Raw genomic sequence first — 48,937 nt, forward strand, 5'->3', positions numbered from 1 at the left:
GCGGGTCGACGCCTGCTAGCGTCACGCCCGCCGAGCGGTCGTGGAAGCCAGTGAGAGTCTGGCACGGTCACGCCACTGTGAGAGCCCGCCGATCCCGTCGCGCTCGTAGTCAGATCTTCGCCCTCAGGCATGCCCACCACCCTGGAACGTGTCATTCCTGAAGGAGCACCACATGCACATGGAACCCGGCGTCGTCGACGGCGCCAAGATCGTCCTCTCCTACGCCACGGCCGGCGCTGCCGGCCTCGCGGCGCTCAAGCTCATGGCCGACGAGGCGCGTCGCGACGGCCTGATGCCGCTCGTCGGCCGGGCCGGCGTCACCACCGCGCTCGTGCTGGTCTACTTCCAGCTCCTGCCGCACGTCCCCGTGGGCGTCTCGGAGGTGCACCTCATCATGGCCACCTCGCTCATGCTGCTGTTCGGCCCGGGATCGGCGGCCTTCGGGCTGGCCGCGGGCCTGCTGGTTCAGGGGGTGCTCTTCGCGCCCTTCGACCTGCCGCAGTACGGCATGAACATCACCACGCTGCTGGTGCCGCTGCTGGCCGCGGCGCTGCTGGCCGAGCGGATCATCCCCGCGCGGACCGCCTACGCCGACCTGTCCTACTCCCACGTGCTGCGACTCTCGGCGACCTACCAGGCCGGCATCGTGGCGTGGGTGGCGTTCTGGTCCTTCTATGGCGAGGGGCTCACGGCGGCGACGCTCCGCGACGTCTCGACCTTCGGCCTGGCCTACCTGACGGTGATCCTCGTCGAGCCGGTCGTCGACCTCGCCGTGCTGGCGCTGGCCAAGCATGCGCGCGGACGCGACCTCGCCCTGCTGGTGCCGCGCGTCACCCGGCCGCTGGCTCCCTCGCTCGCCCAGCCGGGCGCCGCCTAGGCCGCGGCAGCGCACGAGCCCCCGTCCCCGGGCATGGGGCGGGGGCTCGTGCGCGTCCGGGACCTGATCGTCCTGGGGCCCGATCGTCCGGGAATGCGGTGGTGCGGTGGTGTCGTGGATCCCTACGGTGGGCCGCATGCAGCGAGCACGGATCATCGAGGGCGATCGCGTCCTGCCGCCGGGCTTCGCCCACCCGCACGCCTCGGAGGAGGCGCGGCGGATCGCGGAGGACGGGCTGATCCTGCGGGTCCAGGTGGGCTCGGGCGTCCACGGCACCTCGATCACCGGCCAGGACGACCGCGACGAGATGGGCATCTGCCTGGAGCCCGCCCGGTTCGTCACCGGACTGGCGCAGGTGCCGCGCGGCATCGACGCCGACGCGCTCGTCGACTTCGAGCAGTACCAGCGGCACACGGTGTGGGACCAGCCCGGCGGCCTCGCCAACCGCTCGGGCGCCGGCGACCTCGACGTCGTCGTCTACTCGGCGCGGAAGTGGTGCCGCCTCGCGCTCGCTGGCAACCCGACGGTGCTGCTGGCGCTCTTCGTCCCCGACGAGGAGGTCGTGCATCGCGACGAGGTCGGCGCCGAGCTCGTCGACAACGCGCACCGGTTCGTCTCGCGGCAGGCGGCCGCACGCTTCCTCGGCTACCTCCAGGGGCAGAGGGCGGCGATGACCGGCGAGTCGGGCGCGCACACGAACCGTCCCGAGCTGGTCGCCGTGCACGGCTACGACACGAAGTTCGCCATGCACGCCCTGCGGCTGGGCGTCCAGGGCATCGAGCTGCTCACCACCGGACGGATCACCCTGCCCGTGCCCGAGCCCGATCTCTCCTGGCTGCGTCAGGTGCGACGCGGCGAGGTGCCGCTGCCCGAGGTGGTGGCGGCACTCGACGACCTCGAGCGCCGGCTCGCCGAGGTCGGCGCTGCCGCCGCGGTGCCCGACGAGCCCGACCGCGCCTGGGTCGACGCCTGGCTGCACCGCTCGCACCTGCGCTTCTGGGAGCGCTGAGCCGAGCGCTGGGCCTCACTGGTGCACGTGCGCGCGCTGGCCCTCGCGGTCGAAGATCATGATCACCTCGGCCGGCCCGTCGAGGGCGCCGAGTGCGTGCGGGGTCATCGTGGAGAACTCCGCGGCCTCGCCGGTGGCGACGTCGATCTCGCGGTCGCCGAGCCACAGCCGCACCCGGCCCTCGATGACCACGAACCAGTCGTGACCCGGGTGGACGCGCTGGCGGGGACGCTCGCCGGGCTCGAGGCGCATCTTGATCGCCAGGGTGCGTCCGTCGGGGCGGCTCAGCGGCCAGGTGGTGGCCGTCCCGGAGCTGTGGGCCACGGGGCGGATGACGACGTCGTCGTCGCCGGGGGCCTCGAAGAGCACGTCGAGGCTGACCCGCAGCGCCCGCGCCAGCGGCACCAGGACGTCCAGGCCCAGGGAGCGCTTGCCGGTCTCGACGCGGCTGATCGTCGAGGGGCTGAGGTGGGTGAGCTCGGCGAGCTCGTCGAGGGAGTAGCCGAGCGTCGTGCGCAGGCTGCGCAGTCGAGTGCGGGCGAGGGTCTCGACGTCGGCGGGCTCCATGGCCCCAGCCTGGCCCGATCTTGCGGATAGTGCAAGCGCACTTTCGGTAATCGGAAGGCCTGCCTAGGGTCGACCCCATGAGCGACACGCATGACCAGGGGCACGACCACCATCACCGGATCGTCGAGCGGCACTGCGACGTCGCGGTGATCGGCGGCTCGGCCGCCGGACTCGCCGCGGCGCTCCAGCTGGTGCGCCAGCAGCGCACCGTCGTCGTGGTCGACGACGCGAACCCGCGCAACGCGCCCGCGGCCCACATGCACGGCTACCTCGGTCACGACGGCGTCCCGCCGGCGGAGCTCGTGGCGCGGGGGCGGGAGGAGGTGCGCTCCTACGGCGGCGAGGTGCTCGCCGGCCGTGTGCTCGCGGTGCGTCGCGTCGACGCCTCATCGGACGGCCGGCTGCGTGTCGAGCTCTCCGGCGGCCACACGGTCCTCGCGCGCCGGGTCGTCGCGGCCACGGGCATCGAGGACGAGCTCCCGGCGATCGAGGGGCTGGCCGAGCAGTGGGGCACGGGCGTCGTCCACTGCCCGTTCTGCCACGGCTTCGAGTCCCGTGGGCAGAGGGTCGTGCAGGTGCTCACCAGCGCGTTCGGCCTGCACCCCACGCCGCTGCTCGCGCACCTGGCCGGCAGCCTGACGATCGTCGCCCACGACGCCGAGGTGTCCGAGGAGGCCCTGGCGCCCTACGCGGCGGCCGGCGTCACGATCGAGCGCGCCCGGGTGCGCCGGGTCGTCGCCGACGGTGCGACGCTGACCGGCGTCGAGCTGGAGGACGGACGCGTCGTGCCGGCCGACTCCGTGCTCGTCGGCCCGCGCTTCCGGGCCCGCACCGAGGTCGTCGAGCCGCTCGGGCTCGAGGCCGTCGCGCACCCCAGCGGTCTCGGGACGGTCGTCGAGGCCGACCTCATGGGCCAGACGGCCGTGCCCGGCGTCTTCGCCGCCGGCAACCTCGTCGACCCCGGCCTGCAGGTGCTGATGGCCGCCGCCCACGGCAGCCGCGTCGGCGCCGGGGTCGCGTTCAGCCTCGCCGAGGAGGACCTCGCCCTCGGCGTCCGCGGCGGTGGCCCGCGGGTCGACTGGGAGCACCGCTACGCCGGCGAGCAGCCGATGTGGAGCGCCAACCCCAACGGCACCCTCGTCGCGGAGGCAGCCGACCTCGCTCCCGGACGCGCGCTCGACGTCGGCGCCGGCGAGGGCGCCGACGTGCTCTGGCTCGCCGAGCGGGGCTGGTCGGCCACCGCCGTCGACATCTCCGAGAACGCGCTGGCCCGGGTGAGCGCCGAGGCGCGGCGTCGCGGGCTCGAGATCACCTGCGTGCACGCCGACGCCAACGACCTCGGAGCGTTCGGGGGCGAGACCTACGACCTGGTCTCCCTGCAGTACGGCTCCTTCCAGCGCACCCCGGAGGGACGCGGCGTCCGGCAGCTGCTCGACGCCGTCGCGCCCGGCGGCACGCTGCTCGTCGTCGCCCACGACCTCGCGCCGATGCGCGAGCCGATCGACGTCGCCCTCGACAGCCGGATGTGGGACCCCGAGGCCTACGCCGGCGTCGAGGAGATCGCCGCGGCCCTCGCCGTCGACGACGGCTGGCAGGTCGAGGTGCACGAGACCCGTCCGCGTCCGCCGGGCGCCGCCTCCGGCCACCACGTCGACGACGTCGTGCTGCGGGCCCGGCGGCTTGCCTCGGCGTAGGAGGCTGGGGACATGACCGCCACGCTCACCGCCACCGCCCGCGTCGCCACCGACGCCGCCCCGCGCTACGCCAAGCAGCTCGCCTCCCACCTCGGACGCAAGGCCGAGGTGCGCGAGGAGGCCGACGGCACCCGCCTGATCCTCGGCGGCGGCGACTGCCTCCTGCAGCCTGGCGACGACGTGCTGACGATGACCGCCACCGCGCCCGACGCCGAGGCGCTCGGCGTCGTCACCGACGTCGTCGGGCGCCACCTCGAGCGCTTCGGCCAGCGCAACGAGCTCGTGGTGGTGTGGGAGCAGGACGTCTGATCGCATCGGACCCCGATGATCGGGTGCGGACGGTCATCGGCGCGGCAGGGTGGGTCCCGTGATCGCCGCACTGAACCGCCTCGTCGACCTGGTCGACCAGGATCCGGCCACGCAGCCCGACCTCGCCGGCCTCGCCCGCGAGCACGGCAGCACGGAGTACCACCTGCGCCGGATGTTCTCCTCGCTGGCCGGCATGCCGTTCTCGGAGTACCTCCGGCGTCGGCGCATGACGCTCGCCGCCGCCGACGTCGTGGCGGGGGAGGAGCTGCTCGGCATCGCGGTCCGGCACGGCTACGGCTCGGCCGAGGCCTTCGGGCGAGCCTTCCGCGCCGTGCACGGCATCGGCCCGACCGAGGTGCGCCGTGACGGCGGTCCGCTCCGCACCCAGACCCGGCTCAGGTTCCGCCTGAGCGTCGAAGGAGGCCATCCGATGGACGTCACCCTGACCGACCTGCCCGACCTGCGCCTGGTGGGTCACGCGGTCCGCGTCCCGCTGCTCCACCACGGCGTCAACCCTCGCATCGCCGAGCACGTCGCCGGCATCCCGGCCGAGGAGCACGCGCGCCTCACGGAGCTCTCGGACGCCCGCCCGGCCGGGCTCCTCGCGGTGACCGACGACGTCGAGCCCGATGCCGAGGAGGGCAGCGAGCTCACCTACCTCCACGGCGTCTCGATCGCCGCCGACACGGTCGCGCCGCCCGACCTCGACCTGCTCACCGTCCCCGCGGGCGCCTGGGCGGTGTTCCACACCGAGGGACCCCACCCCGACGCGCTCCAGCGCACCTGGGCGGCGACCGCCACCGACTGGTTCCCCTCCCAGCCCTGGCGCCTGCGGCCCGGGCCCTCGATCCTCGCGGTCGTGGCCGCCGCGCCCGACTGGTCGACCGCCACCTGCGACCTGTGGCTGCCCGTCGAGCGCGACTGACGGCTAGGGGCTGGTCGCCTCCACCCAGGTCGTCGAGCGGCGGACCACGGAGAAGAGCCGGTCGACCGCCTCGGGATCGAGCACGGCCGGCAGCCCCGCGAGCCAGCCTCCGAGGTCGCGGCTGTCGATGACCGTGACGTCCGGGGGTGCGTCGCGGACGACGAGCGCGCGCGGCGTCACGACGACGATCAGCGGGTGCACGTGCACGGCGCGTCCACACGCGTGGGAGAGCAGACGCGCGGCGCGCGCCGCCTCGTGGCGGGAGTTGCGCAGATAGGGGTGGACGACGCCGTCGACGATCAGCATCTCGCCGTTCTGCCAGACCGTGCGGTCGCGATGGGCCTTGGTGTTGAGGGTGAGGACGCCGCCGGGGCCGACGAGCACGTGGTCGATGTCGGAGCCTCGGTGGCCCACCGGCACGGAGTGGACGAAGCGCCACGGGCTGTGGTGGGTCAGGGTCAGCAGCTCGCGCGCCACGGCCTCCTCGCCTAGAGCGCCGATCTGCCAGCTCCGCGAGGACGCCGGTGCGCTGCCGGAGCCCGTCAGCGACAGCTCGGCCGCATGGGCCCACAGGAGGTGGCCGGGCTCGTGGCGCACGAGGTCGCGCCAGCCGCCGTTCGGTGGGTCGACCGGGATCCGCCATGTCGGGTGGTCCAGGCGCCAGCGATGGTGCTCGACGACGCGGCGGGCGTGATCGCGCTGCAGCCGGCGCCGGCGCAGCCAGCGCAGGCGTCCCACCCGGCGCAGGTCGGGGGCGTCCGGCTCCCGCGGCGTGTCGATGCCCGGCGCGCCGGTGGCGGCGATCCACTCGCTCGCGACGGCGCGCACCAGCTCGCGATGCTCGAGTGCGGCCGGGTGGTCCGTGCCGGTGTCGAGGTCGCGGTAGCCCACCACCGTGCCGTCGCTGAGCCAGACGTAGGCGCGGTTGATGCCTGGCTCGTGGCGCCAGGAGACCTCGGCCGAGAACATCCGGCGATGATGCGTTCTCGGCGTCCGGCGCGGCAGCCGAACGCCGAGGACCTGACCGAACGGACGACCTGAGGCGGCCTCAGCGCTTGCGGCGCAGCGCCCGACCCAGCTTCGGCAGCTGCGTGGCGCGGCCGTGCAGGACGGTGGTCAACGTCGCGACCTGGGTGTCCTGGGCAGCGGTGCGGTCGAACGTCGTGAGGTTCAGCGGCGCCTTGAACCGCGTGCGCGTCACGGCCTTGGCGTAGGTGAACTCCCGCAGCCCGTCGGGGCCGTGGATGCGGCCGAAGCCGGAGTCGCCGACGCCGCCGAAGGGCAGGCCGGGCACGGCGGCGAAGGAGATGACCGAGTTGATCGAGGTCATGCCGGTGCGCAGCCGACGCGCGAGCTCCTCGCCGCGGGCGGCGGAGAAGATCGAGGAGCCGAGGCCGTACTTGCCGGCGTTGGTCAGCCGCACGGCCTCCTCCATCGAGGCCACCTTGCGGACGGTGACGGTGGGACCGAAGGTCTCCTCGCACACGGCCTCGGAGTCCTCGGGCACGTCGACGAGCACCGTCGGCTGGATGACGCGGCCCTGCACGGCGTCCTCGCCGCCGACGACCGCGCGTCCGCCGCGAGCCAGCGCGTCGGCGATGTGGCGGCGGACGACGTCGACCTGGGAGGGCATCGTCATGGGCCCGACCTGAGCGTCGGCGTCGGTGCCGGAGCGGACGCTGCGGGCGCGCCGTGCGAGCGCCTCGACGAAGGCGTCGTGCACGGCGGCGTGGACGTAGACCCGCTCGATGCCGGTGCAGGTCTGGCCGGCGTTGGCGAAGGCGCCCCAGGCGGCGGCGTCGGCCGCGGCCTCGATGTCGGCATCGGCGTCGACGAGCATGGCGTCCTTGCCGCCGGCCTCGATGACGACCGGGACGAGGTTCTCCGCGCAGGCGGCCATCACGCGCTTGCCGGTGGCGGTGGATCCGGTGAAGGCGAGCTTGTCGACGCCCGCGCGGCACAGCGCGCCGCCGGTCTCGCCGAAGCCGGTGACGACCTGGAGGAGGTCGTGGTCGGGGACGACCTCGCGCAGGCTCTCGGCCAGCCACACGCCGACGCCCGGGGTGTGCTCGCTGGGCTTGAACACCACGGTGTTGCCGGCGGCCAGGGCGTAGGCGATCGAGCCCATCGGCGTGAACACCGGGTAGTTCCACGGGCCGATGACGCCGACGACGCCCAGCGGCAGGTACTCCACCGACGCCGCCTGGTTGGCCAGCAGCAGGCCGGCGCTGACGCGCTTGCGTCCGAGCACCTTCTCGGCGTGGGAGCCGACCCAGCTGAGGTGGTCGATGGCGAGGACGGCCTCGAGCTGGGCGTCGCCGTGCGGCTTGCCGGTCTCGCGGTGGACGAGGTCGACGAGCTGGGCCAGGCGCCGGGCCAGGACGCCTCGCCACTGATCGAGCACCTCGCGGCGGCCGTCGAAGCCGATCGCGGCCCACCACTCCGCGGAGGTGCGCGCTCGCGCGACGGCAGCCTCGACGTCGGCGGCGGTGTGCACCGGGTGCACGCCGACGACGTCGCCGGTGCGCGGGGCGAGGGACTCGAAGGTGGCCGGACGCTCGCCGGGGGTGCCGGCGGTCTCGGTGGGGGAGGCGGTGGTGGTCATCGCGAGGCCTTTCCGGAGAGCAGGTCGGCGGCCTTCTCGCCGATCATGATCGAGGGGGCGTTGGTGTTGCCGCGGCTGACCATCGGCATGACCGACGCGTCGGCCACGCGCAGGCCCTCGACGCCGCGCACGCGCAGCTGCGGGTCGACGACGGCGCGCTCGTCACCGCCCATCGCGCAGGTGCCCACGGGGTGGTAGAGCGTCTGGGTGTGGCGCCGCACGTGGTCGGCGATCTGCGCGTCGGTGGGATCGGAGCCCCAGCCGCGCATGGTGGGCAGCAGCCCGTCCTCGAGCACCTGCGCCAGCGGGCCGGAGGCGGTGATCTCCAGGCTGCGGCGCACGCCGGCGATCATGGCGTCGAGGTCGGCGGCGTCGTCGTAGTAGGCCGCGTCGATGTCGGGGTGCCAGTGGGGATCGGTCGAGCGCAGGCGCAGCGTGCCGCGGCTGAAGACGTTGACCAGCGTCGGGGCGGCGGTGAAGGCCCGCTCCTTCGGCTCGTGCAGGCCGTTGTCGTAGAAGCCCGTGGGCGCCACGTGCGCCTGGATGTCGGGGGCGACGAGGTCGTCGCGGGTGCGCCAGAAGCCGCCGCCCTCGCCGATGTTGGAGACCAGCGGACCGGTGCCGCTGGCCTTGGCCCGCAGGAACTGGCCGAGGTTGTTGTGGTTGAGCAGGTCGCTGACGCCGCGGGTGCGGAAGACCAGCGGCACCACGGGGTGGTCGTGGAGGTTCTGGCCCACGCCGGGCAGGTCGACGAGCACCTCGACGCCGACCTCGCGCAGGTGCGCGCCCGGGCCGACGCCGGAGAGCATCAGCAGCTGCGGCGAGGCGATCGCACCGCCGCACAGCACGACCTCGGCGTCGGCGTAGGCGGTGGTGATGCGGCCGGCCACCTCGTAGGCGACGCCCGTGGCGCGTCCGCCCTCGATGACCACGCGGTGGGCGTGGGCGCCGGTGCGGACGGTGAGGTTCGGTCGGTCCGTCGCCGGCTCGAGGTAGGCCTTCGCGGTGGACCAGCGCCGGCCCTTGCGGCAGGTGACCTGGTAGAGCCCGGCGCCCTCCTGCTCGGCGCCGTTGAAGTCGTCGTTGCGCTTGAGGCCGGCCGCGACCGCCGACTCCACCCACAGGTGGGTGAGCGGGTGGGTGTAGCGGCGGTCCTCGACGTGCAGCGGGCCGTCGGTGCCGTGGAAGGGGCCGCCGAGGCGGGTGTTGCCCTCGGCCCGCTTGAAGTACGGCAGGACGTCGTCGTGGCCCCAGCCCTCGGCGCCGTAGGCGTCGCGCCAGGCGTCGTAGTCGGCGTGGTTGCCGCGGATGTAGATCATCGCGTTCATCGACGAGCAGCCGCCCAGCGCCTTCATCCGCGGCCAGTCGGCCCGCCGGCCCTCGAGCTGCTTCTGCTCGGTGGTGCGGTAGCCCCAGTCCCACTTGGTGCGGAAGAGGTTCGCGAAGGCCGCCGGCACCGTGATCTCGTCGGCGTCGGCCGGGCCGCCCGCCTCCAGCAGCAGCACCCGCGTGCGCGGGTCCTCGGTGAGCCTCGCGGCGATGACGGCGCCGGCGCTGCCGGCTCCCACCACCACGTAGTCGTAGGACTCGCGCTCGGGCATGTGACCTCCGGGGGACTGGCGGTGCGGACGCGCCGGTGCGGCGCGCGGTGCGGCGTGCTCGAAACTACTGGCGTGTGACCGCGATCACCAGGGTGCGTCCGGCCTGTGGGTGCTCCGACTCAGGCGAGCTGGTCGCGCAGCTGGGCGAGCAGCTCGTCGGCCATGCCCAGCTGGCGCTCGAGGCGGGCGCGTCGCTGCTCGGCGTCCTCCAGGACCCCGCGCAGGCGGGTCGCCGCGCCGGCGTGGTCGGGGGAGTCGGGATCGCGCAGCGCCTCGACGTCGCGCATCGTCGCTGCCATCTCCTCCAGCGTGAAGCCGAGCGGCTTCATCCGCCGGATCACGAGGATCCGCTCGACGTCGGCCTCGGAGTAGAGGCGGAAGCCGCCCTCGGTGCGCCCCGAGGGGCGCAGCAGGCCGACGTCCTCCCAGTGCCGCAGGCTGCGCAGCGAGAGCTCGGTGCGCTCGGCGACCTCGCCGATGCGCAGGGCCGGCTCGTCGTCGTCGATTTCAAACCTCACGTTGCGTGAGGTTAGCGTGTCGGAGTCCTCCCGTCACCGGGCGCCCCGCGCGTCCCGCCCCGGGCGAGGTCGTCGGCCCGTGCGCCGCGCCGCCCGGGCCCCTGCGATCTCGAAGGTCCGCCGTTGAGCCTGTCCGTCCCCGTCCGTCCGCTGCCCGCCCCGACCGTGCGCGACGCCCTGCGCTCGCCGCGGCTGCTGCGCACCGAGGTGCTCGCCGGCCTCGTCGTCGCACTCGCGCTCATCCCCGAGGCGATCTCGTTCTCGATCATCGCCGGCGTCGACCCGCGGGTGGGGCTCTTCGCCTCCTTCACCATGGCCGTCGCCATCTCCTTCCTCGGCGGCCGTCCGGCGATGATCTCCGCGGCCACCGGCGCGGTCGCGCTCGTCATCGCGCCGGTGATGCGGGAGCACGGCTACGACCACCTCATCGCCACCGTCCTGCTCGCCGGCGTGCTCCAGGTGCTGATGGCGCTGGCCGGCGTGGCCCGCCTGATGCGCTTCATCCCGCGCTCGGTGATGGTCGGCTTCGTCAACGCGCTGGCGATCCTCATCCTCGAGGCGCAGCTGACCCACCTCGTGGACGTGCCCTGGGCGGTCTACCCGATGACCGCGATCGGCATCGCCGTCATCGTCGGCCTGCCGCGCGTCTCCAGCGTCGTCCCGGCGCCGCTGGTGGCGATCGTGGCGCTGACGGCGTTCGTCGTCGTCAGCGGGCTGCAGGTGCCCGACGTCGGCGACCAGGGCGAGCTGCCCACCAGCCTGCCCGGCTGGTTCGTGCCCGACGTGCCGTGGACCCTCGAGACGCTGCGGATCATCGCGCCCTACGCGCTGGCGATGGCGCTGGTCGGCATCCTGGAGTCGCTGCTCACCGCACGGCTGGTCGACGACCTCACCGCGACGCCGTCGGACAAGCGCCGCGAGGCCGCCGGCCAGGGCGTCGCGAACGTCGTCACCGGCCTGTTCGGCGGCATGGGCGGCTGCGCGATGATCGGCCAGACGATGATCAACGTGAAGGTCTCCGGAGCTCGCACCCGCCTCTCGACCTTCCTCGCCGGCGTCCTGCTGCTGGTGCTCGTCGTCGGCCTCGGCGACGTCGTGGCGCTCATCCCGATGGCCGCGCTGGTCGCGGTGATGATCATGGTCTCGGTCGGCACCTTCGACTGGCACAGCGTGCGGCCCGCGACGCTGCGGCGGATGCCCCGCTCGGAGACCGCGGTGATGCTCGCGACCGTCGCCGTCACCGTCGCCACCCACAACCTCGCGATCGGCGTCGTCGTCGGGGTGCTGCTGGCGATGGCGCTCTTCGCCCGCCGCGTGGCCCACGTGACGACGCTCGAGCGGGAGGTCGTCGAGGATCCCGCGGGGCCCCTCGCGGTCTACCGGCTGCGCGGCGAGCTGTTCTTCGCCTCGAGCAACGACCTCGCCGACCGGTTCGAGATCGCCGAGGACCCCCTGCGGGTGCGCGTCGACCTCGCCGACGCGCGCGTGTGGGACGCCTCCACCGTCGCGGTGCTCGACGCCGTCGTCGCGAGCTATGAGCGCTCCGGCCGCGAGGTGGAGATCATCGGCCTCGCCGGCCCCAGCGCCCATCGTCACGCGCGGCTGACCGGCTCGCTCGGCGGTCACTGACCGTCGTCGGGGCCAGGGCGGTCAGGGCAGGCGATCCTTGCGGATGACAGGCGAGGCTTCGCCCGTCATCCGACGGTTTCCCCGGTCGACCGGGGAAACCTGCGCGGCCCCCTACGTCACGTACACCTTCCGCAACGTCTCGTGCACCGTCCAGGTCGTCCGGTCACCGGCATGGAGGCGGACGGCGGAGCCGGGGGCGAGGTGGAGGGCGGAGCCGTCGTCGAAGGTGACGGTGGCCCGACCGGAGAGGACGACGAAGACCTCGTCGACCTCGACGTCGGTGGCGGTGCCGGGGGTCATCTCCCAGACGCCGACCTCGGCGCCGGCGATGGCGGCGAGCGCCTGGGAGCCGGCGGCGGGGGCGCCGTCGAGCACCGTGGCGGGGTCGAGCGGGTCGACCGCCAGCGGGGCGTGGGCGTCGTGGAGGGCGCGCATGGCTCCAGGGTGGGCGAGGAGGGCGGCGAGGGAGCCCGACGTTCTGTCGTCAGCGGGGCGAGGACGCCGACAGATCGTCCGCGAGGATCGCGACGTGCAGCGAGACCCGGACGTCGGGATCGTCGAGGTCGAGGCCCAGCGCCTGCTGCAGCCGCGCCAGCCGGTCGTAGAAGGCGGCGCGGGAGAGGTGGAGGCTGGCGGCGGCGTCGGTCTTGCTGCCCGGGTGGGAGAGCAGGGCCCGCAGGGCGGCGAGGAGGTCCTCGCCGCGCGGGCCGAGCGCGCGCAGTGGCGCGAGCTCGCGCTCGACGAAGAGCCGCACCCGCTCGTCGTCGCCGAGCAGGGCGAGCAGGCCGCGCAGGTGGAGGTCCTCGAGGCGGTGGACCGCGACGTCGGAGCCCGCGGGCGCGGCATCGGCGACGTGGGCCGCCTCCAGCAGCGCCCGGGCGACGCCGCCGCGGTCGAGCGCGGGACGCCCGGCGGCGACGACCACCTCGTGCTGGCTGTGCAGGCGGGCCGCGACGCGATCGGCTGCGGCATCGGCCGCCGCGGGGGAGGTGCAGGAGAGCAGCACCTGCACGTCGCCGTCGCTCTCGCACACCAGCGCCGGCACGCGTGCTCCGTCGGCGGCCCGCACCGCCGAGGCGGCGACGTCGTCGGCGCCCCGGCCGCGGGCGCCCGGGCGGGGACGCAGCACCAGCGCCAGGAGGGTGCGCCGCGCGGTGGGGAAGCCCGCGAGCTCGCAGCGCCGCACGACCTCCTCGCCGTCGGGGTCGGTGCGCAGCGCCTCGAGCAGGCGCCGGTGGGTGCGCCGCGCGAGGTTGTCGCGGTCGCGGTCGTGCAGCCGGTGCAGCGCCAGCGCCGCCGCGGCCCGCTCGGCCACGGCCACCATCCGCTGGGCCGGCGGCTCGGGGGAGGAGATCACCAGCCGGCCCCAGGCGTCGTCGTCGGTGCCGAGCCGGGCCAGCAGCCAGCCGTTGGCGGCGTCCCAGCCGGTGCGCCCGGTGAGCCGCACCCGTGAGGAGCGGGCCTGCCAGCCGTCGAGGAAGCCGCCCATCTCGGTGGGGCCGGAGGCGTAGTCCAGCGGGCGGTGCTGGGCGCTCTCGACGACCACCGCCCCGCCGGCCAGGCGCTGCACGGCGTCGAGGATCTCGGCCGGTCCGGCCTGGGCGAAGCCGAGCTCGGCGAAGGTCTCGTGGACGCGCTGGGCCTCGCGCAGCTCGGCCACCTGGGCGTCGACGATGCTCTCGCCGATGGCCTGGGCCAGCGCCGCGAAGCGCACCTCGTGACGCAGCGCCACCAGGGGGACGCCGGCGTCCTCGAAGGCCGCGACGACCGATCCGGGCACCCGCGTCGACCACCGGCGTCCGAGCTCGACGACCACCCCCGCGGCCTCCACCTCGGCCAGGGCCCGGGCATAGGCGTCCAGGCCCGCGACGTCGTCGTCGGCGGGCAGCCCGGTGCCCATCGTCAGCACGAGGTCGCCGGCGCGCAGGAGGTCGCCGACCTCGGCCAGCTCCGTGGCGTGCACCCAGCGGATCGGGCGCGCGAGCCCCTCGGCGCCGGCGAGCACGAGCGGCTCGGCGCGGCGCAGGTCGGGCAGCGTCAGCGCCGCCTCGAGCGTCAGGAGGGCCATGGGCGACAGTCTGTCAGGCCGTCGAGCGCAGATCCGACGATCCGACGCGCCTGTGCATCGCCCGCAGGTCCGAGCATGGAGCCATGACCCGCGACATCGTCCACTGGCTCGACGGCTCCCCGTTCCCCGGCACCTCCGGCCGCTGGGCCGACGTCACCAACCCCGCCACCGGCGAGGTCACCGCCCGCGTGGCGCTGGCCGACGACGCCGACGCGCAGGCCGTCATCGCCGCCGCGGCGGCCGCGGCCCCGGCCTGGCGGGAGACCTCGCTGGCCCGCCGCACCCAGATCGTCTTCGCCTTCCGCGAGCTGCTGAACGCGCGCAAGGACGAGCTCGCCGCGATCATCACCGCCGAGCACGGCAAGGTGCACTCCGACGCCGTCGGCGAGGTCGCCCGCGGCCAGGAGGTCGTCGAGGTCGCCTGCGGCATCGCGCACCTGCTCAAGGGCGGTCACACCGAGGGCGCGTCCTCGGGCATCGACGTGCACTCCAAGCGCGACCCGCTCGGCGTCGTCGCGATCATCTCGCCGTTCAACTTCCCGGCGATGGTGCCCATGTGGTTCTTCCCCATCGCGATCGCGGCGGGCAACACCGTCGTCCTCAAGCCCAGCGAGAAGGACCCCAGCGCGGCGAGCTGGCTGGCCGCGCTGTGGAAGGAGGCCGGGCTGCCCGACGGCGTCTTCAACGTGCTGCACGGCGACAAGGTGGCCGTCGACGCCCTGCTGGACAGCGAGACCGTGCAGTCGGTGAGCTTCGTGGGCTCCACCCCGATCGCGCAGTACGTCTACGAGCGCGCCTCCCGTGCGGGCAAGCGCGTGCAGGCCCTCGGCGGCGCGAAGAACCACATGGTCGTGCTGCCCGACGCCGACCTCGACCTCGCCGCCGACGCCGCCGTCAGCGCCGGCTACGGCAGCGCCGGAGAGCGCTGCATGGCCATCAGCGCCCTCGTCGCGGTCGGCTCGATCGCCGACGACCTCGTCTCCCGCATCGCCGACCGCACCCGCACCCTCGTCATCGGCGACGGCGGCCCGGAGGCCACCGGTGCGGCCGAGCGCGAGGCCGACATGGGCCCGCTGGTCACCCGCGCCCACCGCGACCGCGTCGCCGGGCTCATCGACGCCGGCGAGGCCGCCGGCGCGAAGGTCGTCGTCGACGGCCGCGAGGTGCAGGCCCGCGGCGGACAGCAGGGCTTCTGGCTCGGCCCGACGCTCTTCGACCACGTCACCCCCGACATGGAGGTCTACCGCGAGGAGATCTTCGGCCCGGTGCTCTCGGTGCTGCGCGTGGAGACCTACGAGGAGGCCGTCGCGCTGATCAACGCCAACCCCTACGGCAACGGCACCGCGATCTTCACCAACGACGGCGGCGCCGCACGGCGCTTCGAGGCCGACGTGCAGGTCGGCATGATCGGCGTCAACGTGCCCGTCCCGGTGCCGGTGGCCTACTACTCCTTCGGCGGCTGGAAGCGCTCGCTCTTCGGCGACACCCACGCCCACGGCACCGAGGGCGTCCACTTCTTCACCCGCGGGAAGGTCGTCACCACCCGCTGGATCGATCCGGCCAACCGACCCGCGGGCGGCCTCGAGCTGGGGTTCCCGCGCAATGTCTGAGCCGATCGCGTCCGACCTGGTCACCCACGACGCCGCCCGCACCTACGAGCTCGACCGCGCCCACGTCTTCCACTCCTGGTCGGCCCAGGCCGCGCTGACGCCGATGGTGATCACCCGCGCCGAGGGCAGCCGGATCTGGGACGGCGAGGGTCGCGCGCTGCTGGACTTCACCAGCCAGCTGGTCTTCACCAACCTCGGCCACCAGCACCCCCGCGTCGTCCGCGCGATCCAGGAGCAGGCGGCGACGCTGTGCACCCTCGCCCCGCAGCACGCCAACGCGGCGCGCTCGGAGGCGGCGCGCCTGATCGCCTCCCACACCCCGGCCGGGCTCGACCGGATCTTCTTCACCAACGGCGGCGCCGACGCCAACGAGCACGCGGTGCGGATGGCCCGTCTGCACACCGGGCGTCACAAGGTGCTCACCACCTACCGCAGCTACCACGGCGGCACCCACCTCGCGGTCAACCTCACCGGCGACCCGCGCCGCTGGGCCAGCGACCACGCCTCGGCCGGCACGGTGCACTTCGACGGCCCGTTCCTCTACCGCAGCCGCTTCCACGCCACCACCGAGGCCGAGGAGTGCGAGCGCGCGCTGGAGCACCTCGAGCACACGATCCGCATGGAGGGCCCGGGCACGATCGCAGCGATCGTGCTGGAGTCGATCCCGGGCACCGCCGGGATCATGGTCCCGCCGCCGGGCTACCTCACCGGCGTCCGTGCGCTGTGCGACGAGCACGGCATCGTGCTGATCGCCGACGAGGTGATGGCCGGCTTCGGTCGCGCCGGCCGGTGGTTCGCCGTCGAGCTCGACGACGTCGTCCCCGACCTGCTCACCTTCGCCAAGGGCGTCAACTCCGGCTACGTGCCGCTGGGCGGCGTCGCGATCAGCGCCGCGATCGCCGAGACCTTCGCCGAGCGCGTCTACCCCGGCGGCCTCACCTACTCCGGGCACCCGCTGGCGTGCGCTGCGGCGGTGGCCACGATCCGGGCGATGGAGGACGAGGGCGTCGTCGAGCACGCGGCCCGCCTGGGCGAGGAGGTCTTCGCCCCGCGGCTGGCCGAGCTCGCCGAGCGGCACCGCTGGATCGGGGAGGTGCGCGGCACCGGCGCGTTCTGGGCCGTCGAGCTGGTCCGCGACCAGGACACCCGCGAGCCCCTGGCGCCCTACGGCGGCTCCAGCCCGGAGATGGCCGCGCTCATCGCCGGCTGCAAGGAGCGCGGCATGCTGCCGTTCGCGAACTTCAACCGGCTCCACCTCGTCCCGCCGCTGAACGCGTCGGTCGCCGAGGTCGAGGAGGCCATCGACGTCCTCGACGCCACCCTGGCCGCCGTCGCGCCGTGAGCCCCGTCAGCGCAGGGAGCACCGCCACCGACCGGCTCGCGGGCTCGGTGCTGCGCCCGCTCTGGCTCGACACCCCCGAGCGTCCGGCACCGCGGGCGGCCCTCGCCGGCGACGTCGAGGCCGACCTGCTCGTCGTCGGCGGCGGCTTCACCGGCCTGTGGACGGCGCTGCGGGCCGTCGAGCGCGAGCCCGGACGCCGGGTCGTGCTGGTCGAGGCCGACCGCCTCGCCGAGCACGCCACCGGCCGCAACGGCGGCTTCTGCGAGGCCAGCCTCACCCACGGCGAGGCCAACGGCCGCGCGCGCTGGCCCGAGGAGTACGACGAGCTCGAGCGTCTCGGGCTGGCCAACCTCGACGAGATCGTCGCGACGATCGAGCGGCTCGGCATCGACTGCGGGCTGGTCCGCGGCGGTGCGCTGGCCGTGGCCACCCGTCCCCACGAGGTGGCCGGGCTCGAGCCCGACGTCGACGGCTTCCTCGACGCCGAGGCCGTGCGCGCCCGCGTCGACTCGCCCACCTACCTCGCCGGTCGCCACGACCCCGACGGCTGCGCGCTCCTCGATCCCGCCCGCCTCGCCTGGGGCCTGGCGGCCGCCGCCGAGCGGCTCGGCGTCACGATCCACGAGGGCACCCGGCTCACCGGACTCGAGCGCGCGGGCGGCCGCGGGCAGGAGCGGATGATCGCGACGACGCCGTCGGGCACCGTGCGCGCCCGCGACGTCGTGCTGGCCACCAACGCCTTCCGGCCCGCGCTGCGCCGGCTGCGGCTGCTGACGGTGCCGGTCTACGACTACGTGCTGGCCACCGCGCCGCTCACCGACGCCCAGCTCGCCTCGATCCGGTGGGACCCGGCCGTCGGCATCGCGGACGCCGGCAACCAGTTCCACTACTACCGGATCACCCCGGACCGCCGGATCCTCTGGGGCGGCTACGACGCGATCTACCACTACGGCCGCTCGATCGACCCCGCCCACGAGGAGCGCCCCGAGACCTTCGCCCTGCTCGCCGAGCACTTCGCCGAGACCTTCCCGCAGCTGGCCGAGGTGCCCTTCACCCATCGCTGGGCCGGCGTCATCGACACCTCGACGCGCTTCTGCGCCTCCTTCGGCACCGCCCACCGCGGCCGGGTGGCGTTCGCCCTGGGGTTCACCGGCCTCGGGGTGGGCGCCTCGCGCTTCGCCGCCGACGTCATGCTCGACCTGCTCGGCGGCGAGGAGACCCACCGCACCCGGCTGCGGATGGTGCGGGAGCGGCCGCTGCCCTTCCCGCCGGAGCCGGTGAGCTGGATCGGCGTCCAGCTGACGCGGCGGGCCCTGGCCCGCGAGGACCGCACCGGGCGCCGCGGCCTGTGGCTGCGCACGCTCGACCGGTGCGGGCTCGGGTTCGACTCCTAGTCCCGCTCGTCGACGCTTCTGCCGCGTCCGGGAGGAGGCGGGATGGCCGGCGGATCGCGGCCGCCATCGGCGAGGAGATCGCCCGTGTCGGGCGTCGGCGACCCGCCCGGACCCGCCTCCCGGTCCCACGGCAGCCGCTGCGCTGCGTCGAGCTCGGGCCCGTCCCTGGTCGAGCTCGGCGACCTCTGATCCGTCCTCACCTGACGGTGCGTCGCACCATCTCGGCCACCCGCGCCACCGCCGGCGTCGGCGTCTCCGCGCGGCGGGCCAGCGCGAGCTCGACGGTGTACGCCGCGGAGAGCGACGCGTAGCTCACCTCCTCCAGGCCCAGGCTGCGCACCGGCTCGGGCACGAGCGCGACGCCGAGCCCTGCGGCGACGAAGACCATCAGGGTGGCGGTCTCGGCCGCTTCCAGCACCACCCGCGGCGTGAAGCCGGCGCGGGCGCAGGCCGCCAGCACCGAGGCCTGGAAGGCCGAGCGACTGCCCGAGGGATGGGTCACGAACGGCTCGTCGGCGAGGTCGGCGAGATCGATGCGGCGACGGTGGCCGAGGGCGTGGCGGCGGGGGAGCGCGGCCACGAGTCGCTCCGAGCGCAGCGGATGCACCTCGAGGTCCTCCGGCGTCGTGGCGTCGGGTCGGAGCAGGGCCAGGTCGTAGGTGCGGTCGCGCAGCCCGTCGACCAGCGCGGGGGAGAGCAGCTCGCCGCGCAGCTCGAGGTCGACGTCGGGCAGCGTGGCGCGCACGTCGTGGGCGACGCGCGGCAGGACGTCGTAGGTCGAGGTGCCGACGAAGCCGATCGAGACGCGTCCCGCGCGGCCCGCGGCGACCAGCGCCAGGTCGGCGCGGGCCTCCTCGACGTCGGCCAGCACGGTGCGCGCGTGCGCCACCAGCCGGTGCCCGGCCTCGGTGACGGTGACCCGCCGCGTGGTGCGCTCGACCAGCCTCACCCCGAGCTCGCGCTCGAGCTGCTGGACCTGGCGCGAGAGCGCCGGCTGCGCCAGGTGGAGGCTCTCGGCGGCGCGGCCGAAGTGCTGATGCTCCACGACGGCGACGAACGCCCGCAGCTGCCGAAGATCCATGCGCCCACGCTATCAATCAGCGAGAACTTGGCATTGGAGTGGATGAGTGATGGCGGCCTACGGTGGACCGGTGACCGACACCTTCGTCCATGCGTCCGTGCGCACGCCGTTCGGCCGGTTCGGCGGCGCACTCGCCGGCGAGCGGCCCGACGACCTCGCCGCCGTCGTCCTCACCGCGCTCCTCGAGCGGGCGCCCGGCCTCGAGGCCGCTGCCGTCGACGAGGTCGTCTGGGGCTGCGCCAACCAGGCCGGCGAGGACAACCGCAACGTCGGCCGGATGGGCGTGCTGCTCGCCGGCTGGCCCACCTCGGTGCCCGCGACGACCGTCAACCGACTGTGCGGCTCGAGCCTCGACGCGGTGATGATGGCCTCGCGGGCCATCGAGACCGGCGACGCGTCCGTCGTCGTGGCCGGTGGCGTGGAGTCGATGACCCGCGCGCCCTGGGTGCTGCCCAAGCCCGGCCGCGCCTATCCCGCCGGCGACGCCGCGCTCGCCTCGACCACGCTCGGCTGGCGGCTGGTCAACGCCGCCATGCCGCCGGAGTGGACCCTCTCGCTCGGGGAGTGCAACGAGCTCCTGGCCGAGAAGCACGGCGTGAGCCGCGAGCGCCAGGACGCCTTCGCCGTCACCTCACACCAGCGGGCGGCCGCCGCCTGGGAGGCCGGCTTCTACGACGAGCTGGTGGTGCCGGTCGGCGACCTGACGCGCGACGAGGGCATCCGCCCGGACACCACCGCGGAGAGGCTGGCCGCGCTGCGGCCGAGCTTCCGCCCCGACGGCACCATCACCGCGGGCAACGCCTCCCCGCTCAGCGACGGCGCCTCCGCGGTGCTGCTCTCCGACGGCGCGGCCGACCTGGGCGTCGAGCCGATCGCCCGGATCGCCGGCCGCGGCACCTTCGCCCTCGACCCGCGCGAGTTCGGCTACGCGCCCGTCGAGGCGGCCGGCCGCGCGCTGGCCCGGGCCGGCATCGGCTGGGAGCAGGTCGGCGCGGTCGAGCTCAACGAGGCCTTCGCCGTCCAGTCGCTCGTGTGCGTCGACGCCTGGCTCCAGGCGGGGCTGCGCGATGCGAGCCTCGTCAACGACCGGGGCGGCGCGCTGGCGCTCGGCCACCCGCTCGGCGCGTCCGGGGGGCGCGTCCTCGGAACCCTGGCCGCGCGACTGCGGGAGTCCGGCGAGCGCTGGGGCGTGGCGGCTCTGTGCATCGGCGTGGGCCAGGGGCTCGCCGTCGTCCTGGAGAACATCGCGGTGGAGGCCCGATGAGCGCCACGATCTGCGCCGACGTCGACGAGGCGGTCGCCGGGATCCAGGACGGCTCGACCGTCCTGGTCGGCGGCTTCGGCATGGCCGGGATGCCGGTGGCGCTGATCGACGCCCTCATCCGGCAGGGCGCCGGCGACCTCACGGTCGTCTCCAACAACGCCGGCAACGGCGACACCGGCCTGGCCGCGCTGCTGGCCGAGGGTCGGGTGCGCAAGGTGGTCTGCTCCTTCCCCCGGCAGAGCGACTCCTGGGTCTTCGACCGGCTCTACCGCGCCGGGGAGATCGAGCTCGAGCTCGTCCCCCAGGGCAGCCTGGCCGAGCGGATGCGGGCCGCGGGCGCCGGCATCGGCGGGTTCTACTCCCCGACCGGCGTCGGAACCGTGCTCGCCGAGGGCAAGGAGACCCGCGAGCTCGACGGACGCACCCACGTGCTCGAGCTGCCGATCCGGGGCGACGTCGCCCTCATCGGCGCCCACCGCGCCGACCGGATGGGCAACCTCGTCTACCGCAGGACCGCGCGCAACTTCGGCCCCGTGATGGCCACCGCGGCCAGGACGACGATCGTCCAGGTGAGCGAGATCGTCGAGATCGGCGCGCTGGACCCCGAGGCGATCGTCACCCCCTCCCTCTACGTCGACAAGGTGGTGCAGGCATGAGCCTGGACAAGCACCAGCTCGCGGCCCGCGTAGCGCAGGACATCCCGCCCGGGGCCTACGTCAACCTCGGCATCGGCCAGCCCACGATGGTCGCCGACCACCTCGAGCCCGACTCCGGCGTCGTGCTGCACACCGAGAACGGCCTGCTGAACATGGGCCCCCGGCCGGCGGCCGGCGAGGAGGACCCCGACCTCACCAACGCCGGCAAGCAGCCCGTCACCGAGCTGCCCGGGGCGTCCTACTTCGACAGCGCGGCGTCGTTCGCGATGATGCGCGGGGGCCACCTCGACGTGTGCGTGCTCGGCGCCTTCCAGGTCTCCCACCGCGGCGACATCGCCAACTGGAGCACCGGTGCGCCCGACGCGATCCCGGCCGTCGGGGGCGCGATGGACCTCGCGATCGGCGCCAAGCAGGTCTTCGTGATGATGACCCTCTTCGCCAAGGACGGCTCGCCCAAGCTGGTGCCGGAGTGCACCTACCCGCTCACCGGCGTCGGCTGCGTGTCCCGGGTCTACACCGACCTCGCGACCTTCGACCTGAGCGCGGGCGAGGTCCGCGTCGTCGACGTCTTCGGCATCGGCGAGGACGAGCTCGCCGAGCGTCTCGGGCTCGACCTCGTACGGGCGTCCGCCTAGCCTCGGCCGTGCGGGGCTAGAAGCCCGCCCGCTCGTGAGGCACGTACGGCGCCTCGAGGGCCTCGATCTCCTCGGAGGTGAGCGCGAGGTCGAACGCGGCGACGGCGTCGTGCAGGTGGTGCGGCTTCGTGGCGCCGATGATCGGCGCGGTGACGCCGGGACGCTGCAGCAGCCACGCCAGCGCGACGGTGGCGCGGGGGACGCCGCGGGCCTCGGCGACGGTGCCGACGGCCTCGACGACCGCGCGGTCCGACTCCTCCTGACGCCCGTAGAGGGTGGCGCCGAACGTGTCGGTCTCGGTGCGGCTCGTGGTGGCGTCCCAGGGGCGCGTCAGGCGTCCGCGTGCCAGGGGGCTCCACGGGATGACCGCGACGTCCTGGTCCTGGCAGAGCGGGATCATCTCGCGCTCCTCCTCGCGGTAGAGCAGGTTGTAGTGGTCCTGCATCGAGACGAACGGGTGCCAGCCGTGCCGCTCGGCGAGGTGACGGGCCTTCGCGAACTGCCAGGCGTGCATCGAGGAGGCGCCGAGGTAGCGCACCTTGCCGGCGCGGACGAGGGAGTCGAGGGTCTCCAGGGTCTCCTCGATCGGCGTGTGCGGGTCCCACCGGTGGATCTGGTAGAGGTCGATGAAGTCGGTGCCCAGGCGCCGCAGGCTGGCGTCGCACTGCTCGATGATCGCCCGGCGCGAGAGCCCGGCGCCGCCCGGCCCGGGACCCATCCGGCCGTGCACCTTGGTGGCCACCACGACGTCGTCGCGCCGCCCGGTGCGGGCCAGGAACGCGCCGAGGATCTCCTCGCTGGAGCCGTCGGAGTAGACGTTGGCGGTGTCGAAGAACGTGATGCCGAGGTCGAGCGCCGTGCCGAGGAAGGCGTCGGACTCCTCCGGCGGGAGCGTCCAGGGGTGCGTGCCGCGGTCGGGCTGGCCGTAGCTCATGCAGCCGAGGCTGAGGCGCGAGACCTCCAGGCCGGTGCCGCCGAGTCGTGCGTGCTGCATGGTGAGTGCCTCTCTGGAAGGTTCGGAGCCGGTGGGCTGGGGCTGAGTGACGGGCTGCGTCACGGGCCGGGGAGGACGCCGGCCACGAGCGCCGCGATCCGGCTCGCGCGGGTCTCGGGACGGGCCGCGGAGGCGACGGTGGCCAGGCGGCGACGTCGCTCGCCGGGGCGCAGCGCCTCGAAGGCGGCCCGGGCTCCGGCCCCCTCGAGCGCGGTGGCGACGTCGTCGGGCAGGGGGACGGCGTCGGGGTCGGCCGGCCGCAGCCGCGCCCGCACGGCGTCGCCGGGACGCAGGCCGAGCTCGCGCTGGAGGCTCGCGCCGGCCCACAGGAAGGGCGCGTCGAGCACGTCGGCGCGGTTGATCGCCAGGTTCACCTCGACCTCGTCGAGCGTGCCCTCGACGCGCCGGGTGCGCGCCGCCCGGGAGGCCTCCTCGAGGTCGGCCGGGACGCGGATGACGGTGTAGACGACCTCGCCCCACGGCATCGGCTCGAGGGGCGCGTCGAACTCGGTCCAGGCGGCTGGCTGGCTCATGGGTGCTCGTTGCGGCCGGGTCAGTGGTGCTCGCGGCGGTGCGCGCGCAGGACGTCGAGGCCGAAGTCGGACGTGGGGTCGCGCCACACCGAGTGGGCGTGGTTGGCGTCGCGCTGGGTGTTGTCCCACTCGATGAGCAGGCGCGGCGCCTGGAGCCGGTAGTAGTGCGGTGCGCCGGCGGTGAGCGTGCCGGCCCAGGCCAGGTGCACGGCGTCGAGGTCGGCGTCGTCGTAGACGGGGGCGATGCCCTCGGGCACGCGGTCGAGGTAGGTGCCCAGCAGGGCGCGCAGCAGGTCGCGCTGTCCGGAGTCGAGGTCGCGTCCGGCCACGCCCTGGGGCGCCTCGGTGTACTGCACGGCGGCGTGGTCGGCCTCGGAGTAGTCGGCGGCCTCGTCGATGGCGTCGGAGAGGCGCTGCAGCTTGGCCTGCTCCTCGTCGTCGGGGAACCGCTCGTCGCGCCAGACCCCGGCCAGCGGGATCACGCGGTCGCCCTCGGAGATCTCGGTGCGGTTGGCGGTGACGAGGTCGGAGGGCGCCTTGTCGAGCAGGATCGCGCGGGCGCGCAGCTCGGGGGCCAGGGAGCCGACCAGCTCGCGGGCGAGGTCCTCCACCGCGCCCAGCGGGCGGTTGAGGGCGCCGCCGAGCAGCGGGGAGGAGGCGGGGTCGGCGCCGAGGAAGCACGGGGTCGTGGACGCCAGGGCGCCGTCGACGACGAGGTTGTTCAGCGAGACGTGGTGGCCGCCGAAGCGCCAACCCCAGGGCGCCGCGCCGCCGGGCTCGCCGAAGACCCGCAGGTAGAACAGGCCCGGGTCGCGGCCACGCTCGCGGTCGAAGCGGACGACGAAGCCCTCGATGCGGTCGAGCACGTTCTCCAGGCCCATCGCGGTCGAGACCGTGACGTAGCCGGCCATCGAGAGCCCGGTGGCCACCAGGCGCATCGCGGCGCGCTGCTGGGCGGGCCGCTGGTCGTGCATCGTCAGGCCGCCGTGGTCGGTGGGGGTGTAGAACCAGCGGCGCCGCTCGGCGTCGGAGGCGTCGTCGGAGGGGGGCAGGCCCTGGGCCACCGCGCGCTGCTCGGGGGTCAGCGTCTCGAGCCAGGCGCCGGCCGCCTCGGTCATCGCGGCGGCGGCCTCGCGGGCGGCCCTCTCCCTTTCGGGCTTCGATCGTGGGTCCACGAGGCCTAGCGTGACGGCAGTCACCCGTCGACAACACACCGGAAGAGGGGGAGGGCCATGACCACGCCCACCGACGAGAACAAGGACCTGCTCACCGTCGTCGCCTACATGCGCGCCGCCGAGGGGAGGACGGAGGAGCTGAAGGCCGCGCTGCTCGCGCTCATCGAGCCGACCAGCCAGGAGGACGGCTACGTCAACTACGACCTGCACCAGAGCATCGAGGACCCCAGCTTCTTCACCTTCTACGAGAACTGGACGTCGGGGGAGAAGCTCGACGCCCACCTCGCCGCGCCGCACCTGGTGGACTTCGCCGCGCGCATCCCCGAGCTGCTGGACGCCGACGGCCTGACGGTCAACCGGGTCAAGCGGATCGGCTGACCGCTCGCGCCGGCCTCCTCGGGGACGCGCCCTCGACCCCCCGGTCGTCCGTGGCACTGCCCCGGGGGCGCCGAACGGGTCACGGAGCCGTTCGGCGCGTGGGACGATCCGGCGCGTGTGGGGTGTCATCGACCTGCCGACCTATCTCGTCGGCCTCGTCCTGATCGTGCTGCTGCCCGGGCCGAACTCGATGTACGTGCTGGCCGTCGGGGCTCGCGACGGCGTCCGGGCCGGGTACGCCGCGGCGTGCGGCGTCTTCACCGGCGACGCCGTGCTCATGACGCTCTCCGCGGCCGGCGTCGCCTCGGTGCTGCAGGCCAACGCGATCGTCTTCGACGTGCTGAAGTACCTCGGCGCCGGCTACCTCGGCTGGCTGGCCCTGGGGCTGCTGCGGGCCGCGGCGCGCACTCTGCGCGCCGCCGGATCGCGCCGATCCGGCGAGCCCCTGGACCCCGACGCCGCCGCGGAGGTGGCCGCGCTCATGCGCTCCACGCACGGGCACGTCTACCGCCGCGCGCTGGTCGTCAGCCTGCTCAACCCGAAGGCGATCCTCTTCTTCATCGCCTTCTTCGTGCAGTTCGTCGACCCCGCCTACCCGCGTCCCTGGCTGTCGTTCCTCGTGCTGGGCACCTTCGCCGAGATCGTCAGCGCCCTCTACCTGACCGCGCTGATCCTCGCCGGCACCCGCCTGGCCGCGGCCTTCCGCGAGCGGCGTCGGCTGGCCGCGGGCGGCACGTCGCTGGTCGGCGTCGTCTTCCTGGGCTTCGCCGTCAAGCTGGCCACGGCCTCGGCCTGACCCCTGATCCCGGGGTCGGCCCGGGGTCGACCCCCGGGTCATCCCCGTTGCGGATCCACGCCGACGGGCGCAGGCTCAGGGCATGCCCTCTCGGACCCCTCGGGCCGGCCGCACCTCACGGGCGGCCCTCGTGCTGGCCGTCGTCGCCTGCCTGCCCTACCTGACGCTCAAGACGCTGTGGCTCTGTGGCCTCGAGGTCGGGGTGCGTCCCGGCCCGGGGACCACGGTCATGGAGTCGCCGCGGGTGGTCGCGGCCAATCTCGTGACGGCCCTGCTCATGCTGGCCGGCATCGTCGCCGCCCACGGCCTGGCCCGCCCCTGGGGCCGACGCGTGCCGGCGGCTCCGGTGCTCCTCGCCGCCTCCGCGGCCACCGGCCTGCTGGTGCCGATCGTCGGCGGGGTGCTCGCCGGCGGGGCGCTGAGCGTCGCGGGGGTGTCGAGCCCGGCCGCGTCGTCCTCGGACCCGGATGCGCTCGCCCCGTGGGTGTTCCAGCTGGTCTACGGCGGGTTCGCCCTGCTCGTGCTGAGCCTGCTCGTGCTGGCCGTCCCCTACGTCGCCGACCGCTGGCGGGATCGGCTCGCGGCGGTCCCCGCGGTGCCGGGCGGATCGGCGCCCGGCGCGGCCTGGGTCGTGGTGGGTGCCTTCGGCCTCGCCGAGATCGGCTGGGGTCTGGTGGGCCCGGGGACCTCGGGCCCGTACCGGATGGACACCGTGCCGGCGCGGGCCGTGCTCGTGGTCGCCGGACTCCTGCTGGTGGCTGCCTGCGCGGCCGCCGCTCTGCTGCGTCAGGGTCGGATCGCGCCGCGATCGGCCTGGGCGCTGGTCTGGGTCGGTCTGAGCACGGCGGCGTTCCAGGCGCCCTCCCACCTGCTGATCTCGGGCGGGTCCGTCGGACGCCCGTTCCTCGTGCTCGCGGTCGCAGCGGCGCTCGCCGGGGCCGCCCTGGGGCTCCGGGTGCTGCGCGGCGAGGGCCGCGCAGCACCTGCGTCCGGTCTCAGTCCAGCGCGGTGACCCGGATCAGCACCGACTCGTCGGGCCGCAGGGCCTGGCGCTCAGCGGCGAGGGCACGGTGGCGCTCGCGCTGATCCGCGCCCGGCTCAGCCGAGGTAGGCGACGACGCCGCGCGCCAGCGCCGCGGCGTAGCGCTCGCGGCCGGCGGCGCTGGTCATGATGCGGGCGTCGGCGCTCGAGCGCATGTTGCCCAGCTCGACCATGGCGATGGGCACATCGGAGAGGTTGAGCGTCCCGAGGTCGCCGCGGGTGTCGAAGCCGTCGCCGCCGGCGATGTAGTTCGCGTACGGGAAGCCTGCGCCGTGCAGCGCCGAGCGCATCGCGAGGGCGAACCGCCGCGAGGGCGCGTAGACGTCGCTGGTCCACGGCGCGCGGTTCGCCGGGGCGATCACGTGGAAGCCGTGCGCGCCCGCCGCCGTCGAGCCGTCGCCGTGGATGCTGAGCTCGAGGTCGGCGCCGGCCTTCGCCCCGGCCCTGCCGCGGGCGTCGACGCACGGCCCCCACAGGGCGTCGCTGTTCGCGGTGCGGGTGAGCACCACCCGCGCGCCGAGGTCCTCGAGCCGCTGCTGGAGCCGGCGGGCGACGCTCCAGGTGAACGTGGCCTCCGGGAACCCGCCGTTCGTCGCGGTGCCCGTGGTGTTGCACGGCTTCTGGAACCCGCCGGCGTCGACCGGCCTGCTGATCTCGCGCGAATGCCGGCGGTTGCCGAGCTGGTGCCCGGGATCGAGCACGATCACGCGGCCCGCGAGGGGACGCGCCGACGATCCGTCCGCGGTGGCGACCCGGGCCGGCGGGTCGAGGGGTGCCGGCATCTCGGGCGGCACGACGCTGAACGCGAGGCCCAGGGCCACGAGAAAGGATCCGAGCACCGATCCAGGCTACGTCGCGTCCGTCGTCCGCAAGCGGTTTCGCCGTGACCCGTCGTCCACAGGCTGGCAGGGTTGGTCAGGGGAAGTTGGGCGTGAACGGCCCCAAGTCTCCCTGACCATCGAGAAGTTCCCCGGACGACCGGGGAACTCCTACCCCCGTCATCCACAGGAGACCCCGTGCCCGACGTCGATCCCCTCGTCGACCGCCGCGACCACCACGGCCCGTTCGACGTCATCGGCGACGTGCACGGCTGCCTCGGCGAGCTCGTGTCGCTCCTGGGGGAGCTGGGCTGGCAGGTGGAGGTCGACGACGCCGGCCGGGTGGTCGACGCGCGGCACCCGGAGGGCCGCACGGCGGTGTTCGTGGGCGACCTCGTCGACCGCGGCTCGGACAGCCCCGGGGTGCTGCGGCTGGTGATGGCCATGGTGCGCGGCGGCACGGCGCTGTGCGTCGAGGGCAACCACGAGAACAAGCTGCGACGCGCGCTCGGCGGCGCCGACGTCACGACCGGGCACGGCCTGGCCCAGACCCTCGAGGCCCTGGCGGCGGAGTCCGCGGCGTTCCGCGACGACGTGGCCGCGTTCCTCGCCGCCCTGCCTCCGCACCTCGTCCTCGACGACGGCCGCCTCGTCGTCGCCCACGCCGGGCTGCACGCGCACGACCACGGCGTCGTCACCCGCCGCGCCCGGGCGTTCGCGCTCTACGGCGACGTCGACGGCACCCGCGACGAGCACGGCCTGCCGGTACGACGCGACTGGGCGCAGGGGTACGCCGGCGAGGCCGTCGTCGTCCACGGTCACACGCCGCGGCTGCGCGCGGAGTGGACCGGCGCGGTGCTCTGCGTCGACACCGGCGTGCCGTTCGGCGGCGAGCTCACCGCCCTGCGCTGGCCCGAGCGGACGCTGGCCGCCGTGCCGGCCGAGCGGCAGTGGTGCCCACCGTCGCGTCCGCTGGAGTGAGCGGGCCCGGGGCGCCGCTAGGCTCCGCGGCCGTGAGCGACACCTACGAGAACGTCACCCTCGACCCGCGCGCCAACGTCTACTTCGACGGCGCCTGCGTCAGCCACACGTTCCACACCGCCGACGGCGCCCGCAAGAGCGCCGGCGTCATCCTGCCGGGCACCTACGAGTTCGGGACGGCCGCGCCCGAGGTGATGGAGCTGCTCGACGGCCGCTGCCGGGTGCGCCTGCCCGGTGCCGACGACTGGGTCGAGCACGCGGCCGGCGGCTCCTTCGAGGTGCCGGGGGAGTCCTCCTTCGGCATCGAGGTGCTCGAGACCCTCGGCTACGTCTGCCACTACGGCTGAGCGCGGCTGACGAGGTCGTCCGGCTCCCGCGTGACGTGTCTCGCAGGTTCTGGGGCGATGCGACCTGCGAGACACGACGCTCGGGGGTCAGTTACCCGGTCAGCCGGGTAATGGTGGCGTGCGCCTCCGCCGGCAGGTCACCCACCAGGCGCGCTAGCGTGCACGCCATGACGACCCTGGTGCTCACCGTCCTCGGCCACGACCGTCCCGGACTGGTGTCGGCGGTGTCGGCGCCGGTCGAGGCCCACGGCGGCTCGTGGGAGCGCAGCGAGCTGGTGCGGCTGGCGGGCACGTTCGCCGGGGTCGTGCTCGTGAGCGTGCCCGAGGACGCCGTGGCGGCGCTGACGGCCGAGCTCGAGGCGCTGGGCACCGACGGCCTGCAGGTGCGCGTCGAGCGCACCGACGCCGTCGAGGCGCCCGCGCGCACCCTGCGGCTGCACGTGCTGGGCACCGACCGCCCGGGCATCGTGGCCCGCGTCTCCGGCGCGGTGGCCGGGCACGGGGTCGGCATCGAGGAGATCGCCACGGGCCTCCAGGACGCGCCGATGGCCGGCGGCGTCCTCTTCGAGATCGACGCCCGGCTCGCCGTGGGCCCCGACGCCGATCTCGACGCCCTGCGCGACGCCCTCGACGCGCTCGCCGACGACCTCATGGTCGACGTCGAGCTCGCCGAGGACGCCTGAGCGGCGTCAGGCCGTCGTCACCGTGATGGTGTTCGAGCAGCTCGACGCGTACTGGTTGAGCACGCTCTTCTCCGCGGGGTCCGCCGAGAGGCCCCAGCGGATCTTCACCGCCACCCACTCCGCGACGTAGCGGCACTTGTCGTAGGTGGGCAGCCAGGTTGAGGGGTCCTGGTCGCTCTTGGACTGGTTGACCGAGTCGGTGACGCCGACGAGCGTGCGCGGGTCGCCGAGGTCGTTGGCGTAGGACTGGCGACGGGCCGTCGTCCAGCCGCTGGCGCCCGAGCCCCAGGCCTCGGCGAGCGGGACGAGGTGGTCGATGTCGATGTCCGAGGCGTTGGTCCAGGACACGCGGTCGTAGTAGGAGAACCAGCGGCCGGTGGCCACGGTGCAGTTGCTCGAGCTGGTGTAGGTCAGCGGGGTGTCGGTCTCGCGCTCGCTGATGAGCACCTCGGCGCGCGTGCTCTGGCAGTCGCCGTCGGCGTCGATCCAGTGGGGGAACAGCGCGCGGTCGTAGCCGGTGTTGTTCTCCGCCGCGGTGGGGATCGTGGCGACGCCCTGGGCGATGGTGCCCGAGAACGTGGCCTGGGTGGCCGCCGGTGCGGGCGGGGTGACGACGAGCAGCGCGCTGAGCGCCAGGAGGGACGCCGACGCCGCACGGCGCAGGCGGGAGGACAGGATCCGAGAGTGCACGGGGGGTGCTCCTGAGGTCTGCCGGACCCGATGCCCGGCGGGTGCTCCCTGCCTAGGGCACCGGGCCGCACCACGCCATCGCGGCGCGCCGTGCGTCCTCGGATGCGCGGTCAGAGTTCACGTGGGCGACGCCCGGGCCCAGGAGCCGGCGTCAGGCCAGGTGCGCGGGGAAGCCGCCGGTGGCGATGGGGCTCCAGCGCGTCGGGGTGATCCGGATGAGCGACTTGCCCTGGTCGAGCATCGCCTGGCGGTACTCGTCCCAGTCGGGGTGCTCGCCGGAGATCGAGCGGAAGTAGTCGACGAAGGCGTCGAGGGCCTCGGGCACGTCGAGCACCTCGGCGTCGCCGTCGACCTGCACCCAGGCGCCGTCCCAGTCGTCGGAGAGCACGACGACGCTGGCCGTGGGGCGCTTGCGGGCGTTGCGGGTCTTGGCGCGCTCGGGGTAGGTCGCGATGACGATGCGGCCCTCGGGGTCGACGCCGCCGCTGACGGGCGAGGCCTGCGGGCCGCCGTCGGAGCGACGGGTCAGCAGCACCATGTGGTGACGCGGGCGGACGAAGTCGAGCAGCTCCTCGAGCTCGACGTGGTCGGCGCGGGCGATGGTGCGGGCCATGGGTCCTCCTGGGCAGGCGAGGGTCAGGTCGGTCGTCCCCGATCCTGCCCATCCGGGCGCGGCGTCCATGCACACGAGCGGGTGGGCTCCTAGCCTCGCGGCCATGTCCGCCGCCACGACCCCCACGACGACAGCCGCCGATCCTCCCCGCTCCCGCGTCGGCGCCTGGGCGCCGGCGCTGGTGCTCGCCGCGACCGTCGCCCAGCTGGCGGTGGCGACCTTCGTGCCGATCGACCGCTTCGAGGGCAAGGCCTTCGGCGCCCGGCTGGGCGCCTACCCGGCGCTCATGCTGCTCGCGCCGGCGCTGTGGTGGTGGGTCGTGCGCCGTCGCGACCGGGCAGCGCCGGCGCCGTGGGGCGCCTTCACGCTGGTGATGACGCCGTTCCTGGTCGACGTCACCGGCAACAGCCTCGACCTCTACGACTCCGTGGCCTGGTGGGACGACGCCAACCACTACGTCAACTGGCTGCTGCTGCTCAGCGGCGTCGGACTGCTCGTGGTGCCGCGCGGCCTCGCGCCCCTGGCGACGGTGCTGCACGTCGGCGGCCTCGGGGCGATGCTGGCCATCGCCTGGGAGCTGGGGGAGTGGTGGACCTTCATCCGCCACGGCACCGAGCTGGCGACGGCCTACGAGGACACGCTCTCCGACGAGACGCTGGGGACGCTGGGCGCCCTCACCGCCGGGGTGCTGGTGCAGCACCTCCGGCGGCGCGAGGCTGCGCTCAGCTGACGGCCATCTCGCCGAGCTCGGACCAGTCGTCCTGCTCGAGGGTGGTGTTGACGATGCGCGGCGTGGCGGTGAGGTAGGCCGGCAGGTCGGTGGTGGCGGTCGTGAAGTGCTCGGACTGCACGTGGGCGACGGCGGCGTCCTGGTCGCGGAAGGCCTCGACGAGCACGTAGTCGTTCGGCTGCTCCACCGAGCGCGACCAGAAGAACCACAGGCAGCCGTCCTCGGCGTTGCAGGCCTCGGTGAAGCTGCGGCTGATCTCGGGCCAGGCGTCGGCGTGCTCGGGCTTCACGGGAAACACGGCGGTGATGAAGATCAAGGCTCTCTCCTGGGTCGGGTGGTCGACGGTGACGATCGCGAGCCTAGGTCGCTCGTCGACCGCGGCCCACCACCCGTCGAGAGGTGACCTCGGGACCGGCCCGTCAGGACCAGCGGGGCGCGCCGAGGGTGAAGGACGCCGACTCGACGACCGCGCCGAGCCGGTGGCCCGAGCGCAGCACCTCGCCCAGGCGTCCGCTGGCCCGCACCTCGACGCGCACGAGCGCCGGACGCACCCGGCCGCGCGCCTCGAGGGTGCAGGCGCCGATCCCGCGGCCCGGGAAGTCCTGGCGCATGGTGGCGCGGGTGCGCACCGGCACGGCCGGCCCCAGCGGACGGGTGGTGGTGACGATCTCCCAGTCGCCGTGCGGGACGTCGTCGGCGCCGCGCGCCGAGACCCGTCCGGCCGACCCGGGCACGCCGTCGACGCTCAGCAGCGACTTCGGCAGCGCCCAGTTGACCCGTCCGCCGACCAGGCTGGCGGGGGAGTCGACGGCCATGAACGGCACCGAGACCCAGGGCGAGGCGCCGCTGCGCCCGGCCACCAGCGCCAGCGCCTCGTCGTAGGAGCCGACCGGCGTCGACTCGTAGCGCACCAGTCCGCCGACGACGCCGAGTCCGGCGCCGGCGCGCAGGCCGGGGGCGAGGGCGCGGGCCGCGCGCGAGCCGCCGCGCTCGAGCCAGACGACGGCCGAGCACACGCAGTCCCACGGGGCGCCGTCGACGGCGTCGGCGGTGGGCAGGGTGGCCAGGAGCGCCGCCGAGAGGGCGTTCTCCGGGACGCCCCACACCTGCGTGAGCTCGGGACGGTCGAGGGGGGCGGTCGAGGACACGGGACTCCTGGGGACGCGGTGACGGGGTGTCCCACGCTAGGAGCCGGCAGCGGCCGCGCGGTCGACCATTCCGGCCACGCCCGCCTGCCCCGGACGGGTGAACGGGCCCTCTGGGGGAGAAAGGTCATCGTTCGGTCAGGTTCTGGGCTCCCGAGTGTCGGCGGGGCCTGACAGCATCGAGCCATGGACGCCGTCACGCTCACCGACGCCGAGCCGACCCCCCAGGCCACCCGCCCGCGGTGGTCGGCGGACGTCGACGCGCTGCTGCGCGACTTCGACGCCGTGCGCGGCCACACCGAGCGGCTCGCGGCGCCGCTCTCCCCGGAGGACCAGACCGTCCAGTCGATGCCCGACGTCTCGCCCACCAAGTGGCACCGGGCCCACGTCACCTGGTTCTTCGAGACCTTCCTGCTCGCCGAGCACGAGCGGGGCTTCACGCCCTTCCAGGACCAGTACTGGTTCCTCTTCAACTCCTACTACGAGGCCGTCGGCCCGCGGTACGCCCGCGCCCAGCGCGGCGTCATCTCCCGCCCCGGCGCTCACGACGTCGGCCGCTACCGCGGCGACGTCGACGACCGCGTCCGCGACCTCCTGGCCTCCCTCGACGAGCCCACCCTGCGCGCGGTCGCGCCCACGATCGAGCTCGGGTTCCACCACGAGCAGCAGCACCAGGAGCTGCTGCTCATGGACATCAAGCACGTCCTGAGCCTCAACCCCCTCCAGCCGGTCTACGCCGGGCGCCCGCGCCCTGCCGCCGAGCCCGACGCGCTGGGCTGGGTCGAGGTCGAGGGCGGCCTGGTCGAGCTCGGCCACCGCGGCGGCTCGTTCTCCTTCGACAACGAGCTCCCGCGCCACCGGCAGTGGCTCGAGCCCTACCGGCTGGCCGACCGCCTGGTCACCAACGGCGAGTGGCTGGCCTTCATGGCCGACGGTGGCTACCACCGCTCCGACCTCTGGCTCTCCGACGGCTGGGGCAAGGTGACCTCCGAGGGCTGGGAGGCGCCGTTCTACTGGTCCTGCCACGACGGCGTCTGGCTCGAGCACACCCTGCACGGCACCTGGCCGGTCAACCCGGCCGCGCCGGTGTGCCACGTCAGCCACTACGAGGCCGACGCCTACGCCACCTGGGCCGGCAAGCGCCTGCCCACCGAGGCGGAGTGGGAGCACGCCGCCACGCAGGCCGAGGTCGCCGAGCCGCTCGAGCACGGCAACCTCGCCGACCTCGACTCCTTCCACCCCCGTCCGGCCGGGCCGTCCACGGGCCGGCTGCGCCAGCTCTTCGGCGACTGCTGGGAGTGGACCTCCTCGGCCTACCTGCCCTACCCGGGGTTCCACGCCGCCGAGGGTGCGATCGGCGAGTACAACGGCAAGTTCATGTCCGGCCAGATGGTGCTGCGCGGCGGCTGCGCGCTGACGCCCCCCGGCCACGCCCGCGCCACCTACCGCAACTTCTTCCCGGCCGGCGCCCGCTGGCCGGTCACCGGCCTGCGCCTGGCCGAGAGCGCCTGAGCGCCCTCGTCCGGGCGCTGCGCCCGCCACCTCTTCTTGGGAGCCCGTCATGACCGCCGACCTCGCCGCCGAGCCCGACCTCCTCGTGCTGCTGCAGCCCTCCGACCTCCACGAGGCGCTGCTCCACGACGCCCGCGCCGGGCTCACCGCGAGCCCGAAGACCCTGCCGCCGAAGTACTTCTACGACGACGCCGGCAGCGACCTCTTCGAGGAGATCACCCGGCTCCCGGAGTACTACCCGACCCGCGCGGAGCGCGGTCTGCTCGCGGCGCACGCCGCCGAGATCGCGGCGCTCAGCGGCGCCGCGGCGCTGGTCGAGCTCGGCTCCGGCTCCTCGGAGAAGACCGGGCTCCTCCTCGACGCCCTCGCGGCGGCCGGCACCCTCACCGACTACGTCGCCGTCGACGTCAGCGACGGAGCGCTGCGCGGTGCGCTGGGCGATCTCGCGGCCGCCCGGCCCGGCCTGCGGGTCACCGGCGTCGTCGCCGACTTCGAGCGCCACCTCGGCGCGCTGCCCGCCCCCGGACGCCGGCTGGTCGCCTTCCTCGGCGGCACCATCGGCAACCTCGCGCCCCACCAGCGTCGGCGGTTCCTCGGCGACCTCGTCGGCGGGCTGCAGGCGGGGGAGGCGCTGCTGGTCGGGGTCGACCTCGTCAAGGACGTCGACCGACTGGTCGCCGCCTACGACGACGCCGCGGGCGTCACCGCGGAGTTCAACCGCAACGTGCTGCGGGTGCTCGACCGTCAGCTGGGCGCCGACTTCGATCCCGCCGACTTCGATCACCTGGCCCGCTGGAACGCCGAGGAGGAGTGGATCGAGATGCGCCTGCGCGCCCGCGACGACCTCCGCGTCCACATCCCCGCCCTCGACCTCGAGGTGAGCTTCGAGGAGGGCGAGGAGATGCGCACCGAGATCTCCGCGAAGTTCCGGCGCGAGGGCCTCGCCGCCGAGCTCGACGCCGCCGGCCTCGAGCTGGCCGGCTGGTTCACCGACGGCGACTTCGCCCTCGCGCTCGCCGTCAGGCGGTGACCTCGACGCCCTTCCAGAAGGCCACGCGGCCCGCGATCTCGCGGGCGGCGTCCTTCGGGTCGGGGTAGTACCAGGCGGCGTCGGCGTTGCGCACGCCGTCGACCTCGACGTCGTAGTAGGACGCCGTGCCCTTCCACGGGCACACGCTCGTGCGCTCGGAGGGCCGCACCAGCTCGTCGCGCACCGAGGCCCGCGGGAAGTAGTGGTTGCCCTCGACGACGACGGTGTCGTCGCTCTCGGCGATCACGGTGTTGCGCCAGACTGCCTTCATCGGTTCCTCCTGGAGGGAGCTCGAACGAGCCGAGCTGAGGGGAGTGGCGGGTCACCTGGACGAACGCCGGCCGTCGCCGCCGCATTCCGGCGCATGCCCTCCCGCCCTGGGGAGGTCGGGGCCGTCAGGCGAGGACGCTCAGCGCGCCGCCGGCGTCCTTGTCCAGCGAGCGGCCGATGATCATGCGCTGGATCTGGTTGGTGCCCTCGAAGATCTGCATCACCTTCGCCTCGCGCATGTAGCGCTCGACGGGGAAGTCGCGGGTGTAGCCGTAGCCGCCGAGCACCTGGACGGCGTCGGTGGTCACCTTCATGGCGTTGTCGGTGGCGACGAGCTTGGCCACCGACGCCTCCCGGCTGTAGGGCAGCCCGGCGTCCTTGAGGCGCGCGGCGTGGAGGTAGGTGGCGCGGGCGCTCTGCACCGCGGCCTCCATGTCGGCAAGCAGGAAGGCCAGTCCCTGGTGGTCGATGATCCGGGCGCCGAAGGTCTCGCGCTCCTGGGCGTAGGCCAGGGCGGCGTCGAGCGCGGCCTGCGCCAGGCCGACGGCGACGGCCGCGATCCCCAGGCGGCCGGCGTCGAGACCGGCGAGCGCGATGCGCAGCCCCTGGCCCTCCTCGCCCAGACGCCGCTCGATCGGCACGCGGACGTCGTCGAGGCGCATGGTGGCGGTGGCCGAGCCGGTGAGGCCCATCTTGCGCTCGGGCGGGTCGGCCACCAGGCCGGGGGTGTCGGCGGGGATGAGGAAGCAGGAGATGTCGCTGCGGCCCTCGCCGGTGCGCGCCATCACCTTGTAGAAGTCGGCGTGGCCGCCGTGGGTGGTCCACGCCTTGGCGCCGTTGAGCACGTAGTCGTCGCCGACGCGGCGGGCGGTGGTGCGCATGGCGGCGGGGTCGGAGCCGGCGTGCGGCTCGGAGAGGCAGTAGGCGCCGAGCAGCTCGCCGCCGAGCATGTCGGGCAGCCACTCCTTGCGCTGCTGCTCGCTGCCGACGGTGGCCAGGCCGAAGCAGCTGAGCACGTGCACGGAGGTGCCGACGCCGACGCTGCTCCACGCCGAGGAGATCTCCTCGACGGCCTGCAGGTAGACCTCGTAGCCGAGCCCGCCGCCGCCGAGCTCCTCGTCGTAGGGCAGGCCGAGCAGGCCGGCCCGGCCCAGGGTGCGGAAGGTCTCGCGGGGGAACTCCTCGAGGCGCTCGGCCTCGGCGGCCCGCGGCACGAGCTCCTCGCGAGCGAGGGTGCGGACCAGCTCGATGAGGTCGACGGCCTCCTGGGTGGGGAGGGTGCGGGACGCGGGCATCGGATCACTCCTGGTCATCGGCCCCGAGAACCGAGGCGAGTACTGAATTACTCGAAACGGTACTGCTACGGTCAGGGCATGACAAGCCTGCCGACGACGCCCGCGCGCGCCTCGCAGCGTCGCGAGGAGCTGCTCGAGGAGCTCACCTCGCTCTTCCTGGCCGAGGGCTTCCTCGCCTTCGGCGTCGGCGACCTCGCGGCCCGGCTGCGGTGCTCGCGCAGCACGCTCTACCTGGTGGCCGACAGCAAGGAGCAGATCGTCCTCGCCGGGCTGCGGCACTTCTTCCGCGGTGCGGCGACCCGCATCGAGGCGCGGGTCGAGGCGGAGCCCGACGTCGGCGCCCGGCTGGCGACGTACCTGCGCTCGGTCGCCGAGGAGCTGCAGCCGGCCGGCCCGGCCTTCTACGCCGATCTCGCCGCCTACGCGCCCGGGCGCGAGGTCTACGCCGAGAACACCCGCGCCGCCAGCCGGCGCGTGCGCGCGCTGGTCGGCGAGGGCGTCGCGGCCGGGGCCATGCGGGCCGTCGACGCTCGCTTCGTCGGCGCCGCCGTGGCCAGCGTCATGACCGACATCCAGACCGGACGTCTCGGCGAGGCCACCGGCCTGGCTGACGCCGCCGCCTACGAGGCGCTCGCCGACCTCGTCATGCACGGTCTGGCGCGCTGAGGTCAGCCGCCGAGCGCCACGAGCGCGCCGGCGGCCGCGACGATCGTGCCCACCCAGCGCACCCGGTCGACGCGCAGCAGCCGGACGAGCAGCGGGCCGCGATCGCGCGGGTCGGCCAGGGCGCCGAGCCGGCCGTGCAGCGGCGCCGCGGCGACGGCGGTCGTGCCCAGGGCGAGGGCGGAGCCGGCGAAGGAGACGAGCGTGGCGGCGTCGAGCCCCCCGCCCAGCCGCGCCGCGCAGGAGACCAGCACCGCCAGGTACACGGCCCCGACGATCGGGACGATCCGCCGCGAGTGCCGATCGTGGGCTCCACGCCAGGCGTCGTCGCCGACCTCCGCGAGCGCCGGGTAGACCAGCACCGTGACGGTCGTCTGGAAGCCGAGGTGCACGGCCGCTGCGAGCGCGAGCCAGCCCGGGGTGTCCACGCCGCGAGGGTAGCCGCGCGGTGGCGCAGCGGTGTCGCGAAGGCGGCTCGCAGGCGGGGGAGCGGGTACTCTCGGCCCGTGCCAGCCCCGTCCGCCCGCGCTCCCCAGCACGCCCCCGACCCGGCCCTCGCCTCGGCCCGCATCGTCCGGTGAGCGTCGACGTCGACGCGCGCGCGGCCGCCCCGGCCCCCGCGCCGGAGGTCGCCGCGCCGCTGTCGTGGCGCGAGGTGGGTCGGCTCTCGGCCGCGCTCTGGGTGCTCGCGATCGTCTTCACCGGCGTCGCGCTGTGGCGCTCGCAGGTCATCGACATCCCGATGCGCGACCCGAAGGGCGCCCTGTTCAGCGGCCGCCTGCTCGCGGCCGCACGGTTCGCGCTGATCCTGATCGTGCTCGACGCGATCGTCCGGGCCGTGGTGGCCCGGCGCGCCGGCCGCCCCGGCTGGGCCGCGGTCCGCGCCCGCTGGACCGCCTCGCGCCTGACGCTCGTCGCCGGCGGCCTGCTGGCCTACCACCTGGTCTACGTCAGCTACCGCAACCTGAAGAGCTGGGACGCCTTCAACACCCCGAAGGACCGCGAGCTGCTCGCGCTGGACTCCTGGGCCTTCGGCGGCCACAGCCCGGCGGTCCTGCTGCACGACCTCCTCGGCCGCGACGAGGCGGCGGTCGTCCTCACCGCGATCTACCGCTCCTTCACCTACCTCGTGGTGTTCTCCGTCGTCGCCGCGCTCGTGCTCATGCCGCGCGCCCGCGACGCCTATCTCATGATCGTCTCGGTCACGTGGGCGTGGGTGCTCGGCCTCATCGGCTACTACCTCGTCCCCTCCCTCGGCCCGTTCGCCTCCGCGCCGCAGGAGTTCGCCGACCTGCGCCCGACGGCCATCACCTCCACCCAGGCCGGGTACCTCACCGAGCGCGCGCACCTCCTGGCCAACCCCTCGGCGGGTGACGCCTTCTCCAGCATCTCGGCCTTCCCGAGCCTGCACGTCGGGGTCACCACCACCGTCCTGCTCGTGGTGCTGGCCTACCGCTGGCGCGCGCTCGCCGCGGTGCTCGCGGTGTTCTGGCTCGGCACCGTGACCGCGACGGTCTACTTCGGCTGGCACTTCGTCTCCGATGACATCGGCGGCGTCGCGCTCGCGCTGGCCTCGGTCTCGCTGGCCCGGGCCGGCTTCGCCGTCCCGGACCTGATCGCGGCCCGCCGGGCCGGGCGCGCGGCGTCCTCGGACTCTCCGGAGTCGCCGGAGACACCTGCCTGATGAGCCTGGTCGAGCGGGTCGACGGCACCGGGGAGCGCGAGACGCCCCCGGCCGGCGGCGTGCTCGGCCGTCCGGCGGCCGGCGGCGCAGGTCGTCGCCGCCGGTGGGCTTGTCCCCTGGTCGACGGCCCGTCCTCGCGCGGTGGCCTCGTGGCCGCCGCCGTGCTGTCCTCGCTCCTGCTCCACGTCGTCTGGTGGCGCTTCCTGGCGACCTCCGGCGGCGACATCGCCGCCCAGGACGCCTGGGCGGAGTTCGCCCGTCAGCACCCCGGATCGGCCTACAACCTGTCCTGGTACGGCGGCATGCACCCGGTCTCGTACAGCGTGGTCTCGCCCTATCTCATGGCGGTGCTCGGGGTGCGCGCCACGATGATCGCCGCCGGCGCGATCGCGGCGGGGCTGCTCGCCTGGTTCGTCGCCCACCGCCTGCCCGCCGGACGCCAGCGCTGGTGGCCGGTGCTCGCGACCGTGGCGGCGCTGTTCGGCAACGCGGTCTCCGGCCGTGTCACCTTCGCGCTCGGCACGATGTTCGCCCTCGCGGCGCTGTGCGTGGTCTTCGCCTGGCCCTGGCCGCGTCAGCGTGCACGGCCCCTGCGCGGCGTCCTCGCCGGGCTCGCCGCCGCCCTGGCCACCGCCGGCAGCCCGGTGGCGGGCCTCTTCCTGGGCCTGGTCGCGGCGACGCTGTGGGTCGGCGGCCGCCGCTCGGCCTCGTACGCGCTCGGCATCCCGCCGGTGCTCGTCGTGGCCTTCTCCGCGCTGTTCTTCCCCTTCTCGGGGCGCCAGCCGATGGCCTGGAACTCCGCGCTCCTGCCGGCGCTCGCGGGGCTCGCCGTCGTGCTGCTGGTGCCCCGCCACTGGCGGCTCCTGCGCGCCGGCGGTGCCCTCTACGTCGTCTTCGTGGTGCTCGCCTGGCTGGTGCCCTCGCCGGTCGGCACGAACATCGGCCGGCTCGGCCTGCTCTTCGGCGGGGTCGTCCTGGTCGCCGGGGCCTGCGACGCCCGTGCCCGCACGTCCTGGGCGGGGCGGCATCTCGGACGCCGCGGCGCGGCGATCGCCCTGGCGGTCGCGCTGATCACCTCGGCCGCCTGGCAGGTGGCCACGGCGGCCCGCGACGCCGTCACCACGCGTCCGCCGGCGTCCTTCACCACCGATCTCGACCCGCTGCTCGCCCAGCTGCGCAGCCGCGGCGCGGACCAGGGTCGCGTCGAGATGGTGCCCACGCGCAGTCACCGGGAGGCCTCCGCGATCGCCCCGTACCTGCCGCTGGCCCGCGGCTGGAACCGGCAGGCCGACGCCGAGCGCAACCCGCTCTTCTACGCCGACGAGCCGCTCACGGCCGACGACTACGGCGACTGGCTGCACCGCTGGGCGGTGCGCTTCGTCGTCGTCAGCACCGCCGAGCCGGACGCCGCGGCCCGGCAGGAGGCGGAGCTGATCGAGCGCGGCGTCCCCTTCCTCGCCCAGGTGTGGGCCAACGCCGACTGGCGGCTCTACGAGGTGGCCGACCCCACGCCGCTGGTCTCCGCGCCGGCGCGGGTGGAGTCCTTCGACGCCGGCGGCCTGGTCGTCTCGACGCCGCGGGCGGCACGCATCATCGTCCGGATCACCGACTCGCCCTGGCTGAGCCTGCTGGCGCCCGACGGCTCGCCGCTGCCGCAGCCGGGCTCGACGGTCGAGCCCTCGACGAGCGCCTCGGCGACCGGGGCCAGCCCGGCCGGCGCGGTCGTCACGCCCGCGCTGCCGTGCCTCACCGACGTCGAGTCGGTACGGGCCGCGCCCGGCGCGGAGGACCCCGTGCCCGACAACTGGCTCGTGCTCGAGGCGCCGGCCGCGGGCACCTATCGCATCGGCGCGCCCTACAAGCTGCCGCGCGGCAGCGCGTGCCCGGAGCCGGAGACGCCCGAGAGGTCTCCGGCCCCGGACCAGGGCTAGGCCCGCTGCTGGCTCACCAGCTCGACTTCCGGATCCCCGGCAGCTCGCCGCGGTGGGCCATCGAGCGGAAGGTGATGCGCGAGGTGCCGGTCTTGCGCAGGTAGCCGCGCGGACGACCGTCGGTCTGGTCGCGGTTGCGCAGGCGCACCGGCGAGGCGTCGCGGGGGAGTCGCTGCAGGCCGCGCACGGCCTCGGCCTGCTCGGGGGAGCCGGGCTCGGCGGTGCGCAGCGCCTCCTTGAGCGCGGCGCGCCGCTCGGCGTACCGGGCGACGACCTGCTCGCGGCGCTGCTGGGCGACGATCTTGGATCGCTTGGCCATCAGCGCTCCTCGCGGAAGTCGACGTGCTGGCGGATGCGCGGGTCGTACTTGCGCAGCACCAGCCGGTCGGGGTCGTTGCGGCGGTTCTTGCGGGTCACGTAGGTGTACCCGGTGCCGGCGGTCGACCGGAGCTTGACGATGGGGCGCACGTCGCTGGCGCGGGAGGCCATCAGAGCTCTCCTCGTCGCTGCAGGTCGGCGACCACGGCGTCGATGCCGCGGACGTCGATGGTCTTGATGCCGCGGGCGCTCACGCGCAGCGTCACCCGCCGCCCCAGGCTGGGGACGAAGTACGTCTTGGACTGCACGTTGACGTCGAAGCGGCGCTTGGTGCGGCGGTGCGAGTGGGAGACGTGGTTCCCGAAGCCGGGCGTCCTCCCGATGACCTGACACGTACGTGACATGTCGGCTCCTCTCGGTCATAATGATAATCGTTGTCATCAGCATACGAGAGGACGCCGTGCAACCCGACATCCACCCGCCCTACGGCCTGGTCGCCTTCCGCGACCGCTCCACCGGGCGGATCCTCCAGATCCCCTCGACGCTCACCAGCGAGCGCACCATCGAGGTCGACGGCCGCACCCTGCCGCTGGTCGACGTCGACGTCACCAGCGACAGCCACCCGTTCTGGACCGGCCAGACCCGCACCCTCGACTCCGAGGGCCGCGTCGAGGCCTTCCGGCGGCGCTACGGCTCGCGCGCGAAGGACGGGTCGTGAGGCGCTGGGGCGTGGCGGGCGCGGCCGTGCCGGTCGTGCTGGTCACCGGCGTCGACCCCGACGCCATGGCCGCGGCCACCCTGGCCGTGCAGCTCGACCTCCCCGACGCCGTCGCCGTGCGCCACCTCATCGACCCCGAGGCCCAGACCCTGACCCGCGTGGTCAGCGACGTCACCGGCATCCTCGAGCGCGAGAGCGTCTCGCTCGAGCACGCCTGCGTCAGCTGCGCGCTGCGCGAGGACATCGTCCCCACCCTCGAGCGCCTCGCGCGCGACGGCCGCTGGGGCGCGATCGTGGCCCACCTGCCCTACGGCGCCGAGGCCGAGCAGGCCTGCCGGGTGCTCTCCATGGACGCCCGCCTGGCCCGGGTGCTGCGGGTCGGCGGCGTCGTCGCGGCGCTCGACGGCGCCCGCCTCGAGCACGACCTGCTCGGCGACGACCTCCTGCGCGAGCGCGACCTGCACTCCTCCGAGGACGACGCCCGCAGCGTGGGCGAGACCGCCTGCGCGATGATCGAGCTCGCCGACGTCGTCACCGTCGGCGGCCACGTCGACCCCCGCGCCCTGCGACTGGTGCGGGCGATGGCCCGGCCCGACGCGCTCGTGGTCTCCGGCGAGCAGCGCCTGGACGCCTCCGTGCTCGCCGAGGGCGTCCACGACCCCGCCCGCGCCTTCGCCTGGGCCTCCCCGGTGCGCCACGACCCGCTCCCGCCGCTCGTCGGCGACGACGTGTGGCGCCTGGACCTGCGCAGCCCCCAGCCCTTCCACCCCGGTCGGCTGCTGGAGGACCTCGAGCTGCTGGGCGGTGGCCTCCACCGCGGCCGCGGCTGCTTCTGGCTGCCGACGCGCCCGGGCCAGGCCCTGGTCTGGGACGGCTCCGGTGGCCAGCTGAGCATCGGCTCGGGGGAGCGCTGGGGACGCCGCGACCCCTTCACCCGGCTCGTGCTCATCGGCACCGGCCTGCCCGACCCGGCGCTGACGCGGGCCTTCGACGCCCTGCTGCTCACCCCCGACGAGGCGGCCGCCGACCGCTGGCACACCGCCGAGGACGGCTTCGAGCCGTGGCTCGGCCCCCTGAGAGGAGTCGCCTGAGATGGCCGTCCCGAAGCGCCGCACCTCGCGCAGCAACACCCGTCACCGTCGCTCGGCGTGGAAGGCCACGGCGCCCGACCTCGTGCCCGTCGTCGTCGACGGCGTCGAGCACCGGGTGCCGCGTGCGCTGGTGCGCGCCGTCCACGCCGGCCTGGTCGATCCCGTCACCGGCCGTCGTCGGTGAGCACGCCGAGCATCACCCACTCGAAGGAGAGCCCATGAAGGTCCGCAACTCGCTGCGCTCGGTGAAGAACCAGCCCGGCAGCCAGGTCGTCCGCCGACGCGGTCGCACCTACGTCATCAACAAGCAGAGCCCCCGCCTGAAGACCCGGCAGGGCTGACGCGGATGGCGCGACGCCGGACGGCGGCGGGGCCGGACGCCTACACTGGCGCCATGGCCGTCACCGCACCCCCGCCGTCCGGCAACCGTCGCACCACGCGGCAGCGCACCGTCGTGCAGGAGGTGCTCGACGAGGTCACCGAGTTCGTCAGCGCCCAGCAGGTGCACCACCTGCTCCGCACCCGGGGCGAGACCGTCGGCCTCTCGACGGTCTACCGCAACCTGCAGGCGATGGCCGACGAGCGCGCGGTCGACACCCTGCGCGACGAGGACGGCGAGGTCCGCTACCGCCGCTGCGGCGAGGCCAGCCACCACCACCACCTGATCTGCCGCTCCTGCGGCCGGGTGGAGGAGATCGACGGTCCGGCCGTGGAGTCGTGGGCCGACCGCGCTGCGCGCGAGCACGGCTTCACCGACGTCACCCACACCCTCGAGCTCTTCGGGCTCTGCGCCGCCTGCAGCGCCTGACCCGGACCTCAGCCCACCGTCGGCAGCCGCACCACGAAGCTGGCGCCGACGTCGCTCTCGCGGGCCTCGACGTCGCCGCCCAGCGAGCGGGCCACCCGGCGGGCGATGCCCAGGCCCAGTCCGGTGCCTGAGGCGCCGCTGACCCCGGCCTCGAAGACCCGCGGCGCGAGCCGGTCGTCGAGGCCCGGTCCGTCGTCGCCGATGACGACGTCGACCAGTGCGGCGTCGGTGCGCTCGACCCGCACCGCCACCCGGCTCCCGGCGTGACGCGCGGCGTTCTCCACGACCGGGGAGAGCGCCGCCAGCGCGGCCTGCGCCGGGGCACCGACGCGCAGCGTGCCCTCGAGCCCGGCGGGCAGCGGCGCCACCTCCAGCGCGAGGGAGTCGGGCACCAGGGGGCGCAGCCGACCGAGGAGCTCCTCGAGCATGCAGGTGCGTCCCGCGCCCGAGGCGTCGTCGCGGGCGAGGTCGAGCAGCGTCGTGATGACCTCGCCCATCGCGGCGGCCGAGCGGGCGACGTCCTCGAGGTCCGCGCGCAGCAGGGGGTCGTCGACGCCGCGCAGCAGCGCGAGCTCGGCGACGCCGCGGATGCCGGTGAGCGGCGTGCGCAGCTCGTGGGCCAGCTCGCTGGTGAGCCGCTGCTCGGCGCGCAGCGCCTGGGCGACGCGGTCGAGCAGGCCGTCGAGGGTGCGGCCCAGCGTGCTGAGCTCGTCGCCGCCGTCGCCGAGGGCGAAGCGGTGCCCGAGGTCGTGCTCGCTCCAGTCCCGCGCGCGGGCGGCCATCACCCGCACCGGCGCGAGGGCCTGACCGCTGACGCCGTGGGCGATGGCGCCGGAGAGCGTCATCGCCACCAGGCCCAGCACGACGATCGCGAGCGTGGCGTAGCGCTCGGAGCTCTCGTAGGGCGAGGTGTCCTGGCTGACGATCACGACCCCGCGGGTGCCGTCGGCGGTGCGGAAGGGCTCCGCGCGCACCCGGCAGTCGTCGCCGGCGCCGCGCTGGGTGGTGCGGGTGACGTCGACCAGCCCGGACACCGCGGCCCGCGCCGACGGCTCGACCTCCCCGGCCACGGTGCGGCCGGTGCCGTCGACCACCAGGACGCCGGGGGAGAGGGTGCCCGGCGGCACCGTGAGGCGCCCCGGGGTGTCGGCGGAGGCGGTGACGACCACCGAGACCATCGCGGTGGCCTTGCTGCGCAGCACCTGGTCGACGTCGCGGCCCACGGTGCGGTCGAGCACGAGGTGCAGCACGACGCCCACCACCGCGACCACCAGGAAGGTGACCAGCACGGTGCCGGCGACCAGCCGGGTGCGCACCGTCCGGGGTCGGAGGTCGGGCAGCCGCAGGTCGGGCAGCCGGCCGGGGCCGCGAGCGCTCACCGCAGCTCGTACCCGACGCCGCGGACGGTGTGCAGGCGCACGGGCGAGCCGATCTCCTCGAGCTTGGCCCGGATGCGCCGCACGTAGCTGTCGACGGTGTTCTCGCTGACGATGGCGCCGTCGGGCCAGGCGGCCGCGACGACGGCCCGGCGGCGCACCACCTCGCCGGGCCGGGAGGTGATGGCGGCGAGCATCCGGAACTCCGTGGGCGTCAGCGCGACGCTGTGGCCCCCGCACGACAGCCCGTGCCGGGCCGGATCGAGCACGAGGTCGCCGGGCGCCTCGGGCTGCACGAGCCGCCCGCGCCGGCCCAGCGCCTCGATGCGGGCCAGCAGCTCACGCACCTCGAACGGCTTGGCCAGGTAGTCGTCGGCGCCGGCGCTGAACCCGGCGAGCCGGTCGTGGACGCCGCCGAGGGCGGTCAGGAAGATCACCGGCGCGACCTGGCCGGCGGTGCGGAGCGCCTGGCAGACGTCGCGTCCGTCGGAGTCGGGCAGGCCCACGTCGAGCACGACCACGTCGACGCTGCCCAGCCGCTCGGGCGCGGTGAGCAGCGAGAGCGCCTCCGCGCCGTCGTGGGCGAGCAGGGGCGTGTGCCCGGCGAGCTCGAGCGCGCCGGCGACGACGCGCCGGATCACCGGGTCGTCCTCCACCACGCCGACGGTCAGCACCGGGCCAGGATGCCACCGCGGACCTGCACGCCACCTGCCAATCGGGTCCTCTCCTCGACGGCCCGGCGGACCGGTCGCGTTGGAGCGCCTCACTACCGTGGCCCCGTGCGGTCGGAGACGCAGTTCGACGTCGTGGGCGCGGTCTGGCGCTGGACCGGGCCGGTGGCCTGGCACGTCGTCACGCTGCCCGAGGAGACGTCGGGCCGCATCGCCGAGCTCGCCCACAGCTCCGGCGACGCGTGGGGCCGGGTCCCGGTGCTGCTGAGCCTCGGGTCGACCGCGTGGCGCACGGCCCTCGTGCCGCACGACGGCGGCTACCTCGCGCCGCTGCGTCCCGACATCCGCCGGCGCGAGCGGATCGGCGTCGGCGACATCGTCGTGCTCACCGTCGCGCTGCTCGGCGAGCCCCGCACGCCCTGACGCGCGTCCTCGGACTCCGCCGCGCCGCCGTCGCCGGTGCCCTACTCTTCGGGCCTGTGACCTCCCTCACCTCCGGTCGTGAGCTCGCGCTGCGCGTCGTCAACCGGGCCGTCGACCGGGCCGTCAACCGGGCCGTGCTGGCCGCCTGGGCGCGCCTCGAGCGGGCCGGCGAGATCGTGCCCGGCACGCGCGCGGCCGACGCCTTCGGCACCTTCGGGACGGGCAGCAGCCTGGGCTTCCCGGCGGCCACCCTCATGAACACCGGCTCGGTGCACCTGGGGCGCGACACCCTCGTCGGCCGCCAGGTGACCCTCTCGGTCGGCTACGGCCCCGGCGATCCCGGCGCCCCCGCCCGCGCGCTGGTGATCGGCGACCGCTGCGTCATCGGGGCCCGCTGCACCCTCACCGCCCACGCCTCCATCGAGCTCGGGGACGACGTCTGGCTGGGCCAGGACGTCTTCGTCTCCGACGCCTCCCACGGCTACCTCGACCCCGACGTGCCGATCGGCCGCCAGTTCGGCGCCCACGAGCCGGTCTCCATCGGCGCCGGCAGCTGGATCGGCCACGGTGCCGTCGTGCTGCCCGGCGCCCGCATCGGACGCCAGGTCGTCGTCGCCGCCGGCTCGGTCGTGCGTGGCGAGGTGCCCGATCACTGCGTCGTGGCCGGTGCGCCGGCCGTCGTCGTCCGCCGTCTCGAGCCCGGCGTGGGCTGGGTGGGGGCCCGCGGGGACGTGCGACCCGTGCCGGGCGTGACCGACGTCCCGTCCATCCGGGCCGACCTGACGCCGTCGTCCTGACCCCTGCGCGGCATGATGGAGGGGTGAGCCCGACGCCGTCGCCGCGCGTGGGCCCGCTCGCGCGCGTGCTGCGCGGGGCCGGGCTCGCGTCCGTGACGCTGCTGTGCGGCGCCGTCGCCCACCTCTCCGCGGGCGGCTACGTCCCCGGCGTCGGATGGTTCGTGGCCCTCGGCGTCCTGCTCACCTGGGTCGGCGCACGCGCCCTGGCCCGGCCCGCGAGCACTCGGCGGGTCGTGCTGCTCACCATGGGCGGCCAGACCTTCGTGCACATCGCCCTCACCGCGCTCGCCGGTCACCGCGGCGACGGCGTCACCGGCCCGCTGATGCGCGCCGCGCCCGCCCAGCCGGTGACGATCCCGGCCGACGTCTGGACCCGCACCGACCGCGTCGGCTCGTTGGCCGACCAGCTGATGGTGGGGCGGCCCACCGCGTCCTCGCCCACGCTCGTCGCCCCGGAGTGGGCGCTGCACGTGTGGGCCGACCTCCAGCCTGCGCAGCTGCCGATGATGCTCGCCCACCTCGCCGCCGCCGGCCTCGTCGGCTGGTGGCTGGCCCGGGGCGAGCAGGCCGCCTGGACCGTCGTCGCCCTCGCCTCCCGACCCCTCGCCGGTCTGCTGGCCCGGGCCGCGGCCCTCGCGCTGAGCGCCGGTCCGCTCGCCCGTCCCGTTCCGCAGCGTCGTGGTGTCACACTGCTGCGGGTCCGCCCCCGTCGCTCCCTGCTCGCGGTCGCCTCCGAGCGACGCGGCCCACCCGCGGTGACCCTCGGAGCCTGACCCCCACGGGTCCGCGCTCCGCCTCCCTCACCGCGGCTCCGCCGCGTCCTCGTGCGCCCGACCCGCCCCGGCGGGTCCTGGGCCGACCCCTGCAGAGAGAGACCCATGCCTGCCCTTCAGCCCTACCCTCATCCCTCCCGCCGCGCGGGAGCGCTCGCGGCCCTCGCGGCGCTCGCCGTGCTCGGCCTGACCGCCTGCGGAGGCACCGACTCCGCCGACTCCGCCGGTTCCACTTCCTCCGCCAGCGCCTCCGCCGGCTCCTCCTCCGGGGCCGCCACCGGCACCGAGGCCGCGGGCCTCGTCGTCGACGACGCCTGGGCCAAGGCGGTCGACTCCGGCATGAGCGCCGCGTTCGGCCAGATCCGCAACACCTCCGGATCCGCCGTCACGATCGTGTCGGCGACCAGCGCCGCCTCCCCGCGGATGGAGCTGCACGAGACGGTGACCGGCGCCGACGGCGCCATGACCATGCGTCCGCGCGAGGGCGGCTTCACGATCCCGGCCGGCGGCACGCTCACCCTTGAGCCGGGTGGGAACCACCTCATGCTCATGGACGTGGAGAAGGCCCTCGAGCCCGGTGCCACCCTGCCCGTCGAGCTCACCCTCGACGACGGCAGCACGCTCACGCTCGACGCCGTGGTCAAGGAGTACTCCGGTGCCAACGAGAAGTACACAGGCGGCGACATGAGCGGCGACATGAGCGGCGACATGGGAGGCATGGACCACTCGTGAGCGAGCCGATCTGGCGGCGCCGACAGCTGCTGCGCGCGAGCGCGGTGGCGGTCGGCGGCGCCGGCGTCGGCTGGTCGGCGGGCGCGGCGGTCGCCTCGGGCACGGGCTCCACGGGCTCGACGTCGCGCACACCCTC

57 protein-coding genes are annotated in these 48,937 nt (G+C 74.7%); 33 read left to right on the plus strand and 24 right to left on the minus strand.

Going from position 1 to position 48,937, the window contains the following annotated elements; genetic code table 11:
• Positions 1-172: 172 nt before the first annotated feature.
• Positions 173-877 carry an energy-coupling factor ABC transporter permease gene (locus ACZDWJ_RS07460; RefSeq protein ID WP_463520300.1) on the plus strand — a complete coding sequence of 235 codons (705 nt, stop codon included), beginning with the start codon at positions 173-175 and terminating at the stop codon, positions 875-877.
• Between the two features lie 136 nt (positions 878-1,013).
• Positions 1,014-1,886, plus strand: a complete 873-nt coding sequence (locus ACZDWJ_RS07465) for a nucleotidyltransferase domain-containing protein (protein WP_463520301.1) — start codon at positions 1,014-1,016, stop codon at positions 1,884-1,886.
• Between the two features lie 15 nt (positions 1,887-1,901).
• Here ACZDWJ_RS07465 and ACZDWJ_RS07470 read toward each other — a convergent pair whose 3' ends face one another.
• Positions 1,902-2,453: an XRE family transcriptional regulator gene (locus ACZDWJ_RS07470; protein WP_463520302.1), complete on the minus strand. Its 552-nt coding sequence runs from the start codon at positions 2,451-2,453 to the stop codon at positions 1,902-1,904.
• Positions 2,454-2,530: 77 nt separating this feature from the next.
• On the opposite strand from ACZDWJ_RS07470, the gene ACZDWJ_RS07475 reads away from it, so the two are divergent.
• The 3 genes from ACZDWJ_RS07475 to ACZDWJ_RS07485 are packed head-to-tail and all read left to right on the plus strand — an operon-like array spanning position 2,531 to position 5,381.
• Entirely contained in the window at positions 2,531-4,147 is a 1,617-nt protein-coding gene (locus ACZDWJ_RS07475; protein WP_463520303.1) for an FAD-dependent oxidoreductase, read from the plus strand.
• Positions 4,148-4,159: 12 nt separating this feature from the next.
• Positions 4,160-4,456: a DUF2218 domain-containing protein gene (locus ACZDWJ_RS07480; RefSeq protein WP_463520304.1), complete on the plus strand. Its 297-nt coding sequence runs from the start codon at positions 4,160-4,162 to the stop codon at positions 4,454-4,456.
• Positions 4,457-4,514: 58 nt separating this feature from the next.
• On the plus strand, positions 4,515-5,381 hold the full coding sequence (locus ACZDWJ_RS07485; RefSeq protein WP_463520305.1) for an AraC family transcriptional regulator: 867 nt from the start codon (positions 4,515-4,517) through the stop codon (positions 5,379-5,381).
• Positions 5,382-5,384: 3 nt separating this feature from the next.
• On the opposite strand, the gene ACZDWJ_RS07490 is transcribed toward ACZDWJ_RS07485, so the two are convergent.
• The 4 genes from ACZDWJ_RS07490 to ACZDWJ_RS07505 form a co-directional block, all read right to left on the minus strand.
• Positions 5,385-6,350: a nuclease-related domain-containing protein gene (locus ACZDWJ_RS07490; RefSeq protein ID WP_463520306.1), complete on the minus strand. Its 966-nt coding sequence runs from the start codon at positions 6,348-6,350 to the stop codon at positions 5,385-5,387.
• Between the two features lie 79 nt (positions 6,351-6,429).
• Positions 6,430-7,986, minus strand: coding sequence for an aldehyde dehydrogenase family protein (locus ACZDWJ_RS07495; RefSeq protein WP_463520307.1), 1,557 nt, complete (start codon positions 7,984-7,986; stop codon positions 6,430-6,432).
• Positions 7,983-9,587 (minus strand): GMC family oxidoreductase, encoded by a 1,605-nt coding sequence (locus ACZDWJ_RS07500; protein ID WP_463520308.1) that lies wholly within the window; start codon positions 9,585-9,587, stop codon positions 7,983-7,985. The genes ACZDWJ_RS07495 and ACZDWJ_RS07500 overlap by 4 nt, the downstream gene beginning before the upstream one ends.
• A gap of 119 nt (positions 9,588-9,706) precedes the next feature.
• Positions 9,707-10,105: a MerR family transcriptional regulator gene (locus tag ACZDWJ_RS07505; protein ID WP_463520309.1), complete on the minus strand. Its 399-nt coding sequence runs from the start codon at positions 10,103-10,105 to the stop codon at positions 9,707-9,709.
• A gap of 123 nt (positions 10,106-10,228) precedes the next feature.
• On the opposite strand from ACZDWJ_RS07505, the gene ACZDWJ_RS07510 reads away from it, so the two are divergent.
• The gene (locus ACZDWJ_RS07510) at positions 10,229-11,734 is read left to right on the plus strand and encodes a SulP family inorganic anion transporter (RefSeq protein ID WP_463520310.1); all 1,506 of its coding nucleotides are present in this window, start codon (positions 10,229-10,231) and stop codon (positions 11,732-11,734) included.
• 111 nt (positions 11,735-11,845) lie between these two features.
• Here ACZDWJ_RS07510 and ACZDWJ_RS07515 read toward each other — a convergent pair whose 3' ends face one another.
• Positions 11,846-12,169 carry a cupin domain-containing protein gene (locus ACZDWJ_RS07515; RefSeq protein ID WP_463520311.1) on the minus strand — a complete coding sequence of 108 codons (324 nt, stop codon included), beginning with the start codon at positions 12,167-12,169 and terminating at the stop codon, positions 11,846-11,848.
• Positions 12,170-12,218: 49 nt separating this feature from the next.
• Positions 12,219-13,802 (minus strand): PucR family transcriptional regulator, encoded by a 1,584-nt coding sequence (locus ACZDWJ_RS07520; RefSeq protein ID WP_463520312.1) that lies wholly within the window; start codon positions 13,800-13,802, stop codon positions 12,219-12,221.
• A gap of 83 nt (positions 13,803-13,885) precedes the next feature.
• Here ACZDWJ_RS07520 and ACZDWJ_RS07525 point away from each other — a divergent pair, with 83 nt between their 5' ends.
• From ACZDWJ_RS07525 to ACZDWJ_RS07535, 3 genes are read left to right on the plus strand one after another with little or no spacing between them, the layout of a single operon-like run.
• On the plus strand, positions 13,886-15,412 hold the full coding sequence (locus tag ACZDWJ_RS07525; RefSeq protein ID WP_463520313.1) for a CoA-acylating methylmalonate-semialdehyde dehydrogenase: 1,527 nt from the start codon (positions 13,886-13,888) through the stop codon (positions 15,410-15,412).
• Positions 15,405-16,754 carry an aminotransferase class III-fold pyridoxal phosphate-dependent enzyme gene (locus ACZDWJ_RS07530; RefSeq protein WP_463520314.1) on the plus strand — a complete coding sequence of 450 codons (1,350 nt, stop codon included), beginning with the start codon at positions 15,405-15,407 and terminating at the stop codon, positions 16,752-16,754. Before ACZDWJ_RS07525 ends, ACZDWJ_RS07530 begins: the two co-directional genes overlap by 8 nt.
• Positions 16,751-18,148, plus strand: a complete 1,398-nt coding sequence (locus tag ACZDWJ_RS07535; protein ID WP_463520315.1) for an NAD(P)/FAD-dependent oxidoreductase — start codon at positions 16,751-16,753, stop codon at positions 18,146-18,148. Before ACZDWJ_RS07530 ends, ACZDWJ_RS07535 begins: the two co-directional genes overlap by 4 nt.
• Positions 18,149-18,344: 196 nt before the next feature.
• Here ACZDWJ_RS07535 and ACZDWJ_RS07540 read toward each other — a convergent pair whose 3' ends face one another.
• The gene (locus tag ACZDWJ_RS07540; RefSeq protein WP_463520316.1) at positions 18,345-19,229 is read right to left on the minus strand and encodes a LysR family transcriptional regulator; all 885 of its coding nucleotides are present in this window, start codon (positions 19,227-19,229) and stop codon (positions 18,345-18,347) included.
• A 70-nt stretch (positions 19,230-19,299) separates the two neighbouring features.
• On the opposite strand from ACZDWJ_RS07540, the gene ACZDWJ_RS07545 reads away from it, so the two are divergent.
• Genes ACZDWJ_RS07545 through ACZDWJ_RS07555 form a run of 3 tightly spaced genes read left to right on the plus strand, consistent with a single transcriptional unit; the run spans position 19,300 to position 21,784 of the window.
• Entirely contained in the window at positions 19,300-20,493 is a 1,194-nt protein-coding gene (locus ACZDWJ_RS07545) for a thiolase family protein (protein ID WP_463520317.1), read from the plus strand.
• Positions 20,490-21,149 (plus strand): 3-oxoacid CoA-transferase subunit A, encoded by a 660-nt coding sequence (locus ACZDWJ_RS07550; RefSeq protein WP_463520318.1) that lies wholly within the window; start codon positions 20,490-20,492, stop codon positions 21,147-21,149. Before ACZDWJ_RS07545 ends, ACZDWJ_RS07550 begins: the two co-directional genes overlap by 4 nt.
• Positions 21,146-21,784, plus strand: coding sequence for a 3-oxoacid CoA-transferase subunit B (locus ACZDWJ_RS07555; protein WP_463520319.1), 639 nt, complete (start codon positions 21,146-21,148; stop codon positions 21,782-21,784). Before ACZDWJ_RS07550 ends, ACZDWJ_RS07555 begins: the two co-directional genes overlap by 4 nt.
• 16 nt (positions 21,785-21,800) lie before the next feature.
• On the opposite strand, the gene ACZDWJ_RS07560 is transcribed toward ACZDWJ_RS07555, so the two are convergent.
• The 3 genes from ACZDWJ_RS07560 to ACZDWJ_RS07570 are packed head-to-tail and all read right to left on the minus strand — an operon-like array spanning position 21,801 to position 24,486.
• Complete coding sequence (locus tag ACZDWJ_RS07560) at positions 21,801-22,778, minus strand: aldo/keto reductase (protein ID WP_463520320.1); 978 nt, start codon at positions 22,776-22,778, stop codon at positions 21,801-21,803.
• Positions 22,779-22,837: 59 nt separating this feature from the next.
• Complete coding sequence (locus tag ACZDWJ_RS07565) at positions 22,838-23,311, minus strand: YdeI/OmpD-associated family protein (RefSeq protein WP_463520321.1); 474 nt, start codon at positions 23,309-23,311, stop codon at positions 22,838-22,840.
• Between the two features lie 20 nt (positions 23,312-23,331).
• Positions 23,332-24,486 (minus strand): DUF3500 domain-containing protein, encoded by a 1,155-nt coding sequence (locus tag ACZDWJ_RS07570; RefSeq protein WP_463520322.1) that lies wholly within the window; start codon positions 24,484-24,486, stop codon positions 23,332-23,334.
• 57 nt (positions 24,487-24,543) lie between these two features.
• Here ACZDWJ_RS07570 and ACZDWJ_RS07575 point away from each other — a divergent pair, with 57 nt between their 5' ends.
• From ACZDWJ_RS07575 to ACZDWJ_RS07585, 3 genes are all read left to right on the plus strand, one after another.
• The gene (locus ACZDWJ_RS07575; protein WP_463520323.1) at positions 24,544-24,864 is read left to right on the plus strand and encodes a putative quinol monooxygenase; all 321 of its coding nucleotides are present in this window, start codon (positions 24,544-24,546) and stop codon (positions 24,862-24,864) included.
• A 115-nt stretch (positions 24,865-24,979) separates the two neighbouring features.
• Positions 24,980-25,660, plus strand: coding sequence for a leucine efflux protein LeuE (gene leuE, locus ACZDWJ_RS07580; protein ID WP_463520324.1), 681 nt, complete (start codon positions 24,980-24,982; stop codon positions 25,658-25,660).
• Positions 25,661-25,742: 82 nt separating this feature from the next.
• Positions 25,743-26,672, plus strand: coding sequence for a hypothetical protein (locus tag ACZDWJ_RS07585; RefSeq protein ID WP_463520325.1), 930 nt, complete (start codon positions 25,743-25,745; stop codon positions 26,670-26,672).
• Between the two features lie 86 nt (positions 26,673-26,758).
• On the opposite strand, the gene ACZDWJ_RS07590 is transcribed toward ACZDWJ_RS07585, so the two are convergent.
• On the minus strand, positions 26,759-27,541 hold the full coding sequence (locus ACZDWJ_RS07590; RefSeq protein ID WP_463520326.1) for an N-acetylmuramoyl-L-alanine amidase family protein: 783 nt from the start codon (positions 27,539-27,541) through the stop codon (positions 26,759-26,761).
• A gap of 177 nt (positions 27,542-27,718) precedes the next feature.
• Here ACZDWJ_RS07590 and ACZDWJ_RS07595 point away from each other — a divergent pair, with 177 nt between their 5' ends.
• From ACZDWJ_RS07595 to ACZDWJ_RS07605, 3 genes are all read left to right on the plus strand, one after another.
• The gene (locus tag ACZDWJ_RS07595; RefSeq protein ID WP_463520327.1) at positions 27,719-28,501 is read left to right on the plus strand and encodes a metallophosphoesterase; all 783 of its coding nucleotides are present in this window, start codon (positions 27,719-27,721) and stop codon (positions 28,499-28,501) included.
• Between the two features lie 32 nt (positions 28,502-28,533).
• Complete coding sequence (ppnP, locus tag ACZDWJ_RS07600; RefSeq protein ID WP_463520328.1) at positions 28,534-28,848, plus strand: pyrimidine/purine nucleoside phosphorylase; 315 nt, start codon at positions 28,534-28,536, stop codon at positions 28,846-28,848.
• A 167-nt stretch (positions 28,849-29,015) separates the two neighbouring features.
• On the plus strand, positions 29,016-29,531 hold the full coding sequence (locus tag ACZDWJ_RS07605; protein ID WP_463520329.1) for a glycine cleavage system transcriptional repressor: 516 nt from the start codon (positions 29,016-29,018) through the stop codon (positions 29,529-29,531).
• Between the two features lie 6 nt (positions 29,532-29,537).
• On the opposite strand, the gene ACZDWJ_RS07610 is transcribed toward ACZDWJ_RS07605, so the two are convergent.
• On the minus strand, positions 29,538-30,221 hold the full coding sequence (locus ACZDWJ_RS07610; protein ID WP_463520330.1) for an HNH endonuclease family protein: 684 nt from the start codon (positions 30,219-30,221) through the stop codon (positions 29,538-29,540).
• 151 nt (positions 30,222-30,372) lie between these two features.
• Positions 30,373-30,834 (minus strand): PPOX class F420-dependent oxidoreductase, encoded by a 462-nt coding sequence (locus tag ACZDWJ_RS07615; protein WP_463520331.1) that lies wholly within the window; start codon positions 30,832-30,834, stop codon positions 30,373-30,375.
• 103 nt (positions 30,835-30,937) lie between these two features.
• On the opposite strand from ACZDWJ_RS07615, the gene ACZDWJ_RS07620 reads away from it, so the two are divergent.
• Positions 30,938-31,564 carry a hypothetical protein gene (locus ACZDWJ_RS07620; protein ID WP_463520332.1) on the plus strand — a complete coding sequence of 209 codons (627 nt, stop codon included), beginning with the start codon at positions 30,938-30,940 and terminating at the stop codon, positions 31,562-31,564.
• On the opposite strand, the gene ACZDWJ_RS07625 is transcribed toward ACZDWJ_RS07620, so the two are convergent.
• Together ACZDWJ_RS07625 and ACZDWJ_RS07630 are read right to left on the minus strand one after the other, a co-directional pair.
• Complete coding sequence (locus tag ACZDWJ_RS07625) at positions 31,557-31,880, minus strand: putative quinol monooxygenase (RefSeq protein ID WP_463520333.1); 324 nt, start codon at positions 31,878-31,880, stop codon at positions 31,557-31,559. The genes ACZDWJ_RS07620 and ACZDWJ_RS07625 overlap by 8 nt on opposite strands.
• Before the next feature lie 103 nt (positions 31,881-31,983).
• Positions 31,984-32,712, minus strand: a complete 729-nt coding sequence (locus tag ACZDWJ_RS07630) for a hypothetical protein (protein ID WP_463520334.1) — start codon at positions 32,710-32,712, stop codon at positions 31,984-31,986.
• A 183-nt stretch (positions 32,713-32,895) separates the two neighbouring features.
• On the opposite strand from ACZDWJ_RS07630, the gene egtB reads away from it, so the two are divergent.
• Complete coding sequence (gene egtB / locus ACZDWJ_RS07635; RefSeq protein WP_463520335.1) at positions 32,896-34,221, plus strand: ergothioneine biosynthesis protein EgtB; 1,326 nt, start codon at positions 32,896-32,898, stop codon at positions 34,219-34,221.
• Between the two features lie 49 nt (positions 34,222-34,270).
• Complete coding sequence (egtD, locus tag ACZDWJ_RS07640; RefSeq protein WP_463520336.1) at positions 34,271-35,251, plus strand: L-histidine N(alpha)-methyltransferase; 981 nt, start codon at positions 34,271-34,273, stop codon at positions 35,249-35,251.
• Here the strand turns inward: egtD and ACZDWJ_RS07645 are convergent.
• Positions 35,241-35,522 carry a DUF427 domain-containing protein gene (locus tag ACZDWJ_RS07645; RefSeq protein WP_463520337.1) on the minus strand — a complete coding sequence of 94 codons (282 nt, stop codon included), beginning with the start codon at positions 35,520-35,522 and terminating at the stop codon, positions 35,241-35,243. The two genes, egtD and ACZDWJ_RS07645, sit on opposite strands and share 11 nt — an antisense overlap.
• Before the next feature lie 124 nt (positions 35,523-35,646).
• On the minus strand, positions 35,647-36,816 hold the full coding sequence (locus ACZDWJ_RS07650) for an acyl-CoA dehydrogenase family protein (protein WP_463520338.1): 1,170 nt from the start codon (positions 36,814-36,816) through the stop codon (positions 35,647-35,649).
• A gap of 78 nt (positions 36,817-36,894) precedes the next feature.
• On the opposite strand from ACZDWJ_RS07650, the gene ACZDWJ_RS07655 reads away from it, so the two are divergent.
• Positions 36,895-37,482 carry a TetR/AcrR family transcriptional regulator gene (locus ACZDWJ_RS07655; protein WP_463520339.1) on the plus strand — a complete coding sequence of 196 codons (588 nt, stop codon included), beginning with the start codon at positions 36,895-36,897 and terminating at the stop codon, positions 37,480-37,482.
• A 2-nt stretch (positions 37,483-37,484) separates the two neighbouring features.
• Here the strand turns inward: ACZDWJ_RS07655 and ACZDWJ_RS07660 are convergent, their stop codons facing one another.
• Positions 37,485-37,907, minus strand: a complete 423-nt coding sequence (locus tag ACZDWJ_RS07660; protein ID WP_463520340.1) for a hypothetical protein — start codon at positions 37,905-37,907, stop codon at positions 37,485-37,487.
• 149 nt (positions 37,908-38,056) lie between these two features.
• On the opposite strand from ACZDWJ_RS07660, the gene ACZDWJ_RS07665 reads away from it, so the two are divergent.
• Both ACZDWJ_RS07665 and ACZDWJ_RS07670 read left to right on the plus strand, forming a co-directional pair.
• Complete coding sequence (locus tag ACZDWJ_RS07665) at positions 38,057-39,163, plus strand: phosphatase PAP2 family protein (protein ID WP_463520341.1); 1,107 nt, start codon at positions 38,057-38,059, stop codon at positions 39,161-39,163.
• A complete protein-coding gene (locus tag ACZDWJ_RS07670) occupies positions 39,163-41,094 on the plus strand; it encodes an MFS transporter (RefSeq protein WP_463520342.1) in 1,932 nt (643 codons plus the stop codon). The genes ACZDWJ_RS07665 and ACZDWJ_RS07670 overlap by 1 nt, the downstream gene beginning before the upstream one ends.
• A 13-nt stretch (positions 41,095-41,107) precedes the next feature.
• Here ACZDWJ_RS07670 and rpsN read toward each other — a convergent pair whose 3' ends face one another.
• The 3 genes from rpsN to rpmB are packed head-to-tail and all read right to left on the minus strand — an operon-like array spanning position 41,108 to position 41,816.
• The gene (rpsN, locus tag ACZDWJ_RS07675) at positions 41,108-41,413 is read right to left on the minus strand and encodes a 30S ribosomal protein S14 (RefSeq protein WP_463520343.1); all 306 of its coding nucleotides are present in this window, start codon (positions 41,411-41,413) and stop codon (positions 41,108-41,110) included.
• Positions 41,413-41,583, minus strand: a complete 171-nt coding sequence (gene rpmG, locus ACZDWJ_RS07680) for a 50S ribosomal protein L33 (protein WP_463520344.1) — start codon at positions 41,581-41,583, stop codon at positions 41,413-41,415. The genes rpsN and rpmG overlap by 1 nt, the downstream gene beginning before the upstream one ends.
• Positions 41,583-41,816, minus strand: a complete 234-nt coding sequence (gene rpmB, locus ACZDWJ_RS07685) for a 50S ribosomal protein L28 (protein ID WP_463520345.1) — start codon at positions 41,814-41,816, stop codon at positions 41,583-41,585. Before rpmB ends, rpmG begins: the two co-directional genes overlap by 1 nt.
• A 20-nt stretch (positions 41,817-41,836) precedes the next feature.
• On the opposite strand from rpmB, the gene ACZDWJ_RS07690 reads away from it, so the two are divergent.
• Genes ACZDWJ_RS07690 through ACZDWJ_RS07710 form a run of 5 tightly spaced genes read left to right on the plus strand, consistent with a single transcriptional unit; the run spans position 41,837 to position 44,029 of the window.
• Positions 41,837-42,130, plus strand: coding sequence for a type B 50S ribosomal protein L31 (locus ACZDWJ_RS07690; RefSeq protein ID WP_463520346.1), 294 nt, complete (start codon positions 41,837-41,839; stop codon positions 42,128-42,130).
• A complete protein-coding gene (locus tag ACZDWJ_RS07695; RefSeq protein ID WP_463520347.1) occupies positions 42,127-43,221 on the plus strand; it encodes a GTP-binding protein in 1,095 nt (364 codons plus the stop codon). Before ACZDWJ_RS07690 ends, ACZDWJ_RS07695 begins: the two co-directional genes overlap by 4 nt.
• Position 43,222: 1 nt before the next feature.
• Positions 43,223-43,405 carry a 50S ribosomal protein L32 gene (rpmF, locus tag ACZDWJ_RS07700; RefSeq protein WP_463520348.1) on the plus strand — a complete coding sequence of 61 codons (183 nt, stop codon included), beginning with the start codon at positions 43,223-43,225 and terminating at the stop codon, positions 43,403-43,405.
• Between the two features lie 34 nt (positions 43,406-43,439).
• Positions 43,440-43,562, plus strand: a complete 123-nt coding sequence (gene ykgO, locus ACZDWJ_RS07705) for a type B 50S ribosomal protein L36 (protein ID WP_463520349.1) — start codon at positions 43,440-43,442, stop codon at positions 43,560-43,562.
• Positions 43,563-43,615: 53 nt separating this feature from the next.
• Positions 43,616-44,029 (plus strand): Fur family transcriptional regulator, encoded by a 414-nt coding sequence (locus ACZDWJ_RS07710; protein ID WP_463520350.1) that lies wholly within the window; start codon positions 43,616-43,618, stop codon positions 44,027-44,029.
• An 8-nt stretch (positions 44,030-44,037) separates the two neighbouring features.
• On the opposite strand, the gene ACZDWJ_RS07715 is transcribed toward ACZDWJ_RS07710, so the two are convergent.
• Positions 44,038-45,408, minus strand: a complete 1,371-nt coding sequence (locus ACZDWJ_RS07715) for a sensor histidine kinase (protein ID WP_463520351.1) — start codon at positions 45,406-45,408, stop codon at positions 44,038-44,040.
• Positions 45,405-46,079, minus strand: a complete 675-nt coding sequence (locus tag ACZDWJ_RS07720; RefSeq protein WP_463520352.1) for a response regulator transcription factor — start codon at positions 46,077-46,079, stop codon at positions 45,405-45,407. The genes ACZDWJ_RS07715 and ACZDWJ_RS07720 overlap by 4 nt, the downstream gene beginning before the upstream one ends.
• A 105-nt stretch (positions 46,080-46,184) precedes the next feature.
• Here ACZDWJ_RS07720 and ACZDWJ_RS07725 point away from each other — a divergent pair, with 105 nt between their 5' ends.
• From ACZDWJ_RS07725 to ACZDWJ_RS07740, 4 genes are all read left to right on the plus strand, one after another.
• Positions 46,185-46,499 (plus strand): DUF1905 domain-containing protein, encoded by a 315-nt coding sequence (locus tag ACZDWJ_RS07725; RefSeq protein ID WP_463520353.1) that lies wholly within the window; start codon positions 46,185-46,187, stop codon positions 46,497-46,499.
• Between the two features lie 56 nt (positions 46,500-46,555).
• Complete coding sequence (locus ACZDWJ_RS07730; protein WP_463520354.1) at positions 46,556-47,296, plus strand: acyltransferase; 741 nt, start codon at positions 46,556-46,558, stop codon at positions 47,294-47,296.
• 23 nt (positions 47,297-47,319) lie between these two features.
• Entirely contained in the window at positions 47,320-48,069 is a 750-nt protein-coding gene (locus ACZDWJ_RS07735) for a hypothetical protein (protein ID WP_463520355.1), read from the plus strand.
• 105 nt (positions 48,070-48,174) lie between these two features.
• The gene (locus tag ACZDWJ_RS07740) at positions 48,175-48,801 is read left to right on the plus strand and encodes a copper chaperone PCu(A)C (RefSeq protein WP_463520356.1); all 627 of its coding nucleotides are present in this window, start codon (positions 48,175-48,177) and stop codon (positions 48,799-48,801) included.
• The last annotated feature ends 136 nt before the right edge of the window (positions 48,802-48,937 follow it).

The sequence above is a fragment of the Nocardioides sp. B129/18 genome, from assembly GCF_055282735.1.

Coding starts and splice junctions, on each gene's coding strand:
- ACZDWJ_RS07655 (WP_463520339.1), top strand. CDS start 36,895: ATGACAAGCCTGCCGACGACGCCCGCGCGCGCCTCGCAGCGTCGCGAG.
- ACZDWJ_RS07645 (WP_463520337.1), bottom strand. CDS start 35,522: ATGAAGGCAGTCTGGCGCAACACCGTGATCGCCGAGAGCGACGACACC.
- ACZDWJ_RS07480 (WP_463520304.1), top strand. CDS start 4,160: ATGACCGCCACGCTCACCGCCACCGCCCGCGTCGCCACCGACGCCGCC.
- rpmG (WP_463520344.1), bottom strand. CDS start 41,583: ATGGCCTCCCGCGCCAGCGACGTGCGCCCCATCGTCAAGCTCCGGTCG.
- ACZDWJ_RS07620 (WP_463520332.1), top strand. CDS start 30,938: ATGTCCGCCGCCACGACCCCCACGACGACAGCCGCCGATCCTCCCCGC.
- ACZDWJ_RS07460 (WP_463520300.1), top strand. CDS start 173: ATGCACATGGAACCCGGCGTCGTCGACGGCGCCAAGATCGTCCTCTCC.
- ACZDWJ_RS07470 (WP_463520302.1), bottom strand. CDS start 2,453: ATGGAGCCCGCCGACGTCGAGACCCTCGCCCGCACTCGACTGCGCAGC.
- ACZDWJ_RS07530 (WP_463520314.1), top strand. CDS start 15,405: ATGTCTGAGCCGATCGCGTCCGACCTGGTCACCCACGACGCCGCCCGC.
- egtB (WP_463520335.1), top strand. CDS start 32,896: ATGGACGCCGTCACGCTCACCGACGCCGAGCCGACCCCCCAGGCCACC.
- ACZDWJ_RS07515 (WP_463520311.1), bottom strand. CDS start 12,169: ATGCGCGCCCTCCACGACGCCCACGCCCCGCTGGCGGTCGACCCGCTC.
- ACZDWJ_RS07670 (WP_463520342.1), top strand. CDS start 39,163: ATGAGCCTGGTCGAGCGGGTCGACGGCACCGGGGAGCGCGAGACGCCC.
- rpmF (WP_463520348.1), top strand. CDS start 43,223: ATGGCCGTCCCGAAGCGCCGCACCTCGCGCAGCAACACCCGTCACCGT.
- ACZDWJ_RS07525 (WP_463520313.1), top strand. CDS start 13,886: ATGACCCGCGACATCGTCCACTGGCTCGACGGCTCCCCGTTCCCCGGC.
- ACZDWJ_RS07540 (WP_463520316.1), bottom strand. CDS start 19,229: ATGGATCTTCGGCAGCTGCGGGCGTTCGTCGCCGTCGTGGAGCATCAG.
- ACZDWJ_RS07550 (WP_463520318.1), top strand. CDS start 20,490: ATGAGCGCCACGATCTGCGCCGACGTCGACGAGGCGGTCGCCGGGATC.
- ACZDWJ_RS07520 (WP_463520312.1), bottom strand. CDS start 13,802: ATGGCCCTCCTGACGCTCGAGGCGGCGCTGACGCTGCCCGACCTGCGC.
- ykgO (WP_463520349.1), top strand. CDS start 43,440: ATGAAGGTCCGCAACTCGCTGCGCTCGGTGAAGAACCAGCCCGGCAGC.
- ACZDWJ_RS07475 (WP_463520303.1), top strand. CDS start 2,531: ATGAGCGACACGCATGACCAGGGGCACGACCACCATCACCGGATCGTC.
- ACZDWJ_RS07605 (WP_463520329.1), top strand. CDS start 29,016: ATGACGACCCTGGTGCTCACCGTCCTCGGCCACGACCGTCCCGGACTG.
- ACZDWJ_RS07565 (WP_463520321.1), bottom strand. CDS start 23,311: ATGAGCCAGCCAGCCGCCTGGACCGAGTTCGACGCGCCCCTCGAGCCG.
- ACZDWJ_RS07690 (WP_463520346.1), top strand. CDS start 41,837: ATGATAATCGTTGTCATCAGCATACGAGAGGACGCCGTGCAACCCGAC.
- egtD (WP_463520336.1), top strand. CDS start 34,271: ATGACCGCCGACCTCGCCGCCGAGCCCGACCTCCTCGTGCTGCTGCAG.
- ACZDWJ_RS07560 (WP_463520320.1), bottom strand. CDS start 22,778: ATGCAGCACGCACGACTCGGCGGCACCGGCCTGGAGGTCTCGCGCCTC.
- rpmB (WP_463520345.1), bottom strand. CDS start 41,816: ATGTCACGTACGTGTCAGGTCATCGGGAGGACGCCCGGCTTCGGGAAC.
- ACZDWJ_RS07575 (WP_463520323.1), top strand. CDS start 24,544: ATGACCACGCCCACCGACGAGAACAAGGACCTGCTCACCGTCGTCGCC.
- ACZDWJ_RS07490 (WP_463520306.1), bottom strand. CDS start 6,350: ATGTTCTCGGCCGAGGTCTCCTGGCGCCACGAGCCAGGCATCAACCGC.
- ACZDWJ_RS07585 (WP_463520325.1), top strand. CDS start 25,743: ATGCCCTCTCGGACCCCTCGGGCCGGCCGCACCTCACGGGCGGCCCTC.
- ACZDWJ_RS07495 (WP_463520307.1), bottom strand. CDS start 7,986: ATGACCACCACCGCCTCCCCCACCGAGACCGCCGGCACCCCCGGCGAG.
- ACZDWJ_RS07500 (WP_463520308.1), bottom strand. CDS start 9,587: ATGCCCGAGCGCGAGTCCTACGACTACGTGGTGGTGGGAGCCGGCAGC.
- ACZDWJ_RS07615 (WP_463520331.1), bottom strand. CDS start 30,834: ATGGCCCGCACCATCGCCCGCGCCGACCACGTCGAGCTCGAGGAGCTG.
- ACZDWJ_RS07650 (WP_463520338.1), bottom strand. CDS start 36,816: ATGCCCGCGTCCCGCACCCTCCCCACCCAGGAGGCCGTCGACCTCATC.
- ACZDWJ_RS07555 (WP_463520319.1), top strand. CDS start 21,146: ATGAGCCTGGACAAGCACCAGCTCGCGGCCCGCGTAGCGCAGGACATC.
- ACZDWJ_RS07465 (WP_463520301.1), top strand. CDS start 1,014: ATGCAGCGAGCACGGATCATCGAGGGCGATCGCGTCCTGCCGCCGGGC.
- ACZDWJ_RS07710 (WP_463520350.1), top strand. CDS start 43,616: ATGGCCGTCACCGCACCCCCGCCGTCCGGCAACCGTCGCACCACGCGG.
- ACZDWJ_RS07740 (WP_463520356.1), top strand. CDS start 48,175: ATGCCTGCCCTTCAGCCCTACCCTCATCCCTCCCGCCGCGCGGGAGCG.
- rpsN (WP_463520343.1), bottom strand. CDS start 41,413: ATGGCCAAGCGATCCAAGATCGTCGCCCAGCAGCGCCGCGAGCAGGTC.